Origin of the sequence: Brevibacterium sp. S22, assembly GCF_004745485.1 — a bacterium.
GTDB lineage: Bacteria > Actinomycetota > Actinomycetes > Actinomycetales > Brevibacteriaceae > Brevibacterium.
In genome coordinates this window covers 57,672-115,342 of record NZ_RHFG01000003.1, presented here as the reverse complement: position 1 = coordinate 115,342, position 57,671 = coordinate 57,672, and the positions used below count along the sequence as shown (strand labels likewise).

53 protein-coding genes and 1 tRNA gene (2 of these 54 cut by a window edge) are annotated in these 57,671 nt (G+C 64.4%); 39 read left to right on the top strand and 15 right to left on the bottom strand.

Annotation, left to right across the window (positions count from 1 at the left end):
* The 3 genes from EB835_RS04585 to EB835_RS04575 all read left to right on the top strand — a co-directional run.
* Positions 1–2,573, top strand: partial view of an error-prone DNA polymerase gene (locus tag EB835_RS04585; protein ID WP_135808302.1) — the 3' portion only. The gene continues 829 nt to the left of window position 1, outside the view; the window shows 2,573 of its 3,402 coding nt (coding positions 830–3,402); the start codon falls outside the window, past its left edge; its stop codon occupies positions 2,571–2,573.
* Between the two features lie 147 nt (positions 2,574–2,720).
* The gene (locus tag EB835_RS04580; RefSeq protein WP_135808301.1) at positions 2,721–4,043 is read left to right on the top strand and encodes an O-acetylhomoserine aminocarboxypropyltransferase/cysteine synthase family protein; all 1,323 of its coding nucleotides are present in this window, start codon (positions 2,721–2,723) and stop codon (positions 4,041–4,043) included.
* 1 nt (position 4,044) lies between these two features.
* Positions 4,045–5,079, top strand: a complete 1,035-nt coding sequence (locus tag EB835_RS04575) for a homoserine O-acetyltransferase MetX (RefSeq protein WP_135808300.1) — start codon at positions 4,045–4,047, stop codon at positions 5,077–5,079.
* Positions 5,080–5,184: 105 nt separating this feature from the next.
* Here EB835_RS04575 and EB835_RS04570 read toward each other — a convergent pair whose 3' ends face one another.
* A complete protein-coding gene (locus EB835_RS04570; RefSeq protein ID WP_135808299.1) occupies positions 5,185–7,260 on the bottom strand; it encodes an acyl-CoA dehydrogenase family protein in 2,076 nt (691 codons plus the stop codon).
* A complete protein-coding gene (locus tag EB835_RS04565) occupies positions 7,257–7,868 on the bottom strand; it encodes a TetR/AcrR family transcriptional regulator (protein ID WP_135808298.1) in 612 nt (203 codons plus the stop codon). Before EB835_RS04565 ends, EB835_RS04570 begins: the two co-directional genes overlap by 4 nt.
* A gap of 58 nt (positions 7,869–7,926) precedes the next feature.
* Here EB835_RS04565 and EB835_RS04560 point away from each other — a divergent pair, with 58 nt between their 5' ends.
* The 5 genes from EB835_RS04560 (at position 7,927) to EB835_RS04540 (ending at position 13,223) form a co-directional block, all read left to right on the top strand.
* On the top strand, positions 7,927–9,216 hold the full coding sequence (locus EB835_RS04560) for an acetyl-CoA C-acetyltransferase (protein ID WP_135808297.1): 1,290 nt from the start codon (positions 7,927–7,929) through the stop codon (positions 9,214–9,216).
* Complete coding sequence (locus EB835_RS04555; protein ID WP_135808296.1) at positions 9,213–10,565, top strand: 3-oxoacyl-ACP reductase; 1,353 nt, start codon at positions 9,213–9,215, stop codon at positions 10,563–10,565. Before EB835_RS04560 ends, EB835_RS04555 begins: the two co-directional genes overlap by 4 nt.
* Positions 10,562–11,416: a MaoC family dehydratase gene (locus EB835_RS04550; protein ID WP_135808295.1), complete on the top strand. Its 855-nt coding sequence runs from the start codon at positions 10,562–10,564 to the stop codon at positions 11,414–11,416. The genes EB835_RS04555 and EB835_RS04550 overlap by 4 nt, the downstream gene beginning before the upstream one ends.
* A gap of 81 nt (positions 11,417–11,497) precedes the next feature.
* A tRNA-Leu gene (locus EB835_RS04545) sits at positions 11,498–11,585 on the top strand.
* Between the two features lie 330 nt (positions 11,586–11,915).
* Positions 11,916–13,223: a M20/M25/M40 family metallo-hydrolase gene (locus tag EB835_RS04540; RefSeq protein WP_135808294.1), complete on the top strand. Its 1,308-nt coding sequence runs from the start codon at positions 11,916–11,918 to the stop codon at positions 13,221–13,223.
* Here EB835_RS04540 and EB835_RS04535 read toward each other — a convergent pair.
* On the bottom strand, positions 13,177–14,154 hold the full coding sequence (locus tag EB835_RS04535; RefSeq protein ID WP_135808293.1) for a DMT family transporter: 978 nt from the start codon (positions 14,152–14,154) through the stop codon (positions 13,177–13,179). The genes EB835_RS04540 and EB835_RS04535 overlap by 47 nt on opposite strands.
* Positions 14,155–14,164: 10 nt before the next feature.
* Positions 14,165–14,368, bottom strand: a complete 204-nt coding sequence (locus tag EB835_RS04530) for a DUF5703 family protein (protein ID WP_240688545.1) — start codon at positions 14,366–14,368, stop codon at positions 14,165–14,167.
* 37 nt (positions 14,369–14,405) lie between these two features.
* Here EB835_RS04530 and EB835_RS04525 point away from each other — a divergent pair, with 37 nt between their 5' ends.
* On the top strand, positions 14,406–15,089 hold the full coding sequence (locus tag EB835_RS04525; protein WP_135808292.1) for a histidine phosphatase family protein: 684 nt from the start codon (positions 14,406–14,408) through the stop codon (positions 15,087–15,089).
* Between the two features lie 47 nt (positions 15,090–15,136).
* Here EB835_RS04525 and EB835_RS04520 read toward each other — a convergent pair whose 3' ends face one another.
* Positions 15,137–15,973 carry an undecaprenyl-diphosphate phosphatase gene (locus EB835_RS04520; protein ID WP_135808291.1) on the bottom strand — a complete coding sequence of 279 codons (837 nt, stop codon included), beginning with the start codon at positions 15,971–15,973 and terminating at the stop codon, positions 15,137–15,139.
* 69 nt (positions 15,974–16,042) lie between these two features.
* Between EB835_RS04520 and EB835_RS04515 the strand changes: the two genes are divergently transcribed.
* On the top strand, positions 16,043–16,957 hold the full coding sequence (locus EB835_RS04515; protein ID WP_135808290.1) for an aldo/keto reductase: 915 nt from the start codon (positions 16,043–16,045) through the stop codon (positions 16,955–16,957).
* Positions 16,958–17,017: 60 nt separating this feature from the next.
* On the opposite strand, the gene EB835_RS04510 is transcribed toward EB835_RS04515, so the two are convergent.
* Positions 17,018–17,272 carry a hypothetical protein gene (locus tag EB835_RS04510; RefSeq protein ID WP_135808289.1) on the bottom strand — a complete coding sequence of 85 codons (255 nt, stop codon included), beginning with the start codon at positions 17,270–17,272 and terminating at the stop codon, positions 17,018–17,020.
* Positions 17,273–17,329: 57 nt separating this feature from the next.
* Here EB835_RS04510 and EB835_RS04505 point away from each other — a divergent pair, with 57 nt between their 5' ends.
* Genes EB835_RS04505 through mshC form a run of 3 tightly spaced genes read left to right on the top strand, consistent with a single transcriptional unit; the run spans position 17,330 to position 20,032 of the window.
* On the top strand, positions 17,330–17,893 hold the full coding sequence (locus EB835_RS04505) for a DUF3090 family protein (RefSeq protein WP_135808288.1): 564 nt from the start codon (positions 17,330–17,332) through the stop codon (positions 17,891–17,893).
* A gap of 6 nt (positions 17,894–17,899) precedes the next feature.
* Entirely contained in the window at positions 17,900–18,712 is an 813-nt protein-coding gene (locus EB835_RS04500; protein WP_135808287.1) for an SCO1664 family protein, read from the top strand.
* 60 nt (positions 18,713–18,772) lie between these two features.
* On the top strand, positions 18,773–20,032 hold the full coding sequence (gene mshC, locus EB835_RS04495) for a cysteine--1-D-myo-inosityl 2-amino-2-deoxy-alpha-D-glucopyranoside ligase (RefSeq protein ID WP_135808286.1): 1,260 nt from the start codon (positions 18,773–18,775) through the stop codon (positions 20,030–20,032).
* Positions 20,033–20,093: 61 nt separating this feature from the next.
* Here mshC and EB835_RS04490 read toward each other — a convergent pair whose 3' ends face one another.
* Positions 20,094–20,924: a PAC2 family protein gene (locus EB835_RS04490; protein ID WP_135808285.1), complete on the bottom strand. Its 831-nt coding sequence runs from the start codon at positions 20,922–20,924 to the stop codon at positions 20,094–20,096.
* A gap of 22 nt (positions 20,925–20,946) precedes the next feature.
* Between EB835_RS04490 and EB835_RS04485 the strand changes: the two genes are divergently transcribed.
* Positions 20,947–21,621 carry an HAD family hydrolase gene (locus EB835_RS04485; RefSeq protein ID WP_135808284.1) on the top strand — a complete coding sequence of 225 codons (675 nt, stop codon included), beginning with the start codon at positions 20,947–20,949 and terminating at the stop codon, positions 21,619–21,621.
* Positions 21,622–21,624: 3 nt separating this feature from the next.
* On the opposite strand, the gene EB835_RS04480 is transcribed toward EB835_RS04485, so the two are convergent.
* The gene (locus EB835_RS04480; RefSeq protein ID WP_135808283.1) at positions 21,625–22,434 is read right to left on the bottom strand and encodes a RecB family exonuclease; all 810 of its coding nucleotides are present in this window, start codon (positions 22,432–22,434) and stop codon (positions 21,625–21,627) included.
* A 127-nt stretch (positions 22,435–22,561) separates the two neighbouring features.
* Between EB835_RS04480 and EB835_RS04475 the strand changes: the two genes are divergently transcribed.
* The 3 genes from EB835_RS04475 to arc are packed head-to-tail and all read left to right on the top strand — an operon-like array spanning position 22,562 to position 26,526.
* Positions 22,562–23,722 (top strand): site-2 protease family protein, encoded by a 1,161-nt coding sequence (locus tag EB835_RS04475; RefSeq protein WP_135808282.1) that lies wholly within the window; start codon positions 22,562–22,564, stop codon positions 23,720–23,722.
* A 45-nt stretch (positions 23,723–23,767) separates the two neighbouring features.
* Positions 23,768–24,877 carry a tRNA (adenine-N1)-methyltransferase gene (locus tag EB835_RS04470; protein WP_135808281.1) on the top strand — a complete coding sequence of 370 codons (1,110 nt, stop codon included), beginning with the start codon at positions 23,768–23,770 and terminating at the stop codon, positions 24,875–24,877.
* Entirely contained in the window at positions 24,874–26,526 is a 1,653-nt protein-coding gene (gene arc, locus EB835_RS04465) for a proteasome ATPase (RefSeq protein ID WP_135808280.1), read from the top strand. Before EB835_RS04470 ends, arc begins: the two co-directional genes overlap by 4 nt.
* Before the next feature lie 147 nt (positions 26,527–26,673).
* Here the strand turns inward: arc and EB835_RS04460 are convergent, their stop codons facing one another.
* On the bottom strand, positions 26,674–27,069 hold the full coding sequence (locus EB835_RS04460) for a DUF3054 domain-containing protein (RefSeq protein ID WP_135808279.1): 396 nt from the start codon (positions 27,067–27,069) through the stop codon (positions 26,674–26,676).
* Positions 27,070–27,101: 32 nt separating this feature from the next.
* On the opposite strand from EB835_RS04460, the gene dop reads away from it, so the two are divergent.
* The 7 genes from dop to EB835_RS04425 all read left to right on the top strand — a co-directional run bounded on the left by dop (position 27,102) and on the right by EB835_RS04425 (position 33,232).
* Positions 27,102–28,631: a depupylase/deamidase Dop gene (gene dop, locus EB835_RS04455; RefSeq protein ID WP_135808278.1), complete on the top strand. Its 1,530-nt coding sequence runs from the start codon at positions 27,102–27,104 to the stop codon at positions 28,629–28,631.
* A gap of 11 nt (positions 28,632–28,642) precedes the next feature.
* The gene (locus EB835_RS04450) at positions 28,643–28,834 is read left to right on the top strand and encodes a ubiquitin-like protein Pup (protein ID WP_025778371.1); all 192 of its coding nucleotides are present in this window, start codon (positions 28,643–28,645) and stop codon (positions 28,832–28,834) included.
* Between the two features lies 1 nt (position 28,835).
* Positions 28,836–29,633 carry a proteasome subunit beta gene (gene prcB / locus EB835_RS04445; RefSeq protein WP_135808277.1) on the top strand — a complete coding sequence of 266 codons (798 nt, stop codon included), beginning with the start codon at positions 28,836–28,838 and terminating at the stop codon, positions 29,631–29,633.
* Between the two features lie 34 nt (positions 29,634–29,667).
* Positions 29,668–30,357: a proteasome subunit alpha gene (prcA, locus tag EB835_RS04440; protein ID WP_135808276.1), complete on the top strand. Its 690-nt coding sequence runs from the start codon at positions 29,668–29,670 to the stop codon at positions 30,355–30,357.
* The gene (pafA, locus tag EB835_RS04435; RefSeq protein ID WP_240688544.1) at positions 30,357–31,760 is read left to right on the top strand and encodes a Pup--protein ligase; all 1,404 of its coding nucleotides are present in this window, start codon (positions 30,357–30,359) and stop codon (positions 31,758–31,760) included. The genes prcA and pafA overlap by 1 nt, the downstream gene beginning before the upstream one ends.
* Before the next feature lie 63 nt (positions 31,761–31,823).
* A complete protein-coding gene (locus EB835_RS04430) occupies positions 31,824–32,780 on the top strand; it encodes an FKBP-type peptidyl-prolyl cis-trans isomerase (protein WP_240688543.1) in 957 nt (318 codons plus the stop codon).
* 77 nt (positions 32,781–32,857) lie between these two features.
* Positions 32,858–33,232 carry an FKBP-type peptidyl-prolyl cis-trans isomerase gene (locus EB835_RS04425; protein WP_135808274.1) on the top strand — a complete coding sequence of 125 codons (375 nt, stop codon included), beginning with the start codon at positions 32,858–32,860 and terminating at the stop codon, positions 33,230–33,232.
* A gap of 600 nt (positions 33,233–33,832) precedes the next feature.
* Here EB835_RS04425 and EB835_RS04420 read toward each other — a convergent pair.
* Positions 33,833–34,966 (bottom strand): DUF3866 family protein, encoded by a 1,134-nt coding sequence (locus EB835_RS04420; protein WP_135808273.1) that lies wholly within the window; start codon positions 34,964–34,966, stop codon positions 33,833–33,835.
* A gap of 40 nt (positions 34,967–35,006) precedes the next feature.
* Here EB835_RS04420 and EB835_RS04415 point away from each other — a divergent pair, with 40 nt between their 5' ends.
* The 5 genes from EB835_RS04415 (at position 35,007) to EB835_RS04395 (ending at position 40,820) form a co-directional block, all read left to right on the top strand.
* The gene (locus EB835_RS04415) at positions 35,007–36,029 is read left to right on the top strand and encodes a helix-turn-helix transcriptional regulator (protein WP_240688542.1); all 1,023 of its coding nucleotides are present in this window, start codon (positions 35,007–35,009) and stop codon (positions 36,027–36,029) included.
* Positions 36,013–36,900, top strand: coding sequence for a WYL domain-containing transcriptional regulator (locus EB835_RS04410; RefSeq protein WP_135808272.1), 888 nt, complete (start codon positions 36,013–36,015; stop codon positions 36,898–36,900). The genes EB835_RS04415 and EB835_RS04410 overlap by 17 nt, the downstream gene beginning before the upstream one ends.
* 86 nt (positions 36,901–36,986) lie before the next feature.
* Entirely contained in the window at positions 36,987–37,268 is a 282-nt protein-coding gene (gene tatA / locus EB835_RS04405; RefSeq protein WP_135808271.1) for a Sec-independent protein translocase subunit TatA, read from the top strand.
* A gap of 56 nt (positions 37,269–37,324) precedes the next feature.
* Positions 37,325–38,107 carry a twin-arginine translocase subunit TatC gene (tatC, locus tag EB835_RS04400; protein ID WP_135808452.1) on the top strand — a complete coding sequence of 261 codons (783 nt, stop codon included), beginning with the start codon at positions 37,325–37,327 and terminating at the stop codon, positions 38,105–38,107.
* A complete protein-coding gene (locus EB835_RS04395; protein WP_135808270.1) occupies positions 38,100–40,820 on the top strand; it encodes a DEAD/DEAH box helicase in 2,721 nt (906 codons plus the stop codon). The genes tatC and EB835_RS04395 overlap by 8 nt, the downstream gene beginning before the upstream one ends.
* A 119-nt stretch (positions 40,821–40,939) precedes the next feature.
* Here the strand turns inward: EB835_RS04395 and secA2 are convergent, their stop codons facing one another.
* A complete protein-coding gene (secA2, locus tag EB835_RS04390) occupies positions 40,940–43,201 on the bottom strand; it encodes an accessory Sec system translocase SecA2 (protein ID WP_135808269.1) in 2,262 nt (753 codons plus the stop codon).
* Between the two features lie 42 nt (positions 43,202–43,243).
* Positions 43,244–44,938 (bottom strand): 5'-3' exonuclease H3TH domain-containing protein, encoded by a 1,695-nt coding sequence (locus EB835_RS04385; RefSeq protein WP_240688541.1) that lies wholly within the window; start codon positions 44,936–44,938, stop codon positions 43,244–43,246.
* A gap of 76 nt (positions 44,939–45,014) precedes the next feature.
* On the opposite strand from EB835_RS04385, the gene EB835_RS04380 reads away from it, so the two are divergent.
* Both EB835_RS04380 and EB835_RS04375 read left to right on the top strand, forming a co-directional pair.
* A complete protein-coding gene (locus EB835_RS04380) occupies positions 45,015–45,941 on the top strand; it encodes a metal-dependent hydrolase (RefSeq protein WP_135808450.1) in 927 nt (308 codons plus the stop codon).
* Positions 45,942–46,281: 340 nt separating this feature from the next.
* Positions 46,282–47,040 carry a polyprenol monophosphomannose synthase gene (locus tag EB835_RS04375; protein WP_240688540.1) on the top strand — a complete coding sequence of 253 codons (759 nt, stop codon included), beginning with the start codon at positions 46,282–46,284 and terminating at the stop codon, positions 47,038–47,040.
* Between the two features lie 127 nt (positions 47,041–47,167).
* Here EB835_RS04375 and EB835_RS04370 read toward each other — a convergent pair whose 3' ends face one another.
* Positions 47,168–47,509, bottom strand: coding sequence for an RNA polymerase-binding protein RbpA (locus EB835_RS04370; RefSeq protein WP_135808267.1), 342 nt, complete (start codon positions 47,507–47,509; stop codon positions 47,168–47,170).
* 186 nt (positions 47,510–47,695) lie between these two features.
* A complete protein-coding gene (locus EB835_RS04365) occupies positions 47,696–48,460 on the bottom strand; it encodes a glycerophosphodiester phosphodiesterase family protein (RefSeq protein WP_240688539.1) in 765 nt (254 codons plus the stop codon).
* A 56-nt stretch (positions 48,461–48,516) separates the two neighbouring features.
* Here EB835_RS04365 and EB835_RS04360 point away from each other — a divergent pair, with 56 nt between their 5' ends.
* The 8 genes from EB835_RS04360 (at position 48,517) to EB835_RS04325 (ending at position 56,876) form a co-directional block, all read left to right on the top strand.
* The gene (locus tag EB835_RS04360; RefSeq protein WP_135808266.1) at positions 48,517–48,840 is read left to right on the top strand and encodes a hypothetical protein; all 324 of its coding nucleotides are present in this window, start codon (positions 48,517–48,519) and stop codon (positions 48,838–48,840) included.
* A 235-nt stretch (positions 48,841–49,075) separates the two neighbouring features.
* Entirely contained in the window at positions 49,076–49,885 is an 810-nt protein-coding gene (locus tag EB835_RS04355; protein WP_135808265.1) for a septal ring lytic transglycosylase RlpA family protein, read from the top strand.
* A gap of 227 nt (positions 49,886–50,112) precedes the next feature.
* Entirely contained in the window at positions 50,113–51,471 is a 1,359-nt protein-coding gene (locus tag EB835_RS04350; protein WP_135808264.1) for a flavin monoamine oxidase family protein, read from the top strand.
* Between the two features lie 3 nt (positions 51,472–51,474).
* A complete protein-coding gene (locus EB835_RS04345; protein ID WP_135808263.1) occupies positions 51,475–52,998 on the top strand; it encodes an APC family permease in 1,524 nt (507 codons plus the stop codon).
* Positions 52,995–53,402, top strand: a complete 408-nt coding sequence (locus EB835_RS04340) for a helix-turn-helix transcriptional regulator (RefSeq protein WP_135808262.1) — start codon at positions 52,995–52,997, stop codon at positions 53,400–53,402. The genes EB835_RS04345 and EB835_RS04340 overlap by 4 nt, the downstream gene beginning before the upstream one ends.
* Positions 53,403–53,412: 10 nt before the next feature.
* Positions 53,413–53,832: a VOC family protein gene (locus tag EB835_RS04335; protein ID WP_240688562.1), complete on the top strand. Its 420-nt coding sequence runs from the start codon at positions 53,413–53,415 to the stop codon at positions 53,830–53,832.
* Between the two features lie 5 nt (positions 53,833–53,837).
* Positions 53,838–56,210 carry an excinuclease ABC subunit UvrA gene (locus tag EB835_RS04330; protein ID WP_240688538.1) on the top strand — a complete coding sequence of 791 codons (2,373 nt, stop codon included), beginning with the start codon at positions 53,838–53,840 and terminating at the stop codon, positions 56,208–56,210.
* 210 nt (positions 56,211–56,420) lie between these two features.
* Positions 56,421–56,876, top strand: a complete 456-nt coding sequence (locus EB835_RS04325) for a transglycosylase family protein (RefSeq protein ID WP_276605980.1) — start codon at positions 56,421–56,423, stop codon at positions 56,874–56,876.
* A gap of 255 nt (positions 56,877–57,131) precedes the next feature.
* Here EB835_RS04325 and EB835_RS04320 read toward each other — a convergent pair whose 3' ends face one another.
* On the bottom strand, positions 57,132–57,671 hold the 3' portion of the coding sequence (locus tag EB835_RS04320; protein WP_135808259.1) for a TetR/AcrR family transcriptional regulator. 93 nt of this gene lie beyond the right edge of the window; only the last 540 of its 633 coding nucleotides appear in the window; its start codon lies beyond the right edge, outside the window — the gene reads right to left on this strand; its stop codon occupies positions 57,132–57,134.

Here is a 57,671-nt window from a genome sequence, read left to right as displayed (position 1 = left end):
GACTGCCGACCATGGCCAGCAACGCCGTTCACTTCGCCACCCGGGCCGGGTGGAAGTCGGCTCAAGTGCGTGCCTCGGTGCGGTCGCGGAAGTCCCTGGACGAACTGGCAGGATGGCTGCCGGCGACGGCGAGCGCACGCATCCACACCGGTGAGGAGATGCTCGCACGGTTCCCGCGGGAGGCTTTGGACCAAGCGGTGCGGATCGGTCGGGAATGTTCCTTCGTCCTGTCCTCGGCCCGACCTGATCTGCCGAAGGCGCCGATGCCCGATGACAGTGACGGGGAGGCCTATCTGCGCGGTCTCATCGCCGACCGCGGCCGGCGCCGCTACGGATCCCGAGCCGAGAACCCCAGAGCCTGGGAACAGCTGGACCGGGAGATGGACATGATCGCGCAGCTGGGATTCTGCGGATACTTCCTCATCGTCTTCGACATCACCGAGTTCTGCCGCCATATGGGCATCTTCTGCCAAGGGCGGGGATCGGCGGCGAACTCCGCGGTCTGCTATGTCCTGGGCATCACTGCCGTCGACGCCGTCAAACACGGACTGCTCTTCGACCGGTTCCTGTCCCCGGACCGCAAGGGGTACCCGGACATCGACATCGACATCGAATCCGGTCGCCGCGAAGAGGTCATCCAATACGTCTACGATCATTTCGGCCGCGACCGGGCCGCCCAGGTGGCCAATGTCATCACCTACCGTGCGAAATCAGCGATCCGGGACGCCGCCTTCAGCCTCGGCTATGCCCCCGGACAGCAGGATGCGTTCTCGAAGTCGAGCAACCGGTGGTCGAGTCTGCCCGATGCCGAGGACTCACCGGTGCCCGCACCGGTGCTCGCAGTCGCCGAGGATCTGCTCGGCTCACCGCGACATCTGGGCATCCACTCCGGCGGGATGATCCTCGCCGACCGTGCCATCGGCGAAGTCGTGCCGATCGAGAAGGCGACGATGGGCCACCGCACCGTCGTCCAATGGGACAAAGACGACTGCGCGGCCATGGACCTGGTGAAGTTCGACCTGCTCGGCCTGGGTATGCTCACCGCACTGCATGAGATGGTCGGACTCGTCCACCGCCACACCGGGATCCTCATCGACCGGGCGGAGATCGACGACGAAGACGAAGCCGTCTACGACATGCTCTGCCGCGCCGACGCGATCGGAGTCTTCCAAGTCGAATCCCGCGCCCAGCTGGCCACCCTGCCCCGGCTGCGGCCGAGGATGTTCTACGACCTGGCCGTCCAGGTCGCCCTCATCCGACCGGGACCGATCCAAGGCGGATCCGTCCACCCCTATATTCGTCGCAGGCAGGGTCTCGACGAGGTCGAATACCTCCACCCGCTGCTCGAGAAATCCTTGTCCAAGACCTGCGGAGTCCCGCTGTTCCAAGAGCAGCTGATGCAGATGGCCATCGACGTCGGCGGCTTCACCGGAGCCGATGCCGACCGACTGCGGCAGGCGATGGGCTCACGCCGGTCGGAGAAGAGGATGGCCGAACTCGCCGAGAAGTTCCGCTCAGGTGCCAGGGAGCGCGGAGTGGCTGAAGACACCGCTGAGACGATCTTCTCCACCATTGCTGCCTTCGCGAACTACGGGTTCCCCGAATCGCATGCCATCAGCTTCGCGAACCTCGTCTATCAGTCCGCCTGGTTCAAATATCATCACCATGCGGCTTTCACCGCCGGACTGCTGCGCAGCCAGCCGATGGGCTTCTACTCCCCGCAGTCCCTCATCGCCGACGCCCGCCGGCACGGAGTGCCGATCCTGCCCGTCGACATCCGCCGCTCCCAGGCGGCCACGGACCTCGAACGGGTCGGACCCGCCGAGGCGGCCGCCCCGGTCTCGGACGGGAGGGGGGCGGCCGCCTCGGCGGGGGAGCTGGGAATCCGCTTGGGCCTGGACACGGTCGCACATATCGGCTCCTTCGCCGAGGTGATCGTGACCGAACGCGACAACGCGCCATTCACCTCGGTGGCGGATCTGGCCGAACGCACCGGAATCGGCAAGCAGGCCCTGGAATCCCTCGCCACATCCGGAGCCCTGTCCGGATTCGACCTCGACCGCCGGCAGGCGCTGTGGATGGCCGGGGGAGTCGCCGGAGCCCATCCGGGCCTGCTGCCGGGAACGGCGAGCGTGGACTCGGCTCCGACCCTGCCGACCATGGACGCCTTCGATACGACTCTGGCCGAGCTCTTCTCCACCGGAATCACCGTCGACGGCTACCCCACACAGATCCTGCGCGAGCAGCTGAACGCCCGCGGGTACGCCTCGACCGCGGATGCGGCGGCCGCCGCAGACGGAACCCGGATGAGTGTGGCTGCGATCGTCACACACCGGCAGCGCCCGGCGACCGCCTCGGGGATCACCTTCATCAATCTCGAGGACGAATTCGGGATGCTCAATGTCGTCGCGACGGCCGGGCTGATGAAGCGCTTCCGCGCGGTCGCGACCTCGCGGAACTTCCTCGTCGTCACCGGACTCATCCAGCGCGGGGGAGAGGTCGTGAGCCTCTACGCGCACAAGCTCATCCCCCTCGAACTTCAGCTGCCGACGAAGGCGCGGAACTTCCGGTGACCTCGATGACCCGCAGGAAGTCTTGTGACGAAAGATGACAGACGATGACATCAACATGACACACAGGCGGACGTGGGAGGCGAAAGTCGATGACAGTAGACACATCACACCGACTCCAGCAGCCGCCACACCCACCGAGGAGACACCATGACCCAGGCATTCGAAACCCGCCAGATCCACGCAGGACAGACCCCCGACCCGGTCACCGGTTCGCGCGCCCTGCCCATCCACCAGACCACCTCATTCGTGTTCAACGACACCGATCATGCGGCCAGCCGCTTCGCCCTGACCGACGTCGGCCCCGTCTACAGCCGCCTGACGAACCCGACGAACGAAGTCGTCGAGAACCGCATCGCCGACCTCGAAGGCGGCGTCCACGCCGTCCTCACCGCCTCGGGGCAGTCCGCGGCCTTCCTGGCGATCACGAACGTCGCCGGCGCCGGCGACCACATCGTGGCCAGCTCCAGCCTCTACGGAGGAACCGTCAACCTCTTCGATGTCACGCTGCGCAAGCTCGGCATCGAAACCACCTTCGTCGATGTCGATGACCACGAGGAGTGGAAGAACGCGATCCAGGACAACACGAAGCTCCTCTTCGGCGAGGTCGTGTCGAACCCACGCTCGGACATCCTCGACATCGAAGCGATCGCCGCGATCGCCCATGATGCCGGCGTCCCGCTGATCGTCGACAACACACTGGCCAGTCCGTACCTCGTGCGCCCCATCGAACACGGTGCCGACGTCGTCCTCCACTCGGCCACGAAGTACCTCGGCGGCCACGGCAACTCCGTCGCCGGCGTCCTCGTCGACAGCGGCAACTTCGACTATGGCTCACAGCCGGAGAAGTTCCCCGGATTCAACGAACCCGACGCCTCCTACAACGGACTCGTCTTCGCCCGCGACCTCGGCGCCGGCGGAGCCTTCGGCGTGAACGTGTCCTTCGGACTCAAGGCCCGGGTACAGGGCCTGCGCGACCTCGGACCCTCGCTCAGCCCGACGAATGCGTTCCTGCTCGCCCAGGGCATCGAGACCCTGAGCCTGCGCATCGAACGTCACGTCGAGAACGCGAACAGGGTCGCCGCCTACCTCGAGGCCCACAGTCAGGTCGATCGCGTCGCCTACGCCGGACTCGAGTCGAGCCCCTGGAACGGTCTGGCCAAGAAGTACCTGCCGAACGGCGTCGGTTCGGTGCTCGCCTTCGACATCGCCGGCGGCTACGATGCGGCCGTGGCCTTCGTCGACGCCCTCGAGCTCCACTCGCTCGTGGCGAACATCGGAGATGTCCGCTCGCTCGTCATCCACCCGGCCTCGACCACGCATGCTCAGCTCGACGAAGCAGCCCAGAAGGCGGCCGGAGTCAATCCGGGCCTGGTGCGTCTGTCGGTGGGAATCGAAGGCATCGACGACATCATCGGCGACCTCGACAAGGGCTTCGCGGCGGCAGCGGCGAAGGCGTCGGCCGCGGCCTGAGATGACCACCCAGAGCACCTCCGTCGAACGGATCCTGGGCTTCGGCACAGATTCGGGGCACACGTTCGGCACGGTCGAGATCGCCTATGAGACCTTCGGCACTCTCAATGCCGACCGGTCCAATGCGATCCTCATCGAGCACGCTCTGACCGGCGACACCCGCGTCACCGAATGGTGGGCGGGTGTCGTGGGGCCCGGAGAGGCCGTGGACACGAACAGGTACTTCGTGGTGTGCGCGAATTCGCTCGGGGGCTGCTCGGGCACGACCGGGCCGCAGTCGCCCTACGATGACGGTCTGGCCTACGGCTCTCGGTTCCCCACGGTTTCGATCCGGGATATGGCACGCCTGGAACACAACCTCGCCCAGATCCTCGGCATCGATTCCTGGGTCGCCGTCATCGGCGGATCCATGGGAGGTGCACGGGCTTTGGAATTCGCTCTGCTGGATGCCCGGAAGGTCCGCAAGTGCGCGGTCATCGCCGCACCGGCCTTCTGCGAAGCCGACCAGATCGCTTGGGCGATGATGCAGGAACGCGCGATCGAGCTCGACGCCGACTACTATTCCGGAGACTATTCGACCGTCGGCAGCTTCCCCGGCCAAGGCCTCGGTCTGGCCCGACAGATCGCGCACCTGACGTATCGCAATGATGTCGACCTCAACGAACGCTTCTCCCGCCGGATGCGTTCGGAGGACTACTACGAGGTGAGCTCGTATCTGGACCACCAGGCCAAGAAGCTTACCGCCCGGTTCGACCCGCACAGCTACATCGTGCTCACCCGGGCACTGCGCGATCATGACGTGCGCCGCGGGCGCTCTGACGACCTGCGCACGGCGCTGGCCGACGCCTGCACGGACAACCTCGTCGTCTCCGTGTCCTCGGACAGGCTGTTCCCACCTGATCAGGTGGGAATCCTCGCCGAGGCTCTGCCGGGGAAGGTCCGACACGACATCATCGACTCCCCGGTCGGCCACGACGGGTTCCTCACCGAGACCGAGAAGATCTCCGCGGTGCTCGCCGACTTCCTCGCCGCCTGACACTGACTCCGCCTGACGCACGAAGCCCCCGCAGACCGTTCGCTGCGGGGGCTTCGTGCGTCAGGCGGCCGGCGGTGACTGCTCACCGCCGACAGCCTGGGACGACTACTTCACGCCGGCCTTGCTGCCGGATCTTCCGTTTGCCTTGGCTGCGGCTTTCGCAGCCTTCTTCGCTGCCTTGTGCAGGTGCTTCTCATCGACGGGGAAGTCCTGCTGGGCCCGAGCCTGACGGAAGTGATCGGCAGCTTCGGTCTGTCGCTTCGCTTCGACGCCTGTGGCGATCGTGGCCCGACGGTGCTCGTCGCCGTATCCGAACGCCTCGACCAGATCGAGGGCGTTCGCGGCCAACTTCTTACACAGACGGTTGAGCGTGTCGTTGATCTGACGGGCTCGGAACATCGGCAGACGTCCGTACATGAGATGCCAGCCCAGATGACGTTCGATGAGCGTGAGGCCGTAGGTGTCGCGCAGGCGGCGGAGGACCTTGGCCTGGTCGGCGTCGGTCTGCTCCTTCATCTTCTCGTCGAGAGCCTTCCACTTCTCCAGTTCGACGTAGGCGCGAGCCATCTCGATGAGTTCGTGCTGGGTGGAGTTGAACAGCTCACCGGCATCGGCCTGGGACATCTTCATCGCCGGACGCAGGTTCTGCGCCACCGAGGCGACCATGGACTCCACACGGTTCTCCAGCAGGGTGCGCTGCAGACGGCCCGAGCGGATCCGCTTCTCGTTGAGATTGCCGCTGAAGACATCGGAGATCGCCGAGCCGGCATTGGCCAAGCCGGTCCGGTACAGGCTGTGCTCAGCGGCGCGGGTGCCGATGAACCGGGCGACGCCGCCGATGTCGAGGTTGGCGAACTCCTTCGCATAGTCGCCGAGCAGGCGCTTGGCGGCCAGCTGGAGCAGCACCGTGTTGTCACCTTCGAAGGTGACGTAGACGTCCATGTCCGCGCGCAGCCCGACAAGTCGGTTCTCGGCCATGAAGCCGGCGCCGCCGCAAGCCTCGCGGCACTCCTGGATGACGTCGAGCGCCATCCATGTCGTATCCGCCTTGAACGCCGCCGCGCGAGTCTCGAGCACCGCCCGGTTCTCCTCGGAGTCGTCAGCGCCGGAGAAGACCTCTTCGAAGGAGGCGAGCAGCTTGTCATGGGCGAAGTTCGAGGCGTAGACCGAGGCGAGAGCGGGCATGAGACGTCGCTGGTGCTGCTGATAGCTGAGCAGGGTGGACTCTTCGATCTCGTCGACGGAGTTGAACTGCTTGCGTTCGAGTCCGTAACGCACAGCGATGTCGAGAGCGATCTTCGACGCCACGATCGCGGCACCGTCGAGCGAGACACGCCCCTGGACCAGTGTGCCGAGCATCGTGAAGAAGCGACGCCCCGGTGAGTCGATGGGGGAGGAGTAGGTGCCGTCGGCGCTGACATCCCCATACCGATTGAGCAGATTGGTCCTGGGGACCCGCACATCAGCGAAGGCGATACGCCCGTTGTCGACGCCCTTGAGGCCGCCCTTGAAGCCGTCGTCCTCGATCGAGATTCCCGGCATCGGGTCTCCGGCCTCGTCGCGGATGGGAACGAAGAAGGCGTGCACGCCGTGGTTGACCCCGGCGGTGATGAGCTGAGCGAATACGACGGCCGCGCGCGCGTCACGGGCCGCGTTGCCGATATATTCCTTGGTCGCGGCACGGAAGGGCGTGGTGATGACGAACTCTTCCGCGTCGACATCGTAGGTCGCCGTCGTCGCGACGGAGGCGACATCCGATCCGTGCCCGATCTCCGTCATCGCGAACGAACCCAGCAGTTTTCCGGTCTGTGCGTCGATCAGCCACTTCTTGTGCTGTTCGGCGTCGCCGAGGTGGAGGATCGCACCGCCGAAGAGGCCGAACTGCACTCCCGCCTTGATCTGCAGGCTGGGAGCGGCGGTGACCGTCTCCTCGAAGCCCGCGACATTGGTGGCGTGCTGGTTCTTGCCACCCAGCTCGGGCGGCAGGCTGACGAGCGGCAGGCCGGAATCGGCCATCAGCCCGACGCCGACGAGGGTCTTCGCGCGAGTGGTCTCGAGATCATCGGCGGGATCCTCATGAGTCCGGGGATCCAGAGCCAATTCGCGGCCCCGACGTCGGCCCTCGGCCCAGCGGCCGTCGAGCACATCGTTGATGTCCTGAGGATTGAGAGACAGCTTCATTGTTCTACTCCTAGATTGGCGGGCAATGATGCCCACAGCCAGTTGCTGATGTCAGAGGCGAACTCCTCGACACGGCTGGGGTTCGAGAGCCAGGCCTCGGTCGCGGCCCGGACGAAGCCGATGGCTCCGGCCGACCACAGGCGGTCCCTGTCGTCGGCGAGGTCCAGGCGCTCGGCCAGCAGTCCGGCGATCGAATTGAAGAAACCTCCGGTCTCTTCGGGCGCGAACCGGTTGACTGCTGTATCGCAGAATCGATAGACGTTCGGGGAGTTCGCGGCGAGGGTGACAAAGGCCCGGATCATCGCGGCCAAGGACTCCTCCCCGTCGGGGGTCCCGTTCACCTTCGCCGAGGCGGCCGCGGCTTCATCGAGAGACCGGACGATGACGCCCATCGCCCATTCGCCCATGGCGGCTTGGAGACCCGCCCGGTCGGTGAAGTACCGGTAGAGAACCGACTTCGTCGTACCCGAAGCTTCCGATATCTGATCCATCGACATGTCATCGCCGTGTTCGGCGACGACATGGCGGACCGTGCGCAGCAGTTCGCGACGACGCTCGTCGCGGTGCTTCTGCCACCTCGTCGAGCGACCGTCTGTGATCGATTTCATGGAACAGACAGTATCAGGTACTGTCGGTAACAGTTAAATCCAACTCTCGGAGGTGCACATGTCCGCTCCCAGTCAACGAGCCGTCATCCTCGGCGGCAACCGAATTCCCTTCGCCCGCTCGAACAAGCAGTATGCGAAGGCCACCAACCTCGATATGCTCACCTCGACCATCGACGGGCTCGTCGCCCGCTTCGGACTGGCCGGCGAGAACATCGGCGAAGTCTCCGGAGGTGCAGTCCTCAAGCATTCGAAGGACTTCAACCTCACTCGCGAAGCCGTGCTCGGCTCCGCTCTGTCGCCGACGACCCCCGCCTTCGATCTCGGCCAGGCCTGCGCCACAGGTCTGGAAGCCGTGGTCAGCCTGAATAACAAGATCAACACCGGACAGATCGAATCCGGCATCGCCTCGGGTGTGGATTCGACGTCCGACGCTCCGATCGTGATCAACGATTCGATGCGCGAGATCCTCCTCGAACTCACCCGCGCGAAGACGATGGTGCAGAAGGCGAAGATCGCCTCCCAGATCCGGCCGGCCTACCTCGCGCCGCAGGCGCCGAGTACGGGCGAACCGCGCACCGGCCTGAGCATGGGTGAGCACCAGGCGATCACCACCGCGGCCTGGGGGATCACGCGTCAGGCCCAGGACGAGCTCGCCGTGGCCTCGCACCGGAACCTCGCCGCCGCCTGGGATGCGGGATTCTTCGACGACCTCACCACTGCGTACCTCGGGGTCAGCCGCGACACCAACATGCGTGCGGACTCGACCGTGGAATCCCTCGCGAAGCTCAGCCCCGTCTTCGGAAAGAAGCTCTCCGCTGCGGCGACCATGACCGCGGGCAACTCGACTCCGCTGACCGACGGCGCCTCCTCGGTGCTGCTGGGCAGCGAAGACTGGGCAGCCGAACATGGGTTCACCCCGCTGGCGCGCCTCGTCGATGCGGAGGCCGCAGCAGTGGACTTCGTCGACGGCGCAGAAGGCCTGCTCATGGCTCCGGCCTATGCGGTCCCGCGCCTGCTTGCCCGCAACGGACTGACATTCGATGACTTCGATGTCTTCGAGATCCACGAGGCCTTCGCCTCGACCGTGCTCTCACACCTGGCGGCCTGGGAATCCGAGGAATTCTGCCGCGAGAAGGTCGGACTCGACGCGGCTCTGGGCACCATCGACCGCGACAAGCTCAACCCGCTGGGTTCGAGCCTCGCAGCCGGCCACCCGTTCGCCGCCACCGGCGGTCGCATCATCGCCAGCACCGCCAAATATCTGAAGACCACCGGCAAGAAGCGCTCCCTGGTCTCGATCTGCGCCGCAGGCGGCCAGGGGCTCACCGCGATTGTGGAGGCAGCATGAAAGACACCTATCTCTCCCTCGTCAACGGACCGCTGAAGCAGGTCGCGAAGACCCTCGGTCTGCCGCAGCCGGTCGAACTCAACCGGTTCGGAACCACCCCGGCCTCGTATGAGAAGAAGCCGGTCCTCGTCCTCGGCACGGGACCTGGGGCCCAGGGCCTGGCCGATCTGCTGCTCGAGAACGGACTCGAAGTCCGTCGCAACGCCCAGAGCGGTGAGAAGCTGCGGGCGATCATCGCCGTCCTCGACGATGCGCAGTCCCCGGCAGAGCTCTCACCGATCGTCCTCGAAATCGGTGCTGCTCTCCGATCACTGACGACCTGCGGTCGCGTGATCACGATTTCGACAGCCCCGGATGCCCAGAACCAGACACCGGAGCAGGCCGCTGCCACTCAGGGCATCACCGGCTTCACCCGGTCGGTCGCCCACGAGATGCGCGCCGGCGCCACCGCCAACGGAATCCTCCTCGACGGCGTCGAGCTCACGGCCCCGTCGGTGGCCGCGGCCCTGTGGTTCCTGCTGTCAGGAAAATCGGCCTATGTCTCCGGCCAGTTCCTCACGGTGTCCTCGGACGCCGGGAAGCGACTGGGCCTCGACGAGTTCATGTCCACCGGTGACGCCGGCCCCTTGGCCGGTCGCACCGCTGTGGTCACCGGTGCCGCCCGCGGAATCGGAGCGGCGATCGCTGAGAACCTCGCCCGTGACGGCGCCTATGTCATCGGTGTGGACATGCCGCAGGCCGGTCAGGCTCTGGCGCAGGTGACGAACAGGATCGGTGGCAAGTCGCTGCAGCTCGACATCACCGCCTCCGATGCTCCGGACAAGATCACCGAGGCGCTCGGAGGCCCCGTGGACATCCTCGTCCACAATGCCGGAATCACCCGCGACAAGATGCTGGCGAACATGGACGCGGCCAAATGGGATTCGGTCATCGCCGTCAACATCGCCGCGCAGGCGATGATCAACTCGCGCCTGGCGGAGAAGGGACTGTTCGCCGAGGGTGCCCAGGTGGTCTCCCTGGCCTCGACGTCGGGAATCGCCGGCAACCGCGGACAGACGAACTACGCGACCTCGAAGGCCGGAGTCATCGGACTCACAGCCGCCTCGGCGGAGGACTTCGCGGCCCGCGGGGGAGCGATCAACGCGATCGCGCCCGGGTTCATCGAAACGGATATGACCGCGAAGATACCGACGCTGACCCGTCAGGTCGCGCGCCGGCTCTCGAGCCTGCAGCAGGGCGGCCAGCCGATCGACGTCGCCGAAGCCATCGGCTTCCTCGCATCAAGCGGTGCCCGCGGAATCAACGGGCAGACCCTGCGCGTGTGCGGACAGAACATGGTGGGCGCATGATGGCGGATTCGATGCTTCCCGTCTACGCCCGCGCACTGCTGAAAGCCCTGCCTGTGGGACCGCGCACCGGTCCGGAGCTGCCGGACCACGCGATCGATCGCAGCATTCCGCTCGAACCGGTCGCCTATGCGGGCTTTGCCCATGTCGTCGGTCACGCTCTGGACGATATCGTCCACCCCGGCTACCTGCACATCCTCGGCTTCCCGCTGAGTATGCAGCTGCTGGCCGATCCTGAGGTGCCGCTGCCGATGATGGGGATGGTCCACATCCACAACCGCGTGGACATGCATTCGCGGGCCCGCCTCGGCGAGGTTGTGGACTTCCACCTCGAACTCGACGGCCCCTTCGAGCACACGAAGGGCACGACGATCGAGATTCGGCTCGAGGCGAAGGTCGACGGACGTCCCGTGATGGAGGAGGTCTCGACATACCTGGCCAAGGGGCGCAAGCTGTCCGGAGCAGAGTCGAAGGCCCAGGTGCCGCACGTCGAGTTCACGGCACCACAGCCGAGTGCTGTGTGGAGGCTGGATCCGATCATCGGACAGCGCTACGCGAAGGTCTCCGGTGACTACAACCCGATCCACCTCAACGGTCTCGCCGCGAAGGGATTCGGGTTCCCCCGGCAGATCGCCCACGGGATGTACAGCGCCTCTCGGGCATTCTCGGCAATGGATCCCCGACTCGAGTCGTACCGCTGGGATGTGTCCTTTGCGAAGCCGATTCTGCTGCCCGGCACGGTCGGCTATGCACTGACCGAAGGGCGGCGCCACGAGGCCGCGCAGTCGGCCGTCTTCGATCTCAAGACGGGCAAACCGCATGTGCTCTCGCAGGTGGCACACCTCGGACGATGAGTACCTAAGTGTGGTGCGTCACAAAAGCCGATTTCGATTTTGCGACACCGTTTCGCGCATGTAGAGTTATCTCTGTTGCCAGCGCGAGTGGCGGAATTGGTAGACGCGCTAGCTTGAGGTGCTAGTGCCCAACTTATCGGGCGTGGGGGTTCAAGTCCCCCTTCGCGCACAGCATGGAGATGGCCTCCGGATTTCGATCCGGGGGCCATCTTTCATATCCGCCTGCGCTCTGTCAGGGAGCGGATTCTGACGGGTGGTGCCGGGACCCCACGGACCAGGGCACCCATTCGCCGACGCTGGACCGCCTTTGAGCTGCATCCGCCGGCCGCGGTGGGCCACACGGTCACATTTCAACGCGGCCACGGGCACAGCGATGTCATCGCAGAGCCACGCCTCGGCGCGCACGAACCGCAAGGGCTGCGCCGGTGGGATACGGTGGTGACTATCAGGCCGATCACAGCGCCGCTGCGTGATCCACCCACCACCGAGGGGAGTTCCCGTGTTTGATTTCAGCGCCGCAGAGGCCGAGGTCACCGATCTCTGCCAGCAGCTCATCCGCATCGACACCCAGAACTGGGGCGGGAACAACGCCAACCCCGAACTGCCCGCCGCCGAACTCATCGCCTCCTGGTTCGCCGAGGCGGATCTGAAGTCCGAGATCGTCGAGTCCTCGCCGGGCAGGGCCAACCTCGTCGCCCGCGTCAGAGGCTCCGATCCGGAAGCTCCGGCGCTCGTGGTCCACGGCCACACCGATGTCGTTCCGGCCGCAGCGGAGGACTGGAGCGTCGACCCCTTCGCCGGAGTCATCAAGGACGGACTGCTGTGGGGCCGCGGCGCGGTGGACATGAAGAACATGGACGCGATGATCGTCGCCTCCGTCCGCGCCATGCTGCGCCAGGGGCTGACGCCGCGCCGGGATCTCATCATCGCCTTCTTCGCCGACGAAGAGGCCGGAGGCAACTACGGTGCCCGCCATATGGTGCGCAATCGACCCGAGCTCTTCTCCGGAGCCACAGAGGCGATCTCGGAGGTCGGCGGCTACTCCGTCGACATCCGCGGCAAGCGCGTCTACCTCATCCAGACCGCAGAGAAGGGCCTGGCCTGGCTCAACCTCGTCGCCCACGGCACCGCCGGACACGGATCTCAGCGCAACGACGACAACCCCGTCACGCGCCTCGCCGCCGCGATCACCCGGATCGGCAACCACCCCTGGCCCCAGGAGATCCCCCTGGCCACACGGAAACTCCTCGAAGGCGTCTCCGAGATGACGGGAATCGAGTTCCGGGCGGAGACGATCCCGCAGCTGCTCGCCGAACTCGGTTCGGTCGAGAAATTCGTCGCACCGACCCTGCAGAACACATCGAACCCGTCATTCCTCGACGCCGGATACAAACACAATGTCATCCCCGGCACCGCGACAGGCTACGTCGACTGCCGCACACTGCCCGGTCAGCACGAGGACGTCATGCTCAAGATCAAGGAGCTCGCGGGGGAGGGCATCGACATCAGTGCCGAAGACGAGGGCGAGGCACTCGAGTCCCCGTTCGACACCCCGCTGGTCGAGCAGATGCAGAAGAGCCTGCTGGCCGACGACCCGAACGCGACCGTTCTGCCCTACACGCTCTCCGGCGGCACGGACAACAAGTCGATGGCCGAACTCGGCATCACCGGCTACGGGTTCGCACCCTTGCAGCTGACCGGCGACCTGGACTTCCCGGCCATGTTCCACGGAGTCGACGAGAGGGTGCCGATCTCGGCACTCAAGTTCGGGACGCGGGTCCTCGGTGACTTCCTGCTGCGGGCGTGATCGTCACCGCGATCCCGACGAGCACACCGAGCGCGCTGATGACCGTCGTCGTGCTCACCAGGGATCCGTCGACGGGCGTCAGCAGATCCAGCAGCAGCGCACCCATGAGGTTGCCGAACAGCGAGAACAGGCTGAGCAGGAGCACCCCGAGACGGGCGACTGTGAGCGAAGTGAGCCCGATGAAGATGACGCCCAAGGCTCCGCCGAGGAGGAACCACCACTGCGTGGGCTGAACCGGAAAGCCCGTCCACCGCACTCCGGCAGTCAGGATGATCGCTGAGACGAGGATCGTTGCGGCCAGTCCGACGGCGAAATTCACCGTCGTGGCCACGACGGCCGAGTTCGTCGCCGACTTGATGCGACCGTTGAAAGCCTGCTGGACGGATGTCAGGGTGCCTGATGCGAAAGGCAGCAGGGGAGCCCAGAGCGGGACTCCGAGGAGAAGTCGTTCCCTGGCCCCGTACACGAGGGCGGCGAGGACGATGACGACGCCGAGGACGCGCACGAGGCTCAGCGCCTGCCTGCCTCCCGGCGGCAGACGAGTGGAATCGACGATGAGGCCGCCGGTCACCTGACCGGAGACGAAGGCCATCGTGAACATCGCCACGCCCATGACCGGCACCGTCGTCGCCTGCGCGACGACGACCAGTGCTCCGCTGAGCCCGCCGAGGAGCATCCACCAGGGCATCACACCGGTGCGCACAAGTCTGATGAGCACCATTGCCCCATGACGGGAGCGTCGTGAACCCACCAGCACCGTGCCGACGATGAGCAGGCCGATTGAGAATGAGACCAGTGCGGCGAAGACCGCATGTCCGAGGACGGGGCCGAGGAAGGAGTTGGCACGTCCCTGCAGGGACATCGCGGCCCCGGCGAACACTGTGACGACCCCTGCGATGAGGACGGGAAGAAGAGAAGAGGGAGACCTCACCAGGCAGCGATCAGCTGCTCAGGGTCAGCGGCATGATCTTCCGGCGCAGCCATACGGTGCGGATTCCACCGACCGAGATGCGGGTGCGGGCGAGTTCCCACTGGCCGTATTCCGCTTGGTCGTTGAGTTCCTGCAGGCTGACCGACCGCGGCACATCCTTGGAGAACGAAACCTTCCGGAACTCGTAGGTCATACGTGGACGCTGACGTTTCATAGCCTCACCCTAGACTATCTGGGCTAATCTTGACGGTATGCCCGTCATCGTTCTGCTGCGGCACGGCCTCTCCAGCGCCAACGTCTCCGGCATCCTGGCCGGACGCGCCCCCGACGTGTCGCTGACCGACGAGGGAGCCCGAGCGCTGCGAGCCAACCTCGAATTGCTGCCGCACCGACATTTCGCCCATCTTCTGCATTCGCCGCTGCAGCGCTGCGAACAGACAGCGACGATCGCGACCGAGACGGCCGAGTTCGAGCGCACCGACGTCGATGAGGCGGTCATCGAACTCGACTACGGCGAATGGACGGGTCGAACGCTCAGAGAACTGGGGGAAGAACCCCTGTGGACGACCGTCGTGAAATCGGCATCGCAGGCCCGGTTCCCCGGAGGGGAGTCCATCGCCGAGGCGGCCGACCGTTCCACTGCCCGCGTCCGAGACCTCGTGGCTCAGCTGCGCGAAAAGGAACGCGAGGTCGCGGGCGAGGAGAAGTCGGCACCGCCTCGGTGGGCGATGATCGTCTCCCATGGCGACATCATCAAAGCGATCATCGCCGATGCGCTGGGAATGCCGCTCGATGACTTCCAGCGTCTGAGCGTCGCACCCGGATCGTTCACGGTCATCGACTACTCCGGTGCCGAACCGGTGCTCGCGGCGATGTCGGTGACCGCCGCCGGACTCGCACAGTCGGCCGCCGTCGGCGGGGGCGGAATGCGCTGATCGGGCAGAGCCGGGATCAGGATGTCGGTGTGCGACGGTGCGCCGACTCAGACGGCGGCGAGGACTCCCGTGCCGAGCAGGATGTAGAGGACGATGCCCACGGCCACGCGGTACCAGACGAAGATGGCGAAAGACTTCGTCTGCACATATCTGAGGAACCAATGGATGACGACGAGGCCGAGAGCGAACGAGATGATCGTGGCGAGGATCGTCGGTCCCCAGCCGAGCACCATGTCCTCGCTGCGACCGAGAGTCTGCGCCACGCCGTAGAGGCCCGAACCGACGACTGCGGGAATGGCGAGCAGGAACGAATAGCGGGCCGCGGACGGACGATCGAAGCCCATGAAACGACCGGCCATGATCGTGCCGCCCGACCGTGACACGCCGGGGATGACGGCCAGCGCCTGAGCGAAGCCGAACAGGATGCCCTGTCCCCAGCTCATGTCCTCGAGCGTGCGTTCGCGTTTCCCGGCCCAGTCGGCGATGCCGATGATGAGGCCGAAGACGATGAGCATGGTGGCGGTGATCCACAGGCTGCGCAGTGCGCCTTCGATGTAGTCCTGGAAGAGCAGCCCGATGATGACGATCGGGATCGAACCGATGATGATGAGCCAGCCCAGGCGCACCTCCGGATCCTTGCGATCGTGCTTGCCGACGAGCGCCTTGCACCATTTCGAGATGATCGTGACGATATCGCGCCAGAAGTAGACGACGACGGCCGCCTCGGTGCCGATCTGGATGATGGCGGTGAAGAACGCACCGGGGTCATCTCCGGGCAGCATGAGTTCGCCGACGATGCGCACATGCGCCGAAGAGGAGATCGGGAGGAACTCCGTGAGTGCCTGAACGATTCCGAGCACAGCGGCGACCAGCCAGTCGTACATACGACTCCTTGAGAATATGAGGTGGGAACGAAACCACGGTAGTCGCCGCATCGGGTAACCTCAAGAAGCATGAAGCACCAACGACTCGGCACCACCGGTTTGGACGTCAGCGATGTGGGTCTCGGGACCTTCGAATGGGGACACCGGGTCGATGACCAGGTCGCTCAGCGCCTCGTCGATGGGTTCAAAGACGCAGGTGGCAACCTCATCGAGCTGCCCAGCTCGGCCACGATCGCCGCCGAGGTGCTCGGCCAGCTGAGACTTCCCGAAGAGATTCTGCTGCTGGCCCGAGTGGGCGTGTCCATGAGTGAACCCGACCACATCGAGGTTGGACTCGGGCGTTCCAGAATCCTCAGCCAAGTCGATTCCCTGCTGCGAACAGTCGGACGCGACCACATCGACGTGCTTGTCCTCGATGTCTTCGATGCCGAGGTCGACCGTGCAGAGACCGCCTCAGCGGTCGAGACGCTGCTCACTCTGGGAAAGATCCGCTACGTCGGCGTGTCCCATCACACCGGATGGCAGCTGGCTGAGATGCGCGGAGCCGGGATCCCGGTCGCCTGTGCCGTCGCCGAATACTCCATGCTCAACCGCGAAGCCGAAGCAGAGCTCGTTCCCGCCGCCGACTATGCCGGAGTCTCACTCATCGCCGGAGCCGGACTCGGCCGCGGCGTGCTCACCGACAAATACCGGAACGCAACCCCGCAGGATTCGCGACTGGCAGGGGAGCTGAGCGAATACGCCGGTGCCTACCTCGACGACCGGTCGAACCGGGTGCTCGCCGGCGTCCGCCGTGCAGCGACTGCTCTGGGCGTGTCGACGACAGACATCGCTCTGGCGTTCAACCGGCAGCATGGAATCGCCAGCACCCTGGTCTCACCCCGAACCCCGGCACAGTTGTCCGAGGTCACCGGAAGCGATGTCGAACTGGCGCAGGAGATCGCCGAAGTGCTTGACCAGATCTCCTGGGATCCTTCGGCTTAGGGTTCGGCCCAGAGCAGAGCGGCGCCGAGAGCTGAGCGGCGCTGAGGTCGACCGTGTCGCTCAGTCGTCCTCGTCGTCGAGAACGAACTCGTCATCGTCCTTGGCATCTTCGACATCATCGAAGAGTTCGAACGGGGTGACTTCGTCGAACGCTGTGTAGATCGCATCTTCGTAGATTTCGAAGGCATCGGCCAAAGCCATATAAGCGGCTTCGACTCGGGGGTCTTGGTCACCGTTGCGGTGTGCGGATGCAGCGTAGTGCTCTCTCACTGCTTCGAGGAATGCGTCCAGGGCCTCACGAGGATCTGTGCTCATGACTCAAATGTAACCCAGGCCGGACCGACATGTAAGTCTTTGAACTAGGCTGAAGACATGGCAGCTCTGTACGACCACCCCACACCCGATCGTTTCGTCGTCGGCACAATCGGACTTCCCGGAGAGAGGACGTTCCTCCTCCAAGCGAAGTCCGGCAATGCGCTCACATCCGTGGTCGTCGAGAAGGAGCAGGTCGAGATCCTCTCCGACCGAATCACCGAGCTCCTCGACATGGTGATGATCAAGGACCCCGCCGCCCGGGTGCCGCAGACGGCTCTTGACGATCTCATCGACAATGCCGGGCTCAACGTTCCCATCGAACCGGAGTTCCGGGTCGGTACGATGAGCCTTGGCTGGGACACCGTCAAACACGAGCTCGTCATCGAGTGCTTCGAACTCACCGAGGAGGACGCCCAAGCCGGAACCTCCGCTGACCCCGACGACGACGAAGTCGAACGCGAAGTCCTGCGCATCGTCCTCGACGCCGCCGCCGCCCGGGAGTTCGCCCGCCGCGGCGAACAGGTCGTCAGCGCCGGCCGCGGAGACTGCCCGTTCTGCTCACTCCCGCTCGAACCCGACGGTCACCTGTGCCCCCGTGCCAACGGGATCCCGCGCGCCTGATCGCTGATGGACCTCGCGATGCTCCTCGACGCTTTGGAAGCCGGGGACTGGACGGAGATGGGTTCGATCCCACGCGCCAGCAATGACACCCGACTGCTCGTGCTCGACCACGGCGGGCAGGCGATCAAGGCCGTGTACAAACCGATCTCAGGCGAACGCCCGCTCATCGACTTTCCGTCGGGGACACTGGCTCTGCGCGAAGTCGCCGCCTACCGTCTGTCGGCCGCACTCGACCTGGGAGTGGTCCCGCCGACGGTGCTGCGGGATGACCTGCCCGCAGGCCGCGGATCGCTGCAGGCCTATGTCGAAGCCTCCGACGGCGACGAGGTCGTGACCCTGTCGACGGTCAACGCGATCCCCGTCGATCACACGCCGATCTTTGCTCTGCGCACCGAAGACGATCGTGACCTCGTGCTCTCCCATGCCGTCGATGAGGGTCTGCGGGCCGTCGCCTTCTTCGATCTGCTCGCCAACAATGCCGATCGCAAGGCCGGTCATGTCATCTCCGGCTGCTGTCTGCCGAGCACTGCCGTTGCCGATATCGGCGTCTACGGCATCGACAACGGGCTGACCTTCCATCCTGAGGAGAAGCTGCGCACTGTGCTGTGGGGCTTCTCTCGCACCTCTTTCCGCGCCGAAGAGATCGATGCTCTCGAAGAGGCAGCCGCCATGGACGAGGCACTGCGGGCACAGTTGAGCGACTGCCTGTCGGCAGACGAGCTGCGGGCGCTGCAAGACCGAGCGAACCGCCTTCTCGCCGCCGAGTTCTTCCCCGAAGCACCCGCCGATCGGACCGTCATTCCCTGGCCGCCGATCTGATACCGACATCACTTCGCGTCGGAGGTGCCGAACGCCAGCCTCTCGGTTAGGCTGGTTGCCGTGAAGTCATGGCCCGAACCTCAATTGCCCCACCTGACCAGCACCGGCAAGGTGCCGACGGTGTTCGATACGAGTACCCGCAGTCCGCGCCGACTGCGCGGATCCAAGCAGACCGCTCGACTCTATGTCTGCGGGATCACTCCTTACGATGCGACGCATCTCGGTCATGCCGCCACCTATGTGGCCTTCGACCTGCTCAACCGGATCTGGCGCGATGCCGGCCTTGAGGTCATCTACGCACAGAACACCACTGATGTCGACGACCCGCTGCTGGAGAGGGCCGACGCTACGGGAATCGACTGGCGCGAACTCGCCTCCTCCCAGATTCAGCTGTTCCGCGAGGACATGGAAGCCCTGCGGGTGATCCCGCCGACCAGCTTCATCGGCGTCGTCGAGTCCGTCGACGAGATCGCCGCCGGCGTCCGCGATCTCGTGGACAAAGGAGCTGCCTATACGCTCGACAACGGTGACGTCTACTACCGTGTGTCGACCCAGATCACTCCGCCGTTCGGCACCGTCAGCCATGATGACTCCCGGACCATGGCCGCGCTCTCGGCCGAGCGCGGTGGAGATCCCGAGACCCCTGGCAAGGAGAACCCCATCGACCCGCTGCTGTGGCGGGCCGAACGCGAAGGAGAGCCCTCCTGGGACGGAGGCTCTCTGGGGCGGGGGCGTCCGGGCTGGCATGTCGAATGCACCGTCATCGCCGATCAGTACCTCGGATTCCCCGTCGACGTGCAGGGAGGCGGCAGCGACCTGATCTTCCCGCACCATGAGATGAGCGCCGCCCATGCCGCAGCTTGGCGGGACACGCCGATGGCGAAGACCTATATGCATACCGGGATGGTCGGCCTCGACGGCGAGAAGATGAGCAAGTCCAAGGGCAATCTCGTCCTCGTCTCGAAGCTGCGTGAGAGCGGAGTCGACCCCATGGTCATCCGCACCGTGATCCTGTCCAACCATTACCGCAGCGACTGGAGCTTCACCGATGAGCAGCTCTCCATCGCAGATGCACGCCTGCAGTCGTGGAAGCATGCGGCCAAATGCGAATCAGAATGCCGTGAAGGTCTGCGCGAGCACATCATCGGTCTGCTGCGCGAGGCACTCACCGATGACCTCGACAGCCCACGCGCCCTGGGGATCCTCGACGAATGGGCCGAACACTATGCGGACTCCGATCCCTCGGAGACTGCGGCCCTCAGCGGCGACCGCGTCGCCGACGCCGTCGACGCCCTGCTGGGCATCCGCCTCCTCGACTGAATCAGATCGGCACGACTGAATCAGGTCGGTGCTGACTGCCTGACCATCGGATGCTCGTGGTTCACTTGTCGCGGCCGCGTTTGCGCAGATAGCGTTCGAACTCGGCCGCGATGGCGTCTCCGCTGGCCTCGGGCAGCTCCGTCGAATCGTTCTGTCGTTCCAGCGTTTTGACGAGTTCGGCCAGCCGCGGGTTGAGGGAGACGACCTCATCGGCGCCGAGCTCCCACGCCCGGCTCTCCTCCTCGAGCACGTGGATGTCTATTTCGATCCCGGCATAGCGTTCGACCGCCTTCGCCAGTGCGAGCTCTGCCTTCGGCGACGGTGATTCGGCCAGATAGTCCGGTACTCCCACCCACAGATTGACCGCTCGGACTCCGCGCCATCGGCAGGCGACACCGAGGAGTCCGAGAATGCCGATGGGTCCTTCGTAGCCGTTGGCGTCGATGCCGAGTTCGGAGGCAAATTCCTTGTCCTCCGTATTGGCCACCACCGGCAGCGGTCGCGTATGCGGGATCTCGGCGTGGAGCCCGCCGAGGAGGACGACCGTATCGTCATCACCGACGTGAGCGAGAACGAGGGAGAGGAACTCCCGCCATTTCAGACCGGGTTCGTGACCGTGGATGACCGTGATCGGCTGCTCGCCGAGGCGGCCCCGATGAACCGCGATTCCCGGCCAGGCGATCGATGCCGTTCCGTCTTCATCGCGGATGATCTCGGGTTCGGAGAAGCGGAATTCGTAGAACCCATCGGTGTCGAGGATCTCCGAGTCGTCCAGACGCCAGACCTCGATGAGATCCTTGACCAGCGAACTCGCCGCTTCGGAAGCATCGGCATCCTGACCTTCGAAGGCGATGAAGACGAGTGCCCCGGACCCGGATGGAAGAATACTCATGGTTCCAGACTACGCTGGGCGTATGACGAACCACGCATCAGCCGACCCTGCCGCCGTCCTCTGGGATATGGACGGAACTCTGGTCGACACCGAGCCGTATTGGATCCGCGCCGAAACCGAACTCATGAACGCCCATGGGCTGTCGTGGTCGGAGGAACAGGGACTCGAATTCGTCGGCAACGAGCTGATCGTCTCCGCCCGGATGATGCGTGAGGCAGGACTCGACCTGCCGGCCGAAGAGATCGTCGAGACACTCATGGGCGCGGTCATCGCCCAGATCCGCGAGTCCGTCCCGTTCCGCCCGGGCGCGCTCGAGCTGCTGGCCGAGGTCAATGCCGCGGGGATCCCGAACGTCATGGTCACAATGTCCTACCGCCCCTTGGCTGAGGCGGTCATCGCCAACTGCCCGCCGAACAGCTTCGCCGGCCTCATCGCCGGCGATGAGGTCTCCGCTGGCAAACCGGATCCCGAACCCTACCTGCGTGGGGCGGCCCTGCTCGGCCTCGATCCAGCCGAGTGTGTGGCCCTGGAGGATTCGAAGCCGGGTTTGGCAAGTGCCGAGGCAGCCGGAACGATTGCGATCGGCGTGCCGCACTTCGTCGACCTCGAGCCCCGGCCCGGCCGCATCCTCTGGGACAGCCTCGAAGGCCGCGGTGTCGCTGAACTGCGACTCCTCCGCGCCCAGCAGAGGGTCTGAGGGCTACGCCCCGACGATCTTCGTGATCTCCGGAGTCGGGGGAGCGGTGTTGCCCCACGCCGGGCACAGCGGTTTGAAGGTGCACCAATTGCACAGCGGTGACTTCTTCGGCCGCCACCGATCCGACTCCGCTGAGGCGATGATGTCTTTCCAGATGGCATCGATCTCGAACTCCGTCTGTTCGATCTCAGCCATCGTCGGATGGGACTTCAGCACGCTGCGCGAACCCAGGTACATCAGCTGCAGAGTGTGGACGAGCTCACCGGAGAGCCGATAGACGACGAGAGCGTAGAAGCCCATCTGGAACTTCGCCTCCCGCCCGTACTGCGGCTTCGGCTGCTTGCCCGTCTTGTAGTCGACGAGTCGTCTCTCCCCACCCGGGGCGACATCGACCCGGTCGATGAACCCGCGCAGCTCGAGTCCGTTGTCGAGCTTCGTGCGGACGAACTTCTCCGTCTCCTCAGGTTCGAGATGCTCCGGAAACTCAAGAACGAAATAGGAGTCGATCAGCCGACGTGCCGATGTGAAGAACGTCTCCTTCTCGCTCTCATGCGAGAAGATCTCGAGCACATCCGGGTCCTTCTCGAGGAGCTCTTCCCACGCCGGCATGAGCATCGTCTGCGCCAGTTCGGCCGTGCGTTCGGCCGCGGGTGCGGTGAACAGCTTCTCGAGCACCGAGTGGACCACCGTGCCGCGGAACGCCGCTTGAGAAGGCGGCTCCGGCAGCTTGTCGATGCTGCGGAAGCGGAACTTCAGTGGGCATTGGATGAAGTCGTTGGCCCGGGAGGGCGACAGACTGGTGAGCTCGGCCATAACTCCACTGTAACGACCTGCACGGACACGACGTGGCGACCAGTGGTTCGTGCGTCGTCGCTGTTAGGCTGAGTAACCGACCCTGTGTGGTCCGCTGACCACGACATCGACCGGAGGAACCCCTTCAATGGCCGCGAAAAACCACCACCCCGGTGCGTCATCGGGTCTGCGCTTGGGCACCGTCCTCGGCGCGCCGGTGATTCTGGCATGGTCGTGGTTCCTCGCCGCCATCGTGATCACCGTCCTCTTCACCCCGTGGCTCAACCAGGTCCGTCCCGATCTGGGCATCGGGGCGTGGTTCGTGGCGTTCGCCTACGCCGTGCTCCTCTTCGCCTCCGTCTTCCTCCACGAACTCGCCCATGGCGTGGCCGGGCAGTTCTACGGCCAGAAGGTCGCGGCGATCGAACTGAACATCTGGGGCGGGTTCACCCGATTCGAACCGCAGATGGACAATCCGCGGGACAAAGCGGCGATGACGAGCTTCGTCATCTCCATCGTCGGACCCATCGTCAACATCGTTCTGGCGCTGCTGGGCTGGTGGTGCCTCAGCGCCGCCAGCCCCACCTCGGTGCCGTGGCTGCTGCTCGTCGCGGTGACGTTCGCCAATGTCGCACTCGGGGCGATCAACCTGCTGCCGGGCATCCCGCTCGACGGAGGCTGGGCGCTGCAGGCGATCATGTGGCGCATCACCGGCTCCCAGTACCTCGGCACGATCGTCGCCAGCTGGGTCGGACGCATCATCGCCATCGGATTCATCGGGTGGTCGGTCATCACTCCGCTGTTGGCTGGCGATCGACCCGACCCGCTGAGGGTCGCATGGATGTCGCTCATCGCGATCATGCTGTGGTTCTCCGCCGGAGATGCCGCCACCCACGCCAAACGGGCCCGGAAGATGGAGACCTACGACCTGTCCCAGGTCATCCAGCCGGCGATCGCCGCAACCTGGGACGCCGATCTCGCCGACACCCTCGACTATGCGAACACGCTGGGCAACGCGAAGGAACGCACCCTCATCGTCGTCCTCGACCAGAAGGGGCTGCCGTACGGTCTCGTCGACCGCCATGCCGCCGCCGGCCGCCTCGCCGAGACGCTCGAAGCCGTTCCCACCGGAGAGGTCGCTCGACCCCTCGCCGGGTGGATCGGAGTGCCCAAAGACATCACCGCCCCGCACCTGCTCGAATCGCTCACTCACCGACCGAAAGCACAGTTCAGCCTGGTCATGGACGGCAACACCCTCGTCGGGGTCATCGACTTGCAGGAGTTCTTCGACGAGCTTCTCGCAGCCTGAGCCGGTTGTGTGAGGCAATCCTCACCAGCGTAGAGTGGACTCATCATGACTCAGCCACTGCATTCCCGGCCCCCGCGCGTTCTGGGCCGCGGAGAGAAGGTCCAGCTCACCGACCCCAAGGGGCGGATGCACACGTTCGTGCTCGCCCCGGGTGAGCACTTTCATACGAACAAGGGCCTCATCAGCCACGATGACATCATCGGACGCACAGAAGGAATCATCGTCAGCAACTCCGGGGGAATCGACTTCCAGGTCTTCCGTCCCCGCTACGAAGACTTCGTGCTCTCCATGCCTCGCGGTGCCGCAGTCGTCTACCCGAAGGATTCGGGTCTCATCGTCACCCTCGGCGACATCTTCCCCGGCGCAGTCGTCGTCGAGGCAGGAGTGGGTTCCGGAGCCCTGTCGATGGCGCTGCTGCGTGCCGTGGGCGCAGGCGGGTCCGTGCACTCGTTCGAACTGCGTGAGGAATTCGCCACGATCGCGAAGGGCAACATCGCCGACTTCTTCGACGGCGAACCGGAGAACTGGTCGGTCACCGTCGGCGATCTCGCCGAGACCCTGCCGCGGACGTTCGGGCCCGGCAGCGTCGACCGAGTCGTCCTCGACATGCTCACTCCCTGGAACACACTCGACTCAGTGAGCGAAGCGCTGACACCCGGCGGAATCGTCATCGCCTATGTGGCCACCGTCCCGCAGCTGTCCCGGTTCGTCGAAGCCCTCCGTGCTTCCGGAAAGTTCGCCGAACCCGAATCCATGGAAGCCATGGTCCGCGGCTGGCACGTCGACGGACTCGCGGTCCGCCCCGACCACCGGATGATCGCCCACACCGGGTTCCTCATCATGGCCCGCCGGATGGCCGACGGCATCAGCCCGTTGGAGAAGAAGAAGCGTCCCCAGGGAGCCGCCGCGGCGGACGAAGACGTGGCGGCGTGGACGGAACCCGAAGTCACCGAGGCGGCCATCGGCACCCGCACCGCCCACGGGAAGAAGCTGCGTCGGGTGATGCGTGAGGCAGGAAAGCGATTGCGCACAGGTGACGACGACGCCGGCGCGAGTCAGACAGGCGCCGGTGACCGGCCGCCGGGGACACAGCGCGACGCTGCAGACACAGACAGCCCGAGAACACACAGCAATGGGCCGAAGGAGGATCGATGACAGAGACCACGACCGAGGTGAAGAAGCTGCGCGAGGACACAGCGTCCCTGCGCCAGCAGCTCTACACTGCGGGCAAACGCAATGAAGCACTGTCGAAGACTCTGCGCACGGCCCGCGATGAACTCGACAGGATCAAAGAGGAGGCCCGGCGGCTGACCGAGCCGCCGAACAACTGGGGCACTCTCATCGCCCTCGGTGAGAACGGAGTGTCCGCCGACGTCATCGTCGGCGGCCGTCGGATGCGGGTGGCCGTCGCCCCCGAAATCGAGCCCGCAGGCCTGCGGGCCGGGGCCGATGTGCTTCTGTCCGAAGGCCTCGTCATCATCGGCACCGGGGACTTCCCACCCGTGGGTTCGGTCGTCAACGTCCGCGAGTTCGTCGACTCTCAGCGCATCCTCGTCGGCGCACCCGGTGACGACGAACAGGTCTTCACGCTGGCCGCCGGCCTCATCGATGCAGGTCTGCGCGTCGGCGATGCCGTCGTCGTCGACACCCGGACGCATTATGCGCTGCAGGTCGTCGAGAAGCCCGAGGTCTCCTCGCTGCTGCTCGAAGAGGTCCCCGACATCACGTATTCGGACATCGGCGGACTGTCCGACCAGATCGAACAGATCAAGGATGCGGTCGAATTGCCGTTCGAGCATCCCGAGCTCTATACCGAACACGGACTCAAACCGCCCAAGGGCATTCTGCTCTACGGGCCTCCCGGCTGCGGTAAGACGCTCATCGCGAAGGCTGTGGCGAACTCCCTGGCCGACCGCACTGGGACGGTCCGCACCAGCAAGACGTACTTCCTCAACATCAAGGGTCCGGAGCTGCTGGACAAGTACGTCGGTGAGACCGAACGCCAACTGCGCCTCATCTTCGCCCGGGCACGAGAGAAGGCATCGGCCGGCTTCCCCGTCGTGGTGTTCTTCGACGAAATGGAATCGCTGTTCCGCACCCGCGGCACCGGCAAGTCCTCGGACGTGGAGACGACGATCGTGCCGCAGCTGCTGACCGAGATCGACGGTGTCGAACAGCTCGACAACGTCATCGTCATCGGTGCCTCGAACCGTGAGGATCTCATCGACCCTGCGATCCTGCGCCCCGGTCGCCTGGATGTGAAGATCCGCATCGAACGCCCCGACGCCGACGCGGCCCGGGACATCTTCGAGAAGTACCTCACAGCGGACCTGCCGCTGCACTCGAGCGTGCTCGCCGGCCATGAGACTCCTGCCGAGGCGGTCGCCGCGCTGATCGACAGCTGTGTCGAACGGATGTTCGCGGAGACTCCGGAGAACGAATTCGTCGAGGTCAGCTATGCCGACGGTTCGAAGGAAGTCCTCCACTTCTCTGCTTTCGCATCCGGTGCGATGATCCACAACATCGTCGACCGTGCGAAGAAGGCAGCGATCAAATCGCTGCTCGACACCGGTGAGCGCGGTCTGCGCCCCGGGCACTTCGAGGACGCCATCGCCGAGGAATTCAGTGAGCACGAGGATCTGCCGAATACGACGAACCCCGACGAATGGGCGCGTATCTCCGGGCGAAAGGGCGAACGGGTGACACATCTGCGGATGATGCACCTCGATACGACCAGGGGAGCCCCGACCGTGCCGTATGAGACCGAGATCGCCGAGGTGCGGCCGAACTCCGATCTCGTCTGAACCCTTGAAATCGCGGATGGTCTCGCATGGTGATGGGCCCGCCTGCAGATGCAAGCGGGCCCATCGTTGTTCCGCGACCGGAGCGGTGTGGGATGGCGGGGCAGCGCCTCGGAATCCCGTGGTGAGGGGCCTCTGAAGGCCAGAGGGTCAGCGACCGCGCTTGCCTCCGCCGGCGACGGCCGTGGCGATGAGGCGCCAGCCGACCAGGGTGATGAGGTTGAGAGAGGTCGCCACGATCATGAAGCTCACCGGCACCGAACCCGGCTCACCGCCGGCACCGGTGACACCGCGCAGAACGAGCCCGACGAGGACGGTGATGGCCCAGACGCCGGTCCCCGTGGCCAGAGGCGCGATGGGACGATCCCAGACGGCGGTGAGCAGCCACGCGATGACAAGAGCTGCGACGAACGGCCATCCTGTGGTCACCAGCCCCTGGAGCTCGAAATTGTGAGAATGTGTGTAATGACCGACGATCGTGAACAGAACCACGAGGATGAGGTCGACGATCAGTGCGATGGGGAGATGAGATTTCTTCTTTGCCACATCCCCGAGTCTAGACCTTGGAGGAGAATCAGATGCTCAGAGTCAGGCGCGTCATGGGAGCCGAAACCGAGTTCGGCCTCAGCCAACCGGGCAACCCGCGGGCAAACCCGATGCGGGACTCGGCACGTGTCGTCGATGCCTATGCCGGTCCCCGCGGGCTGAAGTCCTCCCAGAACTTCTGGGACTTCGCCACCGAGTCTCCGCTAGCCGATGCCCGCGGTTTCTTCATGAACATCGCCGACGCCGATGCCTCCCAACTGACCCATGTCCCGGCCGACGATGTCGAAGCCCAGTATCTGGCGAATGTCGTCACGGAGAACGGCGCCCGCTACTACGTCGACCATGCCCACCCCGAATACTCCTCCCCGGAGGTGCTCACTCCTCGCGATGTCGTCACCTTCGACCGAGCCGGCGACCTCGTCGCCTTGGAGTCGGTGCGGACTCTCGAGAAGAGCGCGGAACCGGTCAATCTGTACAAGAACAACACCGACTCCAAGGGAGCTTCCTACGGCACCCATGAGAACTACCTCGTCGACCGGTCTACCGACTTCGATGACATCGTGACCGGCCTCGTCCCGTTCTTTGTCACCCGGCAGATCCTGTGCGGATCAGGACGGGTCGGCATCGGCCGCGAAGGCGAGGGCACAGGGTTCCAGATCTCGTCCCGTGCGGACTTCTTCGAAGCCGAAGTGGGGCTTGAGACGACCCTGCGGCGGCCCATCGTCAACACTCGGGACGAACCGCACGCCGACCCGGCGAAATACCGTCGACTGCACGTGATCATCGGCGACGCCACTCTGGCGGAGCCGGCGACGTTCGTCCGCTTCGGGTCGACCTCTCTCGTCCTCGGACTCATCGAGGCCGGACTGGCGCCGCGGATCGAACTCGCCGATGCCCTGCAGTCGCTATGGGATGTCAGTCATGACCTGAGCCTGTCGACCCCGCTGCCGTTGGCCGACGGGACGACGAAGACGGCTCTGGAGATCCAGGAGATCTACTATTCCGCCTGCCTCGAACATGCCGACCCGGATGATGCCGAGACGAGTGAGGTGCTCGCCGAATGGCGCCGATTCCTCGACGGGCTCTCGACCGATCCGACGACCCTGGCGGACTCCATCGACTGGGTCGCCAAATGGGTGCTGTTGGAGAGCTACCGGTCCCGGGAAGGCATCGACTGGGACCATCCGAAGCTCGCCCTCATCGACGTCCAGTACCACGATGTGCGCCCGGAGAAAGGGCTGTTCCACAAGCTCGAACGGGCCGGACGGATCCGCCGGATGACCACCGACGCCGAGGTCGAAGCCGCCGTCGTCAATGCCCCCGACGGGACCCGTGCTTTTCTGCGCTCCGTGGCGGTCAGCCGCCTCGGCGAGGATCTGGTGGCCGCCAGCTGGGATTCGCTCGTGCTCAACGCGGGTTCCTTCGGGGTGGTGCGCCTGCCGATGCACGAACCGCTCAAGGGCACCCGCGAACTGCTTGCCCATCGGGTTGAGGGAATCGAGACCGCTGCGGGCCTGCTGGAGGCGCTCGGTGTGGATAGACTGACTGTGAAGAACGACTGAAGGAGTGTGAGATGAGTTCGCAGGAACAGGTCCAGAGAGACAAATCATCCGGTGGGGGAGACGCCCCCGTCGATCCGCCGGAGGCTGTGCAGGGACAGATCAACACTCAGAACGTCGACTCCATCCTCGATGAGATCGACGGTGTGCTCGAATCGAATGCGGAGGAGTTCGTCAAGAACTTCGTGCAGAAGGGCGGCCAATGAGATGGCAGGATTCCCTCCTGCATTCTTGAGTTCGACGAGCAACTCCTTCGTCGAACTCGCCCGTTCGCTCGCGCCCGAAGCGCTGCCGCACCCCAGCACCCGGGATCTGGCCGAAGCGTCCCCGGACGGCACGACGATCATCTGCTTCCGCACCGCAAGCGGAATACTCATGGCCGGTGACCGGAGGGCGACGATCGGCAACCTCATCGCTTCGCATTCGATGGAGAAGGTCAAAGCCGCCGATGACTTCTCCGTCATCGGCATCGCCGGCACCGCCGGGGTCGCACTCGACCTCATCCGGCTGTTCCAGCTCGAACTCGAACATTACGAGAAGATCGAAGGCGCCCGTCTCTCGCTCAACGGCAAGGCCAACCGTCTGGCAGCGATGCTGCGCGGAAACCTCGGCCTGGCGATGCAGGGTCTGAGCGTCGTCCCGCTGTTCGCCGGAGTCGACGATTCGACCCCGCACGGTCAGATCTTCAGCTTCGACGTCACCGGTGGAAAATACGAGGAGCACCGATTCCACTCCATCGGATCCGGTTCCGGTTTCGCCCGCGGGGCACTGAAGAAGCTGTGGCGGGCCGACCTCGACACCTCCTCGGCGATCTCCGTAGCCGTCGAAGCGCTCTTCGATGCCTCCGACGACGACTCGGCGACCGGCGGACCCGACTTCGTCCGCCAGATCGCCCCGACGATCGTCACCGTCGACCTCGAGAACGGGGTCACCGAAATCGATTCGGCCACCGTCTTGGACACCGCCACCGAGGTCGTCGCCCGCCGCACCGCCGCCGCCCGGTGATGATCACGGCACCGTTACCGCGAAAGGAACGTGGATGAGTCAGGCACCGTTCTACGTCTCGCCCGAACAGCTGATGAAGGACCGGGCTGACTTCGCCCGCAAAGGCATCGCCCGAGGTCGGTCCGTCGTCGTCATGCGCTTCGACGAGGGCATCCTGCTGTTGGCGGAGAATCCGTCGCCGACGCTGCACAAGATCGCCGAGATCTACGACCGGATCGGCTTCGCCGCCGTCGGCAAGTACAACGAATTCGAGACCCTGCGTCAGGCCGGAGTCCGCTACGCGGATCTGCGCGGATACTCCTACGACCGCACAGACGTCACCGCCAGAGGCCTGACGAATGCCTATGCGCAGACGCTGGCCGGAGTCTTCACCACCGAATCGAAGCCCTTCGAAGTCGAACTCGTCGTCGCCGAACTCGGAGCCGCACCGGACAGCGACCAGCTCTACCGGCTCAGCTATGACGGGTCCGTCATCGACGAGACCGAACATGTGGCCATCGGCGGTCAGGCCGATGCCGTCACCGCGTCCCTGGCCGGGGTGCGCAGCTCGCAGATGACTCTGCGGGAGGTGTTCAACCACGGTGTGGCCGCGCTGGGGTCCGCCACCCAGGCCACCTTGGCCACTGACGCGCTCGAGGCTGCCGTCCTCGACCGCACGACGACGAAGCAGCGGACATTCCGTCGCCTCGACGATGCGGCGATGAGCGGACTGCGGGAGGACTGATGGCACGCATCTACGGCCTCGAAACCGAATACGGACTCGCCCACACAGCCGAGCCGGAAGGCCGCCGCATCGGCCCGGAGGAGATCGCCCGGTACCTCTTCCGACCCGTCGTCGAATGGGGTCGGTCCTCGAACGTGTTTCTGCCCAACGGGTCCCGTCTCTACCTCGACGTCGGGTCCCACCCCGAGTACGCGACCGCCGAATGCGACGACCTCGGCGATCTGCTCGCTCAGGACCGTGCCGGCGAAGCCCTGATGATCGACCTGTTGGACCAGGCGCAGTCCGCGCTTGAGGCCGACGGCATCGGCGGTCGGGTGCACATGGTCAAGAACAATACGGACGCGGCCGGCAACTCCTACGGGTCCCACGAGAACTTCCTCATCCGCCGCACCCTCGACTTCAACCGACTGACCACGGTGCTGCTGCCATTCCTCGTCTCCAGACAGCTGCTCGTCGGGGCCGGAGCAGTCATTCCCCGCCGATCGGCTTTCACCCCCGACGAGGAGGCGGACCGGTCGGAGATGATGTTCGGCCTCTCCGCCCGTTCCGATGTCATGTGGGAGGGACTGTCCTCGGCGACGACACGGTCGCGTCCGATCATCAACGCCCGCGACGAACCGCATGCGGATGCGGAGAAGTACCGGCGGCTGCACGTCATCGTCGGTGATTCCTCGATGTCGACGGCTACCTCGGCGCTCAAGATCGGCTCCGCGGTGCTCATGCTCGACCTCATCGAACAGGGCGCAAGGATTCCGGAGAACGGGCTGCGCCATCCGGTGCGCGATATTCGACTCGTGGCCCGCGACCTCACCGGGCAGGTCGTTCTCGAACGTACGGACGGGACCACAACGACTCCGCTGGGACTGCTCGGCGACTACCGGGATCGGGCTCAGCGGCTCGTGGAGACCGGGGAGCACAGCCTCGGCGATGATGATCTGGCCCACTACGTCATCGATCTGTGGACACGTATGCTCAGTGCCGTGGAAGCCCAGGACTTCACGAGCGTGGACACGGAGATCGACTGGGTGATGAAACGCACCCTCATCGAACGGTCCATGCAGCGCGGAACCACCGATATCGCCGATGCGCGCATTCACCGCCTCGACATCGCGTTCCACGACATCACCCCCGCAACGGGGCTGTTTCCCAAACTCGAAGCCGCCGGGATGGCGAAGAACCTCGTCCCCGTCGAGGCGGCCGAACGGGCCAAGGACGCACCACCGGCGAGCACGCGTGCGGCGGTCCGCGGGGAATTCGTGCGCGCCGCTCACGCCGCCCGCCGGGACTACACCGTCGACTGGGTGCACCTGCGGCTCAATGACGAATCCGGTCGAGCAGTCGCACTCAAAGACCCGTTCGCCACGACTCACCCGCAGGCGGAAGCACTCATCGCGGGCCTGTAAGATCGCCCTGTGATCCGGTCGCGCCCCTATCCGGGAACGGCCTCCCGTGACGAAAGGAAACCAGTGCGCACCAAAGTGCTCAGCGCCATCGCGGCGGGCGTGTTGCTGCTCTCGGCCTGCGGGCAGGGTGAGGAGTCAGAGGACTCGACCACACCTCCGCCGTCGGTGGCGGCTCAGGACGCGAAGTCGAACAGCCTCGACGACATCACCGTCGACGGCAAGATGGGAAAGAAGCCCGAGGTCAGCTTCGAGGCTCCACTGGTCATCGACGAGACCGAGAAGAAAGTGCTCAAGAAGGGCACCGGCGACAAGATCGCCGAGGGCGAGCAGGTCACGGCGCAGATGACACTGGTCTCCGGAACGAGTGGCAAGACCGTCGAGTCCAGCTACGATTCGGATTCCGCCGCCGGATTCCCCATGGACAAGTCGCAGATCTCCGAAGACCTCTATGACTCGCTCCTCGATGTCCAGGTCGGATCGCGCGTGATGATGTCGCTCAACGGCAGCGCCGAGCAGGGTGAGGCCTCGCAGACGCTCGTCTACATCATCGATGTCGAGGACACGAAGAAGCCGCTGACCCGAGCTGAGGGCAAGAAGGCCGACCAGTCGGACAACCCCGTCACCGTGAAGTGGGGTGACGACGGTGCGCCGTCGATCTCGAAGCCGAAGGGCAAGAAGCCGAACGAACTCGAGTCCTATACGACGATCGAGGGCGAAGGCCAGGAGGTCAAGAAGGGGCAGAGCGTCGCCGTGAAGTACTCCGGCTGGCTCTGGGATGACACGTCGAAGACCTTCGACTCGAACTGGAAGAAGGACGGACAGCCCTTCGTCGTCGCCCCGGTCGGCGAGGCTCAGGTCATCGACGGCTGGAATGAGGGCCTCGTCGGTCAGAAGGTCGGCGACCAGGTCGTCCTCGTCGTCCCGCCCGACAAGGGTTACGGCGAACAGGGCAGCGAACCGTCCATTCCGGGCGATGCGACTCTGATCTTCGTCGTCGATATCCTCTCGACCCAGGGCTGAGACCCAGCGGCCCGAAGCGAGACCCGTCGGCCCGATGCCGATCGACACCTGAACAGAACTGACACCAGGAGGAACATATGAGCAAGCAGAAGCCCGAAGTCGATTTCCCCGGCGGAGACGCCCCGACCGAGCTCGTCGTCACCGATGATGTGATCGGCACCGGCGCCGAGGCGGGACCCGGTGACACCGTGAGCGTGCACTATGTCGGAGTCGCCTATTCCACCGGCGAGGAGTTCGATGCTTCATACAACCGCGGCACCCCATTGGAGTTCCGCCTCGGATCCGGAATGGTCATCTCCGGCTGGGACCAGGGTATTCAGGGAATGAAGGTCGGGGGACGCCGCACCCTGCAGATCCCGCCGCACCTGGCGTACGGCGAACAAGGAGCCGGCGGAGTCATCCAGCCCGGTGAGTCCCTGATCTTCGTGTGCGACCTCGAGAACGTTCGCTGACCACCAGTAACGTGTTCGACCCACGCTGAGAATCAGCACTGTGATCGTCCGGCGCTGTCCACCGGCACTGTGATCGGCCCGCGCTGTCCACCGGCACTGTGCTCGGCCCGCGCTGTCCACCGGCACTGTGCTCGGCCCGCGCTGAGAACAAGCGGACAATCGGACGATGGTGAGAACCTGCAGCCAATCCGCCTGAATACTCAGTCTGTGACAGTGACACTTGTGGCCGGGCTCTTCGGAGCCCGGCCACTTCTGTCGTCTCTGGCTTGTTTCCGATCACCACATTCCGTCCAAACCATCATGACGCGAACGGATGGACGGAACCACATGTGGCCGCTGGCGTACGAAATGTGGGCGCCGATGTACGAAATGTGGCCTCAGGTGCACGCAAAGTGATGTGTGCCAAGCCGGAGGGGTCTGCTGCTGGTGCCCAGCGCATTGAGAGGAGTAAGGACACCTCCGTGGCTCGGTGCCGCCCGGATTCGCCCCAGTCCTCTACGCCCAGCTCTGTGCTCGTTCGGTGCCGCCCAGCTGGGCGTGAGTTCGGTGTGCCTAGCCGTGTCCGAGCCCTGTGTGCCCAGCTGTATGAGTTCGGTGCTGTCAGGCGTGGGCGAATTCGGCGGCGCACCGTCCCGCAGCGGCCGCGGCGAGGAACGATGCGGCATCCGCCGGCAGCCTCCTGCCCATCGTCGACAGGCGGACCGGCGAGGTGCCCAAAACATCCCACAGCCCGGTCAGGTCGACCTCGACGAGCTCATGCATCTGCAGACGAGACAGCTGTTCGGTCACGGTCTCGGCCACGACATTCGGGTCCGGATCCATCTCGGCCCGCTCCGCCTCGGTGAGGGTGGAGAAGTCAGGCACCGGCACGGTCATCCCCGGTCGTGCGATCTCGCTGAGAGGAGTCAGCGAATGATGGGAGATGCCGAAATGACGGCCGCGGGCATCGGCATTCGACATCCGCAGCAGACCGACCGGCCGGCCGCCGAGCAGGCTTGCAGCATTGAGATGCTCACCGGTGACCAACCCCGAATACCCGTACTTCGTGCCAGTGCCCAGATTCCCGGGCCCCTGAGCGACGACAGCGATATCCGCGGCCATCACGTGTTTGGCCGCCAGCAGTCCCGTATGGATGGTCACTGCTTCCAGATCACTGCCCCAGGCTTGGCCGGTGCTGATCGAACCGGTCAGCCAACCGGCGTCCTTGAGCCCGGCGACGGCCTGCGAGAACGGGGCCGGCAGAGCCGCACCATCGCTGAGCACATATGCCACTGACAACGCCGGGTCGACGGCGCGGATTCCGGCGATCACCGCGGGCAGAGCCGAATGGAGATCGGCTACGACCACGGGCATGCCATCGAGATGCTCCGCCTCGGCGAGGGTGGAATGATGCTGAGATTCCTGATCGTCGACGCCGAGGACCATCGTCTGCAGAGGTGAATAGCGGTCCTTGACCAGATGACCGGGGCCTTCCGGCGGATCGGTCGGCAGGGCGTCGGGCAGGGCGACGATGAGTCCGAAGCCGCCGGTGCCCAGACGCTTGGCAAGAGCCGAGACATTGACGATGACGGTGTCGGCCGTCCGCGGCTGACCGACGGCATCGGTATAGGCGACCGCCCGGATGGCTCTCGCATCAGTGCCCGGCAGAGCCGCGTCCAGTTCGACGTCGACCTCTGTGTATCCTGGCCGGGTGGAGCGAATCGCTGTGACGATTCCTTTGCGCCAATGAATCATGGTCCCAAGACTATCGCCCGGCCTAGGTTACGGTGGAATCGTGAACACACCCCGCACCAGCAGACAGAGACAGCAGACCGAACGTCTGATGAATCTGCTGATCGCCCTGCGCGCTTCCCGAGGTTGGGTCTCGCGTAAGACGCTGATGAGCGCTATCGACGGCTATTCCGAGCTCGATGAGGTCGCCTTCGATCGGAAATTCTCCCGCGATAAGGAACTGCTGCGACATATGGGCATCACCATCGCCACCCGGGCCGAACACGATTCCTACGGTGATGTGGGGGAGACCGGCTACCGGATCTCCACCGCTGACTATGCGATGGACGACGTTGATCTCACCCCCGCCGAGGTGGCCGCCGTGACCGTGGCCGCCGCGTTCTGGTCCGAGACCGAACTCGGGGAGTCCTCCGCCCAGGCGCTGACGAAGCTGCGTGCTCTGGGCATCGACCTCGACCAGCCCGGGGCCGGGCCGGGAACCGTCGACCCGGGCAGCGCAGCACACAGGCTGGCCAGCGCGAACTTCGCCGCCGCCCTCCACCACATCAACGCCCGCGAAGCCATCGGATTCCGTTATCACAAGCCCGGCCAGAGCGTGCGGAAGGTGCGTCTGGAACCTTATGCGCTGCTCAGCCGCGGAGACCGCGTCTACCTCTTCGGCTTCGACCTCGACCGGCAGGCGCGTCGTACCTTCCGACTCTCCCGCATCGAGGGAGGAATCGCGAAGCTCGGCGGACGCGAACCCGGGGACTATGAGATTCCCGATGACTTCTCCCCGCAGCTGGCGCTGCAGTCGAGTCCGGAGATGGCCATCGTCGCCGAGGCGAAGCTGCGCATCCGCGCCCACCGGGCCGATCCGCTGCGACGCCGAGAGATCCGCAGCGACGGAGACGACGTGATCATCGGCTATTCCGATGTCGATGCCCTCGCCGCTGAGATCGTCGGTTTCGGAGACGCTGTCGACGCCGTTGACCCACCCGAGCTCGTGCGGGCCGTCGACCGCAGGCGCGAAACGATTCGGGAATCGCTCAACCGCTTGGGAGGCGCCAGTGTCCTCAGCGCGTGAACGCCTCACTCGGCTGCTCAGCCTCGTGCCCTACCTCGACGCCCATCCGGGAGCCGACCTCGCAGACACCGCCGCCTATTTCGGCATCGACTCCGACACCCTCATCGACGATCTGCAGCTGCTCTTCGTCACCGGACGACCCGGACATATGCCCGATGACCTCATCGACGCGACGTGGGAAGGCGGGCAGATCTTCATTTCGAACGCCGAAGAAGTCTCTGTGCCCGTGCGGTTGAGCGCCGAAGAGGCCGGAATCCTCGTCCTCGCTCTCGATATGCTTTCGTCCCTGCCCGGACTCGACTCCGACGCAGTAGCCACTGCGGCGTCCAAACTCCGGGTGGCGGCGGGGGAGAATCTGCGCACTGCGGTCGATGTCAGTCCCATCGACGCCGACGAGGATCTGCTTGCGGCTCTGCGGCAGGCAGTCGAGGAAGGCACTGCGCTGCGCATCGACTACTACGTGGGATCCCGTGACGAACTCACGACGCGGACCATTGCCCCGACCCGCCTCGTCCCCGGCGCCGACTGGTACGTCGACGCCTGGTGCTATTCGGCCGGGGCCCCTCGCCGATTCGCCTTGGGCCGGATCCGATCCTGGGAACCGGCGACGCACCCGCCGATGTCGGTGAGCGCAGCGACGACGAACTCATACGAAGTCACCCTCGGGCTCGCGGCCGGGGGAGCGTGGCTGGCGGATGAACTCGACGTGACGAATCGGGAATACCTCGACAGCGGTGATACGAGCGTGCGCATCCGCCTGCTCGTGCACTCGGTGGACTGGCTCAGCCGATTCCTGCTCTGTCATGCCGATGTGATCACCGAAATCGACGACACCGAGGCGGTTTCGGCTGCCCTGCGCAGACTCGGCTGAGACGAAGACCGCGTCTGGATGTGGATGAAAGCCTCAGCCGCAGCGCGTAGACTCGTCTACAGCATCAACAATCCAAGGAGCTCCCCATGAAACCAAGTTTCGTGCAGATCGCGATCGTGATCCTCATCATCGTGATCATCTTCGGCGCACCCAAACTGCCGCAGCTGGCCCGAAGCCTGGGGCAGTCGATGAAGATCTTCAAGTCCGAAGTCAAGGACCTGCGTGACGAGGACGAGTCCGGCAAGACCACCGAGCCGGGAGCGCTCAACCAGAACTCCTCGACCGATTCCGCCACGGCCACCGGTGAGTCTGCCGGAACCGAGGAATCGCGGCGAGAGAAGCAGGACCCGCAGTCTCACGAGAAGTGAAAGAGAACAGTCAGCCGAAGCCATCTCGACCACGGAAGAACAATCCTGAGAAGAAGATGCCCGTCGTCGGGCACCTCGTCGAGTTGCGCAATCGCGTCGTCGTCTCCGCCATCGCCATCGCCCTCGGTGCGGTGGCCGGCTGGTTCCTCTACGATCCTGTCCTCGACATCCTCCAAGAGCCGATCCGAACCATCCGCGACAACGGCGGACGGATGGCCGAGATCAACTTCGCCGGAGTCGCCTCGCCCTTCGACCTGAAGATCAAGCTCTCGTTCTTCATCGGTCTCTTCCTCTCCTGCCCGATCTGGCTCTACGAGGTCTGGGCTTTCATCGTGCCGGGCCTGAAACGCAAGGAGAAGCTGTACTCTCTCGGGTTCCTCGGCGCGGCGATCCCGCTGTTCCTGGCCGGATCGACGATGGCGTTCTTCGCATTGCCCAACGCGGTGAAGGCGCTGACCTCGTTCACCCCCGAGGGCGGCACGAACATCATCCCAGCACAGGACTATCTGAGCTTCGTGATGATCATCATCGTGGTCTTCGGGCTCGCTTTCGTCCTGCCGGTGCTCATGGTGGGATTGAACATGCTCGGGATCCTGTCGGCGGAGAGGATCCAGAAATCGTGGCGAATCATCGTCATGCTCGTCTTCCTGTTCGCCGCGATCGCCACCCCGACTCCCGATGCAATGTCCATGTTCTTCCTCGTCATCCCCATGATGACGCTCTTCTGCCTGGCGTGGGTGATCTGCATCTTCAACGATCGCCGACGCAAGAAGCGGCTGATCGAGCAGGGTTTGTGGGTCGACGAGGACGAACCGACCGACAAAGAGAAGAATGACTGACTCCACACCGCTTCCAACCGAGAACTCCGCGGAAGAGCCGATGAGCCCCTCCGCCGCCTATGCTGACTTCAAGGCGCGTGCCGAGTTCGCCCGCACACCCTTGGGCCGATTCATGGAGCGCACCGAGTTCGACCTCGACGACTTCCAGATCGAAGCCTGCAGCCATCTGCAGCAGGGTGAGGACGTCCTGGTCACGGCGCCGACCGGCGCGGGCAAGACGCTCATCGCGGAGTTCGCTGTGGAATTGGCGCGGGGCGAGGGCAAGAGGATCTTCTACACCACGCCGATCAAGGCGCTGAGCAACCAGAAGTTCAACGACCTCGCCGAGGTGCACGGAGCCGAGAACGTCGGACTGCTCACTGGTGACATGTCGATCCGACGCGATGCGCCGATCATCGTCATGACCACCGAAGTGCTGCGCAATATGCTCTACAACGACGTGGCGGGTCTGGCGGATCTCGGCTTCGTCGTCCTCGACGAAGTCCATTACCTCGCCGACCGGTTCCGCGGTCCGGTGTGGGAAGAGGTCATCATCCACCTTCCCGACCGTGTGCAGATGGTGTCGCTGTCGGCGACCGTGTCCAATGTCGAGGAATTCGGAGCCTGGCTGCGGGAGGTCAGAGGACCGACGACGATCGTGTCGACGAGCCACCGGCCCGTGCCTCTGGTCAATCATGTTCTGGTCGGTCACCGAATGTATGACCTGTTCACGCATACCGATTCCGATCGGATCGATCCGGCACTCAACCATGCCACGCGCACACACGGGGGACCGCGCTCGAAGCGCGCTCGTGCGACCCGGGCACGTTTCCGCCGTCCCAGCCGCACCCAGGTGGTGGCGTCCCTCGCCGAGGCGGCCATGCTGCCGGCGATCATGTTCATCTTCTCCCGCAACGGCTGTGATGAAGCCGTCGAACAGTACCTGAGCACGGGCACTGACCTGAATTCGCGCGAAGAGAAGACGATCGTCAATGCCGCTCTCGAATCTCTGCGCGAAGAGCTCCCTGATGAAGACCTCGGCATCCTCGGTTTCCACACCTTCCGCGAGGGGCTGCTGCTCGGCGTGGCCGCTCACCATGCGGGGATGATCCCGCAGTTCAAGCAGCTTGTCGAAGAGCTGTTCTCGCAGGGAATCATCAAAGTGGTCTTCGCCACGGAGACCCTGGCCCTGGGCATCAACATGCCGGCTCGCACCGTCGTGCTCGAGAAGCTCGTGAAGTTCAACGGCGAAGCGCATGTGATGATCACACCGGGGGAGTACACCCAGCTGACCGGACGGGCCGGTCGCCGCGGAATCGATCGGATCGGCCATTCGGTCGTGGTATGGCACCCGACCATCGAAGTCAGCGAGCTGGCAGCCCTGGCCTCGAACCGTTCCTACGCGCTGAACTCCGCGTTCGGACCGACCTACAATATGACGGCGAACCTGCTGTCGCGGATGAGCTCGGACGAAGCCGCCAAGGTGCTCGAAACATCGTTCGCCCAGTTCCAAGCCGATAAGGCCGTTGTCGGACTGGCACGGAAGGTGCGTAAGAACGAAACCACGATCGAGGCGTATGAGAAGTCCATGCACTGCGATCTCGGCGACTTCTCCGAATATGCGGGACTGCGTCGGGCGATCACGGACACGCAGAAGCAGGAGACGCGCACGAAATCGCGGAACAGGCAGCGCGACATCGTCGAATCCCTGACCGCACTCAAGGTCGGTGATGTGGTGACGATGCCGGCGAAACGAGTCGGCGGACGCGCGGTCATCATCGCCCCGATGAGCAACAAGGACGGGGTATCCCGGTTGCCCACCGTGCTCACCGAGCAGGGCAAGGTATGGCACCTGCGCCCGCACGAGGTGACCGAACCCGTCGCATCCCAGGGGCGAGTACGGGTACCGAAGAAGTTCAACCACCGACAGGCAGGCGATCGCAGGCAGCTGCTGTCGATCCTCGAGGCCGCCGTCCATGACGGTCGAGTCGATTCCGAAGCCCATTGGGAGTCGAGCCGGCAGCCGGAGGGCGAAAGCACCACCGTGGCCGAACTTCAGGCGCAGATGCGGGCCCATCCCTGCCATGACTGCCCGGACCGGGAGCTCCACGCCCGGTGGGCCAACCGCGCTGACAAACTCATCAGGGAGAACGAATCTCTCATCGCCCGCATCGAAGGACGCACCACCTCGATCGCCTTGGTCTTCGACCGCGTCCAGGATGTGCTGCGCGGTCTCGGATTCGACCCCGCACACTCGACGATGCTGCGTCGCATCTACGGAGAACGGGACCTGCTGGTGGCGCTGACGATCCGAGCCGGACTGTGGGACCGACTCAATGAACCGGAACTCGCGGCCTTCGCGTCGATCTTCGTGTTCCAGTCGCGCAGGGACACCCTCACGGCGCACCGGGCACCGAGCGACGATCTCAAGGCCGTCTGCGATGAATCCGAGACGATCTGGCGTCGGCTCTTCCATCTCGAGGAACAGCATGCGCTGAACACGACGGACGAACCGGATCGTGGGCTGATCCGACCGATGTACCGTTGGACAGAAGGCAAAACCCTCTCGGAGTCGCTGCGGGGCAGCGATATCGCCGCCGGAGACTTCGTCAGGTGGGCAAAACAGAGCCTCGACCTGCTCGGTCAGGTCGCTGAGGTCATCGATGCGGAGACCGCGGTACGTGTGCGTCGCACCGTCGAGGCCATCCGTCGCGGAGTCGTCGCCGACTCCTGACCGTCGACAGACCCTGACCGGCGACGAACCCTGCCCGGCGACCAAGTCGGGATCTCCAACGATGCGGGCTCGAGACCGGGGTCGGCTCCCCGCAGGAAGCCGACCCCGGTCTCAGCGATTCAGCGTCGGACCTTCTTGACGATGTTCTCGATATCGGAGCCGAACGCGTTCTCCGTCGTCAGATAGGTCCACGTCGACGACGGGCGTTTGAGTCCATGCGAGTCGAGGTCGATTCCCTCGTCGGTGAACGTCGCACCATCGATGGTCGATTTCGAATCGTCGATGACATCGGACCAGAACGAAGAGAAGATGCGGATCGACTCGGTGTTGAACGCTTCATGGGGTTTCTCGCGGGCGAAGGTGCGCAGGTGGATGCCCTCACGCAGATCGTTGAGGAAGGCCAGGTGGTCGACCCACCGTGCGTCGAGGTGGAAGAGCATCACCTCGCGCAGAACCGACTCCAGCAGCTCCTCCGAATGCTCTTTCGCGATCTCATCGGCACGGTCACCGAGTTCGTCACGCAGCTGGCTGACCGGTTCGTCGTCCTTGCGGATCTCGGCTCGGCGTTCGAGGACGAGTTCGCGCTGTTTGGCCATGAGCTCGTTGAACCGCCAGGTGTCACGGTGCAGTGCGGTGTTCTGCCCTTCGGCGATGCGCTGAGCATGCTCGACGAGTCCGAGGGCGCGTTTGGACTCGATGAGCCCGGTTTCGTCGCCTTCGGAGACGAAACGCTGAATCTCGGGAACCCTGGTCAGCAGCTCATCTTCGAGGCTTGTGAAGAACACGGACGTGCCGGGATCACCCTGACGTCCCGCACGGCCGCGCAGCTGGTCATCGAGACGCGATGAGGGATAGCGACCGGCGCCGATGACGAGCAGACCCCCGGTTTCTGCGACGGCATCGTCGGCCAGACGGATGTCGGTGCCGCGCCCGGCCATCTGTGTGGACACCGTCACCGCACCGGGAGCACCGGCCTTCGCGATGATCTCGGCTTCCCGGGAATCGTCCTTCGCATTCAACACTGCGACTTCGATTCCGCGTTCGGTCAGCCGGTCTGCCAAGGACTCGCTCTCGGCCACCGAGGAGGTGCCGATGAGCACGGGCCGGCTGCGGGCATGATTGTCCGCGACCTCTTCGACGATCGCGCGTTCCTTCGACTCCTGATAGGTGAACAGGCGATCGGGTTCGTCGATGCGGATCACGGGCAGGTGTGTGTCGATGGGCACGATCTCCAGCCCATAGAATTCGCGGAGGTCGTCTCCGACGGCCAGCGCGGTGCCGGTCATTCCGCAGACCGTCGCATAACCGTGGATGAGTTCCTCGACCGTCATCTGATCGAGGATCTCTCCGCTGTCGGTGGCCTCCAGGCTCTCTTTGGCTTCGACGGCCGCTTGGAGCCCGTCGGGCCAGCGTTGGAGTTCGGCGACACGGCCGCGGGAAGAGGAGATGAGTTTGATCCGCCCGTCGACGACAAGGTAGTCGACATCGCGTTTGACCAGTGCCCGGGCGTGGAGAGCGAGGTTGACGGCGGCGAGCGTCTCGGAGTCATCTCCGAACAGTTCGACCTCGAGTTCCTCTTCGACCCGGTCCACTCCCGCGTCTGTGAGTGAGACGGCATGTCGGTCGGCGCTGACCTCGTAGTCGGTGTCCGGGCTGAGCCGGGATACGAGTGCTGCGATGGCGGCATCGGTGTCCTGGACACTGGCAGAACCCGCGAGGACCAGCGGCACACGCGCTTCGTCGATGAGCACCGAGTCGGCCTCATCGACGATGACGACATCACGTTCGGGTACTCGCTGCTGGGCATCATCGGTGAGGAACCGGTCACGGAGGACATCAAAGCCGACCTCCGTCACCGAGGCGTAGACGACCTCGGCGCGGTAGGCCTCGCGACGCTCCTCGTCGGCCTGCGCACCGGAGATCGCGGCTGACTTCACACCGAGGAGGTCGAACAGCGGCTTCATCCAATTGCGGTCACGGATGGCGAGGTAGTCGTTGACGCTGACGACGTGTACGCGTCGTCCCTGCAGTGCGTAACCGGCTGCCGCCAGAGCACCGACGAGAGTCTTGCCCTCACCGGTGGCCATCTGCACGATGCTGCCCTGCAGGAGCCCGACGAGTCCGCGCAGCTGTGTGTCGTACGCCCTTTCGTCCAAGACCCGCTCACCGGCTTCGCGCGCCAGAGCGCAGTACCGGATGAGCGTCTGCTGCTCACCGCCCGATGCGAAGACCTCACCGGCGGCCTCCGTGAGCTCGGCATCGCTGAGTTCGGCGAATTCGCGCCCGGCCGCGTCCAGATCGTCGCCGCCGCGCTCGAACCAACCTGTCGTCTTCTCCGCGTGAGAGCCGGGTCGGTTGAGCAGGCGAGAAAAGAATCCCATTGTCGTCCTTCGTCGTTTGTACGTCGGTGTCGAGTCTAGCGTTCAGGACATCGGCCACGAACCGTCGACGACGGCTTCGGCGTTGCCCTTCTTTCGCAGCCAGGCCTGGAGTCCTGCCGCCTGTGAGCGCTTCCAATCGGCTTGGGCGGCCATGATCTCATCGTTGCTCATCGCAGAGATTTCCGTGGACTTTTCGGCCAATGCTCGGGAAATGTCCAGAGCGGCCAGGGCGTCGGCTGCGGCATCGTGGGCATCGAGGAGTTCGACCTGATAAGTCTTCGCCGTTTCGATGAGTGTCCGTTTGCCCCTGCGGTAAGGATCGATGTTCTTGTCTACGACGAAGGTGTCGACGATCGTCGGGATGATCGAGGGGAAGTCGATGTCCGGGCGGTGGCGGGCCACCTCGGCGGCCATCACGCTGAGGTCATAGACGACGTTGTGTCCGACGACGACGGCACCTTCCTCCCTGAGCGCTGCGAACTCTGCACACAACTCGCTGACGACCTGAGCAGCGGCCGCACCATTGGCCTGGGCGAACTCGCTCGTGATGCCGTGGACCGCTCGTGCCGATTCCGGGATCTCGATTCCCGGATCGGCCAGCCATGTGCGCACCTGCGTGGCTGAGTCGACGAAGGCGGCGGTGACGATGCGGGCAGTCGCCGGTTCGACTCCGGTGGTCTCGAGATCGAAGCCGACGAGTCGCGACTGGACCCACGAACCGGCTCCACCGGTCCGTGGTGTCGCCTCAGCGGTTCGGTCCGGCCGGGTCTGTCCCGAATTGCGCCCCTGCACTGTAGCGCCTGCCGGTGCCGAACTGTCGGTGCCGGCCACAGCTTCGAGCGCGGCGGTGAGGTTGTCGACGGAGCGGCGGATGTTCTGCCCGGCGGCGGCGTTCTCGACTCCAGCTCGATCAAAGCCGTTCGGGACGCTGTCGAGGTCGAGGCCGTGACCGACGTCGGTCAGGCAGCGCATGACCTCGAGCGTCTTGTACAGGGTGTCTTCGACCTCGATGATCGTCGCGGCTCGCTTCGGGCTGAGTCCACCGGTCTTCACTCCGGCTTTGGCGGCCTTGATGACCGATTCGAGGGAACCGAAGTTCGACAACAGGGTGGCAGCGGTCTTCTCCCCGATGCCGGGTGCTCCGGGCAGACCGTCGGACGGGTCGCCGCGCAGCGCTGCGAGCTCGCGGTAGCGGGTGCCGTCGGGGACTCCATAGGCGGTCGGCAGGTCGGCCTGCGTCACGGCTTCCCACTCGCCGCCCTTGCGGGGCCGCAGAACGCTGACGTCGGTCGATGAGTTCAGCAGTGCCAGAAGATCGCGATCGGGGGACACGATGACCACGGGGGTCATCGACTGGGCGGCCATCGTGGCGATGACGTCATCGGCTTCGGTTCCGGCGACTTCGGCGATGGGGATTCCGGCTGCTGCGAGGACACGGTTCATGAGCGGCAGCTGCACGGCCAGCTCGGGCGGGATCTCCGTGCCGGCTTCCTCATCCTTGACACGCGCCGCCTTGTATTCGGGCATGATCGCGGTGCGGAACGCCGGACGCCAATCGGCGTCCATCGTTGCGATCACACGATCGGTGTCGAAGCGACGCACCATCTGGGCGACGGTGTCCAACACCCCACGCACGGCGTTGACCGGATCGCCGTCGGCATTGACGATCGAATCCGGCACCGAATAGAAGGCGCGGTAGTACAGAGCAGGCGTATCGAGCAGAACCAAGGGCTTCACAACAGGTGACGATACCCGACCCTCCTGACACAGGTGTAGCCGCGGCAGCCGACGGTGTAGCCTGTCGGCTGTGACTATGTACTTTGGTGGAGATGTTTACAGCAGTGTCGACCCATTTGCGACTGCCTTGGGATGCGCGGACGGAAAGGTCTCGTTCATCGGCTCCGATGAAGCGGCAAAGGCTCTGGACCCCGACGCGATCGACCTCGGTGAGGATTTCCTCACGCCGGGCTTCGTCCACGCCGGGCTGATCGTCAACGATTCGGCGCCGACCGCTGCCGACCTGTACGCGCAGGGGTTCACGCATGTGCATGCGATCGGCACCGCCGAGGCAGTCGCACAGCTCGCCGCCGATGCTCCTGACGGACTGTCGGTCGTCGACTACCCGCAGCAGCCGACTGAATCCGGTGAGGCCGGTCGCGCCTCGATTGCGGCCGCCGATCTCATCAGGCTCGATGAGCTTCCGGCGCTCAGCCTCTTCATCCTCGTCGATTCGGATGAGCAGCTCACCGCTGTGCTCGAGACGCTGAGTGCTGATGCTGCTCATGCCCAGAGTCACGGATATCGTCTGCGTCTGGACTTAGCCGTTCCGGCGACCCAAGTCGAACTCCTCGGGCGCAGCGGAATCGCCATCACTCTGGACCCCGCGCAGCCACAGCCCTTGGCCCAGCTTCTGGCGGCCGGAGCGCAGGTGTCCTTCAGCCATTCCGACCCGTCGCCCTGGGCGGCGGTGCGCAATGCGGTCGTCGGTGACGGAGGGATCGGCGCACGAGCCGCCTTCAACGCCGCGACACGCTTCGCTCATCGTGCGGCCGGCAATCCCGAAGGCGGAGTCCTCGCACCCGGAGCCGATGCCGACATCGTGCGATGGAAGGTCGAACGTCTCGTCGTCCAGGTCGCCGACCCGCGAGTCGCGGCCTGGAGCACCGATCCGCGGTCGGGCACACCGGGACTGCCCGAGCTGTCGCCGGACGTGGCGCTGCCCACTCGCGTCGAACTCTGAGTCGAACGGGTCACCGGTTGTGTGGGACCGCCTCGGCGAGGTCGGGCGTCCACGGTCCCGCCGACCCAGTCGCACATGTCGGCGTGTCCAGCCGACACGCCGAAGTCGGGAAAATTTCAGTAGCGCTCTTAAGCCTCTGACCTGCGAATACAACTATCAGTCCAGGTCAAAGCGATTTTGCAAAGTCTGGGTCGGCCACTAGATTCGAAGTGAACATTCCGCTTGATGCGGGATGGAGTCGGCACTCCCGTCAATAGATAACTCACTGCTCCGGCAGCGTGGTCCGAAGGCGGGGGTGTCGACTCATTGTCCGGACCAGCCACCGCGTATCGTGGAGTCCGTGCTTTCCAAGATTCTTGTCGTCATCCCCACCTTCAACGAACGCCTCGCCCTTCCCGTCACGCTGGCCGGACTGTTCGAACAGCAGCCCGACGTCGATGTCCTCATCGTCGATGACGGCTCTCCCGACGGGACGGGAGAGTGGGCCGATGAGCAGGCTCGCGCAGATTCCCGCATCAATGTTCTCCACCGCACCGAGAAGTCCGGACTCGGCATGGCCTATATCGCCGGGTTCGAATGGGCACTCGCGCGTGACTACGAGATCATCTGTGAGTTCGACGCCGACGGCTCTCACCGCCCACTCGACTTGGGACAGCTGCTCGACGCCGCCCGGCAGGGGCGAGGGGATCTCATCATCGGGTCACGGTGGGTGCCGGGCGGAGAGATCGTCGATTGGCCCCGGTCTCGGTACTTCCTCTCCCGCGGCGCGAACGTCTACGTCAACGCCGTCATGGGCCTGGGAGTCAAGGACGCGACGGCCGGTTTCCGCGCGTACACCCGCCCTGTGCTCGAGGCTCTCGACCTCTCCGGTGTGCAGTCGCAGGGATACTGCTTCCAGATCGACATGACCTATCGCACAGTCGAAGCCGGTTTCCGAGTCGCGGAGGTGCCCATCGTCTTCGTCGAACGCGAGTTAGGTGAATCGAAGATGAGCGGTTCGATCATCACCGAGGCTTTCACGAAGGTCGCAGGCTGGGGGCTGACTCGCCGTCGGCGACAGGTGCGTCGCCTGCTGGGCCGTTCCGAGCCCGCCACCTGACCTCCCAAAATTGCTACCTGACGGCGGCTCAGCAACCTGGCGCCAGGTTGCTGAGCCGCCGTCAGGTAGCAAAAAGGGGTGCAGGTCGGAGGACCTGCACCCCTTCAGTGCTCTCAGCGCAGCTGAATCAGCTCTGAGCCGGAACCTCTCCGCGACGGATCGCGAGGCGCTCGTCGAGGAGCACCTGGAGTTCGTCGAAGGACCGGCGCTCCAGGAGCATGTCCCAGTGGGAGCGCACATGCTTGACGGGCTCACCATCGGGTTCGTTGACTCCGACGCGGACACCGATTCCGTGGAGACCGGAATCCCAGGTCGAGGGGACTTCGGCCTCGATCGAGAACGGCACCTTGAAACGGGTTCCGTCTTCGCATTCGAACTCGACCATCTGGCGGGGTGCCGGCTCGACGCCCTCCTCGGTTTCGAGGCTGCGCGAGCCCAACTGTGTTCCGCGGAGACTGCGTTCGCTCATATCTAAGACCTTCCGACTCGACTGCACACCTTGGACGCAATGTAACAGTCTACCGTGCCCGAATATTCCTCGCCGACAGGCTACGGCGGCATTCGCACAGCAGCCCCTGCGGCGCGGCAGTCACTACGCGAAAGAGGCAGCCCCTGCGATCGGAGGTCGGGTCCTCCACTCGAGTGGTTCTTCGGCTCAACCCCGTCGGCGGGCCAGCACGTCGAGGCCGAGTTCCACGTCATCGGTGACGATCCCGTCGACTCCGAGGCCGAGCAGAGACTGCATCGCCTGTTCGTCATTGATCGTCCAGACGTGGACGTGCAGACCCGAGCGATGAGCTCGGTCGACGAAGTCAGCGGTGACCACAGGGATCCGCTTGTACGACGCCGGCACCTGCAGTGCGTCGGCTCCCGGCGGCAGGGGAGCAGCCCCGTGATCGGGAACTCCCGGCAGGCGACCGAGGGCGAACAGCGCGGTCTCCGTCGTTCCCGTCGACGTGCGCACACCGGGCAGAGCGGTGCGCAGGCGACGCAGGGTTCCCGAGTCGAAGGAGGCGAGACGGATACGATCGGCGGCATCGAAATTGTGAACGAAGCGGATCATCGGACCGATGCTGTGCGGTGCCTTGACATCGATGTTCCACAGAACCTGCGGCAAGGTCTCCAGCAGGGCCTCGAGGCGGGAGAGTCGCCCTCCTGCCAGGAGTTCGACATCATCGAGGTCGTCCGCACCGAGCTCGCGGATGGAATGGGACAGTCCGGCGATGCGGGTGAGATCGGCATCATGCGCGGCAAAGAGGACACCATCAGCGGACGCGTGGACGTCAGTCTCCATCCACCGCACCCCGGACGCTGCCGCAGCGGCGAAGGCATCGAGGGTGTTTTCGCTCATCCCCGGCCACAAACCGCCACGGTGCGCAATGATCTCTGGGTCTGCGTTGATCTCCGGCTGGAAATTCATGGTCCAATCCTAATCAGGGTGTTGATTTCGCAGGGGGTCTGTTCAAGGATGGACCTATGAGCTCACACCGCGAACCCATCGAACCCGACGACGTCATCGACGCGACCGCGAAGACCCCGACCGAACGTGCACGCCGGGCTGCCGGACGCGCTTACGGTGCTGCGAGCACCGGTGTGAAGAACGTGCGTGAGGCGGCCTCGACCTCCCGCCTCATCGAAGCCACGGAGAGCAGCGTCAACCGTGCCCTGGGGAGCGTCTCACATGCGATAGATGACGCTGTGCGCAGCGGCAAGGTCGAACGGGCTTTCGACAGGGCCCAGGAAACCGTGACGACGGGAGCCGAAGGCGTCCGGAAACTGGTGACGCGCAAGCCGCGCTGACTGTCACTGAGTTCGGCTCCGGCCGAGAACGGCCCCTGGCCGGCGACGCGCGAACAGACTCAGTGAGCAGGCTCTCTTCTCTGTGGCACACCGATCCGGCGTGCCACATTGCTTTTGTAACAGTTCCTTAATTAGAATCAGTGAACATAACGATCCGATAACTTGGAGTCCCTCCTTGAGCGCTCCGTCGCGAGAGGTCTTCCCCCGCATCTCCGAGTTGCCGAAGCACTGACTGATGACGACGAGGAACACCACTGTGGGCAGACATTCAGCACCGAGCACTAAGCAGACCGGTTCGATCTTCTCTGCGCTGACGGCGAAGAAGAAGGCTGGCCGCCACGCACCCGCCGGCCGGCAGAACACCGCTGGGGGAGTGCTGGCGGCGGTCCGCACCCGCCCAGTGCTCTCCGCCTTCATCGTGCCGACAGCCGCAACGGCTGCCGTCGTCGCATCGAGCCTTGCAATGGCTCCCAGCGATTCCTCCACGGGCGGCGAGGTGGTGGCCGAAGATCCCGCCGTCGCCGTCTCCGAGCCGACGAAGGCCACGGACGAGTTCCTCGCCAAGGCGAAGAAGCAGGCCAAGGAGAAGCCCGCAGAGGTCACGATCGACACGCATGTCGAAACGCCGAGTCCGAAGCCGTCGAAGACCGCTGACAAGAAGACCGAAGGTTCGACCGGCGGGGGAGAGTCGTCCAGCGGCGGTGCCGCCGATGAGAACGACGGGCCATCGAACTCCGGCAGGTCAAGCGGCGAATCCGGCAGCTGCCCGATGTCGTACTACGGCGGCGGTGACGGATTCGACGGCAAACAGACCGCCAACGGTGAGAGCTTCGATACGAACAAGCTCACCGCGGCTCACAAGACACTGCCGTTCGGCTCCAAGGTGAAGATCACGAACACCGCGAGCGGTAAATCCGTGACTGTGCGCATCAACGACCGCGGCCCCTACCACGGCAATCGCTGCTTCGATCTGTCCAAGGCAGCAATGGAGGCAGTCGGCGGCGTCGGTGCCGGACAGATCAACGGCAAATACGAAGTGCAGTGAGGCGAAGCGTTCCGACGCTGACCTGCGGATTCCGAAGTTGCACTCGCAGTTAAACGAATTTCGAACCTAATGCCGGGTTATACGCAAGTAATCAGTCGCAGATTCGTGCGTATACGTCCGGATAATTCTGTCAGTGCGGAATCCGTATTCCTACTTTTGACCTTGGCTTTCGACTGTGGTCTGGCTAACCTGAAGTCACCAACACACCCCCTTTCGAGGAGATCGCCATGTCGGAAGAATCCTGTGACGTCGTCATCATCGGAGCAGGCCCTTCGGGTCTGAGCGCAGCCCGCCGGCTGCGCAGGGCCGGACGCAGCGTCATCGTCCTCGAAGCTCGTGACAGAGTCGGCGGACGCACCTGGACCGAGCACATCGACGGCCAGATGTTCGAAATCGGCGGACAGTGGATCTCCCCGGACCAGACCGCGCTGCTCGCCCTCGTCGACGAACTCGGCAAGGAGACCTACCCGAGGCACCGTGACGGCGACAGCGTGTACATCGCTCCCGACGGCAGCCGCACCGTCTATTCCGGGGAGATGTTCCCGGTAGGGGAGTCGACCCAGGCGGAGATGGAACGTCTCATCGGCCTTCTCGACGAACTCGCCGCTCGTATCGGTCCGAATGCTCCCTGGGATGCCGATGACGCCGCCGAACTCGACTCGATCTCCTTCCACCATTGGCTGCGTGAACAGTCCGAGGACGAACTCGCGTGCGAGAACATCGGACTGTTCGTCGCCGGCGGCATGCTGACCAAGCCCGCCACCACCTTCTCAACTCTCCAGGCCATCCTCATGGCCGCCTCGGCGGGGTCGTTCACGAACCTCGTCGACGATCACTTCATCCTCGACCGTCGCGTCGTCGGCGGAATGCAGTCGGTCTCGGAGCAGATGGCCGAGGAACTCGGCTCGGACACCGTCCGCCTAGAGCAGCCGGCGCGCCGGATCGAATGGTCGGAGACCGGAGTCAGCGTCTCAACTGACGAGCTGTGTGTGAGCGCCCGCTCGGCGATCGTCGCCGTTCCGCCCAACCTCTACTCACGCATCAGCTACTCACCACCGCTGCCGAGGCTCCAGCAGATCTTCCATCAGCACCAGTCCATGGGACTCGTCATCAAAGTCCACGCCACATACGACAGCCCGTTCTGGCGTGAAGACGGGCTCTGCGGAACCGGTTTCGGCGCTTCTCGCCTCGTCCAAGAGGTCTACGACAACACGAATCACGGTGAAGAGCAGGGCACCCTCGTCGGCTTCATCTCAGATGTCAATGCCGATGCCATGTGGGCGCTGGACGAAGACACCCGGCGGACGAAGATTCTCGAAGCCCTCGCCGAGTTCCTCGGTCCGAAGGCACTCGACCCCCGCGTGTTCTACCTCTCTGACTTCGGTGCTGAGGAATGGACTCGGGGAGCATATGCGACAAGCTACGACCTCGGCGGTCTGCACAGGTGGGGTCCCTTCCAGAACGACCCGGTCGGGCCCATCCACTTCGCCAGCTCCGATATCGCCGCCGAGGGCTACCAGCACGTCGACGGAGCAGTGCGCATCGGCACCGCGACCGCCGAGAGGATCCTCGGCGAAAAGTCCTGATCCATGAGCAGCACACAGCCGTCGCCGTCGACGAACTCGAGCGGACTGAGCGCCAAGGGGCTCTCCGCCGGCAAGATCGGTGCCATCGGGGGAGCCGTCATCGGCATCTCCTGTATCGCTCCGGCCTATACGCTGACCTCGGGACTGGGCCCGACGATCTCTGAGGTCGGGGTGCACACCCCGGCCGTGCTGCTCATCGGCTTCGTGCCGATGCTGCTGGTCGTCTTCGGCTACCGGGAACTCAATACGGCTATGCCGGATTCGGGAACCACCTTCACCTGGGCGACCAGAGCATTCGGGCCCTGGTTGGGGTGGATGGGCGGATGGGGTCTCGTCGCCGCCACCGTCCTCGTGCTGTCCAACCTGGCAGCCGTGGCGGTGGACTTCCTCTTCCTGCTGTTGTCCCAAATGTTCTCCGACCCGCAGATCGCCGACCTCACCCGCGTCCTGTGGATCAACATTCCGGTCACGATCATTCTCACCGCTGCCGCGGCTTGGGTGTCCTACCGGGGCGTCGAAGCCACCGAGAAGCTGCAGGTCTGGCTCGTCGCCTTCCAGGTGCTGGCCCTGGGATGGTTCGTCGTCGCCGCAATCGTGCAGGCCTCGAACGGCACGGCCTATGATCCGACCCCGGTCTCACTCGACTGGTTCAACCCGCTGTCTGCCGGTGATTTCTCCACTGTCGCGGCCGCAGTCTCACTCTCCATCTTCCTGTTCTGGGGCTGGGACACCGTGATCACGATGAACGAGGAGGCCAAGGACCCGGAGAAGACTCCCGGCCGGGCAGCCATGCTCACGATCGTGGCGATCGTCATCATCTACATCGCCTGCACGATAGCTGTCATCTCCTTCGCCGGAGTCGGCACCGAGGGACTCGGCGCGGGCAACCCGGAGAATCAGGAATCGATCTTCGCTTCACTCGCCGGCCCGGTCATGGGGCCCTTCGCGGTGCTCGTATCCATCGCCGTGCTCTCCTCCTCGCTGTCGTCGCTGCAGGCGACGATGGTCTCACCGTCGCGGACGATCCTGGCGATGGGCCACTACGGAGCCCTGCCGGAGAAGTACGGCCGCGTCTCCCCGCGGTACAAATCACCGTCGGTGGCCACAGTCACCTCGGCGGGAGCGGCGATCATCTTCTACGTCGTCATGCGTCTGCTCTCGGAGAACGCACTCTGGGACACGATCACCGCTCTGGGACTCATGGTCTGCTTCTACTACGGCATCACCGGCCTGGCCTGCATCTGGTACTTCCGACGCAGCCTGTTCACCTCGGCGCGCACCTTCTTCTTCCGGTTCCTGTTCCCGCTCATCGGGGGAGTGACCCTGCTGGTCATCTTCGTCACCACAGCGGTCGACTCACTCGACCCCGACTACGGATCCGGATCCTCGGTCTTCGGCATCGGACTCGTCTTCGTCCTCGGCATCGGGGTCTTGGCACTGGGCGTGGTCATCATGATCATCCAGTCGGTGCGCCATCCGGACTTCTTCCGCGGACGCACCCTCAAGAAGGGCATCGACGCAGGGTGAACGACCAGCTGGTGGCTCTGCGTCGGGTCCGTGACCGCATCGACCGGGAGTTCGACCAGCCGTTGAGCGTGGTGGATCTGGCCGCAGGTGCGCACATGTCTGCCGGACACCTCAGCCGCCGGTTCAGAGCGGCCTTCGGCGAATCCCCGTACTCATACCTCATGACTCGCAGGATCGAACGGGCCATGGCGCTCATCCGACGCGCGGATCTGACGATCACCGATATCTGCTTCACCGTCGGCTTCTCCTCAGTGGGCACCTTCAGCACCCGCTTCAGCGAACTCGTCGGACTCTCACCGACCCGCTACCGCGACGGCATCGCAGCCGGGGAACACCGGCTGCCGACGATCGTGGTGAAGAACGCACTGCGACCGGTCAGGAATCGAGAAGTGCCACCGGGCTGAGCAGTCTACGATTGCTGTCATGAACATCTCGATCAACGCCAGCTTCCTGCCACATACCGATGCCGAAGAATCCCTCCACTTCTACCGCGATGTCCTCGGCTTCGAACTGCGCCTCGATGTCGGATCCGGACGAATGCGCTGGCTGACAGTCGGGCCGGCCGGCCAACCGGACACATCCGTCGTGCTCACCCCGCCGGTGACCGACCCGACGATCAGCGACACCGAACGTGAGACCATCGCAGCGCTCATGGCCAAGGGCAGCTATGCCGCGATCGTGCTCGCCAGCTCGAACGTCGATGAGGTCTTCGCCGAGGTCGAGGCCAAGGGCGCCGACATCGTGCAGGAGCCGATGGACCAACCCTATGGTCTGCGCGACTGCGCCCTGCGGGATCCTGCAGGCAACATGATCCGCATCCAGCAGAGGGGCTGAAGCGCGTGCACGCAGCCGACAGCCACGATCTCATCCGCGTCAGCGGAGCACGAGAGAACAACCTCAAGAACGTCAGCGTCGAAATCCCCAAACGCCGCCTCACAGTGTTCACCGGCGTGTCCGGGTCCGGCAAGAGCTCGCTGGTCTTCCACACCATCGCCGCCGAATCCCAGCGGATGATCAACGAGACCTACTCTGCCTTCGTCCAAGGATTCATGCCGGCGATGGCACGCCCCGAGGTCGACGTCCTCGAGGGACTGACCACCGCCATCCTCGTCGATCAGGAACGCATCGGAGCGAATCCGCGCTCCACCGTGGGCACGGTCTCGGACATCAACGCGAAGCTGCGGACCCTCTTCGCCCGCGTGGCAGAGCCGAACCTCGGATCGACGAACGCCTACTCTTTCAATGTCGCCACCCTCAGTGGGAAGGGCGCGGTGACCATCGACAAGGGCGAAGGCAGGCAAGTTGAACGCAAGTCCTTCTCCGTCAACGGAGGCATGTGCCCGCACTGTGAGGGAATGGGCACGGCCACGGACATCTCCATCGCCGAGGTGGTCGATGAGTCGAAATCCTTGAACGACGGAGCCATCACCGTCCCCGGGTACAAACCCGGCGGCTGGTCGGTGCGCATGTTCTCCGAATCCGGCTACTTCGACCCGGACAAACCCGTCGCCGACTTCAATGAGACTGAGCGTCACTATCTGCTCTACGCCGAAGGTGAGAAAGTCAAGATCAACGGCACGAACATCACCTTCGACGGGCTGATCCCGCGCATCCGACGGTCGTTCCTGTCCAAGGACCGGGACTCGATGCAGAAGCACATCCGCGAATTCGTCGACCGCGCCGTCGTCTTCACCACCTGCCCCGCATGCGAGGGAACTCGGCTCAACCCGGCCGCCCGGTCCTCACTGATCGCCGGACAGTCGATTGCCGACGTCTGCGCTCTGCAGATCTCAGACATCACGGACTGGCTGGACCAGATCGAACCCGGCACCGCCTCGGCGCTGCTGGACTCCCTGCGAGCGGATGTGCAGGCATTCGACGACATCGGACTCGGATATCTGTCCCTGGACCGATCGGCAGGCTCGCTGTCCGGGGGAGAAGCACAGCGGATCAAGCTGGTCCGTCACCTCGGATCCTCGCTGACCGATGTCACCTACGTCTTCGACGAACCGACGATCGGTCTGCACCCGCACGATATCCAGTCGATGAATGAACTGCTGCTGGCGTTGCGGAACAAGGGCAACACGGTCCTCGTCGTCGAGCACAAGCCCGAGACGATTCTCATCGCCGATCACATCGTCGACCTGGGACCCGGAGCCGGCGAGAACGGGGGAGAGGTCACCTTCACCGGCACGGTCGACGGACTCCGCGGATCCGAGACGCTCACCGGCCGCCACCTCGGCTATACGGCGGCGCTCAAGGACACGGTCCGGGAAGCGACCGGAGCGCTCGAGATCCGACGTGCTCACGCGCATAACCTGCGGGATGTCGATGTCGATGTGCCCCGCGGTGTGCTCACCGTCATCACCGGAGTCGCCGGATCAGGCAAGAGCAGCCTCATCGAGGAATCCCTGCGGGGCCGCGATGAGGTTGTGATGATCGATCAGGCTCCGATCAAGGGGTCCCGGCGCAGCAACCCTGCCACCTATACGGGAATGCTCGAGCCCATCCGGAAGGCGTTCGCGAAGGCCAATGGAGTCAAGCCGTCCCTCTTCAGCACAAATTCCGAGGGCGCCTGCCCGGTGTGCAACGGCGCCGGAATCATCTATTCGGATATGGCGCTCATGGGCGGTGTGTCAGCACCGTGTGATGAGTGCGAGGGCAAGGGGTTCCAACCCGAGGTGCTCGAGTACAGGTTGGCCGGGCTGAATATCCGTGAGGTTCTGGATCTGCCGGTGGACGCGGCGGTCGAGCATTTCGGTGCGGGGGAGTCACACATTCCCGTGGTCGTGAAGATTCTGGGTGTCCTCGCCGAGGTGGGGCTGGGCTATGTCAGTCTGGGACAGCCGCTGACGACTCTGTCCGGGGGAGAGCGACAGCGACTGAAGCTGGCGGTGCATCTGTCGGCGAAGGCCGCTGATGCGGCGCAGGTGATCATCCTCGATGAACCGACGACAGGGCTGCATCTGGCCGATGTCGAGAACCTGCTGCGTCTGCTCGACGGACTCGTCGATTCCGGACGGACCGTCATCGTCATCGAACACCATCAGGCCGTGATGGCTCATGCCGATCACATCATCGACCTGGGACCCGGTGCCGGACACGACGGAGGCTCCATCGTCTTCGAGGGCAGTCCTGCTGAGCTCGTCGCGGGTGCCGAGCAGACCGGATCGCTGACTGCGAAGCATCTTGCCGCCTATGTGAGCGGTTGATGCGCAAATGCCTCAGCAGGTGCAGAACTGCTGGTGGACGGCCAGGGGAGTCGTCTCCGTTCAGGATCCGCTGAGGTTGTACTGAGGCGATTCGGATGCAGATTCTGCGCTCTCGGGTTCAAATGCGGCGTTCGATTCGTTACGGTGTATAACGACTCGGTAACGACCGGGTTACAGAACCGAAATGCAGTCGTACTTTGGAGATACACAGTGAACCTCTACAGCACTAGCCTTCGCAAGGTCGCCCTGCTCGTCGGCGCCGGCGCTGTCGCAGCCGCCGGAATGACCGGCATGAGCGCAGCGGCACCGGCACAGGCGGCCTCGGGGGGCGTCTGGGACAAGGTCGCCGAGTGTGAGTCCGGCGGTGACTGGCACATCAACACCGGGAACGGATACTACGGCGGTCTGCAGTTCTCCGAACAGACCTGGAAGGCCTTCGGCGGTGAAGGAATGCCGCACAAGGCCAGCAAGAAGGAACAGATCCGCATCGCCCAGAAGACGCTGGACGAACAGGGCCCGGGCGCATGGCCTGTCTGTGGCGAGAAGGCCGGGCTCACGAAGAAGAACGGCGCAGCCGATGACGGCGGCGGATCCGGTGGCGACGACGGCAAGAAGGACGATGGCGGCAAGGTCGGCCTCGGCGGAAACGTCACCATCGGCGGCTGAGGTCGCACGATCACCCGATGCTCACCGGTTCGCAGTCACCGACATGTGCTCTGTGAATCGTGAGCCTTAAGATGGCCGTGAGCGACGCATTCGTCGCTCACGGCCATTTCTGTCGTACATACAGCTGCAGATGCCTTCTTCTCGGCTTTGAGTAGAACGCCGATAATATACATTATGTTAAGTACGGTGCCGAACAGACCTTCCCGGGCCCGGAACGGCGTCATCTGAACCATGATGATTGCCGAGGCTGTCGACTCATAGTGCCGATGATTCCCTGCTGGCTCGCACGAGCATATCGATGAACTCATCGATAGCAACGTCGGTCCTGCGGCGGTCGCCTGTCAGCAGCAAGTCGACAACGAGACCCCTGTACTGAGCTACGACAAGAATGGCCAGGGTTTCAGCCCTCGCCGCAGAAATCGCCAGGTGGTCCGTCAGCAGATTGCGCACCGCCGCGGTGAAATCCCTGGACACAGCATCGTGAACGCGTCGACGTCCGTCGTTTGGTCGGCTCGCACGAGTCTGAGCGGTCAGTTCGAACAGGAGTCTGAATTGACGCAATTCGCGATCGGTCGTCAGAGCTCGCCACTGTTTCCTCAGCAGCGTACCCAGATCGGTTACTTCGACGCGGCTGCTTTCGGGCGCTATCCGAGCGATGAAGTCCACACGGATCTCTTCCAGGACCTCGAGCAGCAGCCCCTCCTTCGATCCGAAGTGTCTGAGCAACGTGGTGTGGGTGACGCCGATGGCATCTGCGGCGGGACGAAGGGACAGATCTCCGACGCCGTGCTCAAG

What these genes read in the sequence shown, in the direction of transcription:
- EB835_RS04580 (WP_135808301.1), top strand. Translation starts at nt 2,721, where the DNA reads ATGACCCAGGCATTCGAAACCCGCCAGATCCACGCAGGACAGACCCCC.
- EB835_RS04575 (WP_135808300.1), top strand. Translation starts at nt 4,045, where the DNA reads ATGACCACCCAGAGCACCTCCGTCGAACGGATCCTGGGCTTCGGCACA.
- EB835_RS04570 (WP_135808299.1), bottom strand. Translation starts at nt 7,260, where the DNA reads ATGAAGCTGTCTCTCAATCCTCAGGACATCAACGATGTGCTCGACGGC.
- EB835_RS04565 (WP_135808298.1), bottom strand. Translation starts at nt 7,868, where the DNA reads ATGAAATCGATCACAGACGGTCGCTCGACGAGGTGGCAGAAGCACCGC.
- EB835_RS04560 (WP_135808297.1), top strand. Translation starts at nt 7,927, where the DNA reads ATGTCCGCTCCCAGTCAACGAGCCGTCATCCTCGGCGGCAACCGAATT.
- EB835_RS04555 (WP_135808296.1), top strand. Translation starts at nt 9,213, where the DNA reads ATGAAAGACACCTATCTCTCCCTCGTCAACGGACCGCTGAAGCAGGTC.
- EB835_RS04550 (WP_135808295.1), top strand. Translation starts at nt 10,562, where the DNA reads ATGATGGCGGATTCGATGCTTCCCGTCTACGCCCGCGCACTGCTGAAA.
- EB835_RS04530 (WP_240688545.1), bottom strand. Translation starts at nt 14,368, where the DNA reads ATGAAACGTCAGCGTCCACGTATGACCTACGAGTTCCGGAAGGTTTCG.
- EB835_RS04525 (WP_135808292.1), top strand. Translation starts at nt 14,406, where the DNA reads ATGCCCGTCATCGTTCTGCTGCGGCACGGCCTCTCCAGCGCCAACGTC.
- EB835_RS04520 (WP_135808291.1), bottom strand. Translation starts at nt 15,973, where the DNA reads ATGTACGACTGGCTGGTCGCCGCTGTGCTCGGAATCGTTCAGGCACTC.
- EB835_RS04515 (WP_135808290.1), top strand. Translation starts at nt 16,043, where the DNA reads ATGAAGCACCAACGACTCGGCACCACCGGTTTGGACGTCAGCGATGTG.
- EB835_RS04510 (WP_135808289.1), bottom strand. Translation starts at nt 17,272, where the DNA reads ATGAGCACAGATCCTCGTGAGGCCCTGGACGCATTCCTCGAAGCAGTG.
- EB835_RS04505 (WP_135808288.1), top strand. Translation starts at nt 17,330, where the DNA reads ATGGCAGCTCTGTACGACCACCCCACACCCGATCGTTTCGTCGTCGGC.
- EB835_RS04500 (WP_135808287.1), top strand. Translation starts at nt 17,900, where the DNA reads ATGGACCTCGCGATGCTCCTCGACGCTTTGGAAGCCGGGGACTGGACG.
- EB835_RS04490 (WP_135808285.1), bottom strand. Translation starts at nt 20,924, where the DNA reads ATGAGTATTCTTCCATCCGGGTCCGGGGCACTCGTCTTCATCGCCTTC.
- EB835_RS04485 (WP_135808284.1), top strand. Translation starts at nt 20,947, where the DNA reads ATGACGAACCACGCATCAGCCGACCCTGCCGCCGTCCTCTGGGATATG.
- EB835_RS04480 (WP_135808283.1), bottom strand. Translation starts at nt 22,434, where the DNA reads ATGGCCGAGCTCACCAGTCTGTCGCCCTCCCGGGCCAACGACTTCATC.
- EB835_RS04475 (WP_135808282.1), top strand. Translation starts at nt 22,562, where the DNA reads ATGGCCGCGAAAAACCACCACCCCGGTGCGTCATCGGGTCTGCGCTTG.
- EB835_RS04470 (WP_135808281.1), top strand. Translation starts at nt 23,768, where the DNA reads ATGACTCAGCCACTGCATTCCCGGCCCCCGCGCGTTCTGGGCCGCGGA.
- arc (WP_135808280.1), top strand. Translation starts at nt 24,874, where the DNA reads ATGACAGAGACCACGACCGAGGTGAAGAAGCTGCGCGAGGACACAGCG.
- dop (WP_135808278.1), top strand. Translation starts at nt 27,102, where the DNA reads ATGCTCAGAGTCAGGCGCGTCATGGGAGCCGAAACCGAGTTCGGCCTC.
- EB835_RS04450 (WP_025778371.1), top strand. Translation starts at nt 28,643, where the DNA reads ATGAGTTCGCAGGAACAGGTCCAGAGAGACAAATCATCCGGTGGGGGA.
- prcB (WP_135808277.1), top strand. Translation starts at nt 28,836, where the DNA reads ATGGCAGGATTCCCTCCTGCATTCTTGAGTTCGACGAGCAACTCCTTC.
- prcA (WP_135808276.1), top strand. Translation starts at nt 29,668, where the DNA reads ATGAGTCAGGCACCGTTCTACGTCTCGCCCGAACAGCTGATGAAGGAC.
- pafA (WP_240688544.1), top strand. Translation starts at nt 30,357, where the DNA reads ATGGCACGCATCTACGGCCTCGAAACCGAATACGGACTCGCCCACACA.
- EB835_RS04425 (WP_135808274.1), top strand. Translation starts at nt 32,858, where the DNA reads ATGAGCAAGCAGAAGCCCGAAGTCGATTTCCCCGGCGGAGACGCCCCG.
- EB835_RS04420 (WP_135808273.1), bottom strand. Translation starts at nt 34,966, where the DNA reads ATGATTCATTGGCGCAAAGGAATCGTCACAGCGATTCGCTCCACCCGG.
- tatA (WP_135808271.1), top strand. Translation starts at nt 36,987, where the DNA reads ATGAAACCAAGTTTCGTGCAGATCGCGATCGTGATCCTCATCATCGTG.
- tatC (WP_135808452.1), top strand. Translation starts at nt 37,325, where the DNA reads ATGCCCGTCGTCGGGCACCTCGTCGAGTTGCGCAATCGCGTCGTCGTC.
- EB835_RS04395 (WP_135808270.1), top strand. Translation starts at nt 38,100, where the DNA reads ATGACTGACTCCACACCGCTTCCAACCGAGAACTCCGCGGAAGAGCCG.
- secA2 (WP_135808269.1), bottom strand. Translation starts at nt 43,201, where the DNA reads ATGGGATTCTTTTCTCGCCTGCTCAACCGACCCGGCTCTCACGCGGAG.
- EB835_RS04380 (WP_135808450.1), top strand. Translation starts at nt 45,015, where the DNA reads ATGTACTTTGGTGGAGATGTTTACAGCAGTGTCGACCCATTTGCGACT.
- EB835_RS04370 (WP_135808267.1), bottom strand. Translation starts at nt 47,509, where the DNA reads ATGAGCGAACGCAGTCTCCGCGGAACACAGTTGGGCTCGCGCAGCCTC.
- EB835_RS04365 (WP_240688539.1), bottom strand. Translation starts at nt 48,460, where the DNA reads ATGAATTTCCAGCCGGAGATCAACGCAGACCCAGAGATCATTGCGCAC.
- EB835_RS04360 (WP_135808266.1), top strand. Translation starts at nt 48,517, where the DNA reads ATGAGCTCACACCGCGAACCCATCGAACCCGACGACGTCATCGACGCG.
- EB835_RS04355 (WP_135808265.1), top strand. Translation starts at nt 49,076, where the DNA reads ATGACGACGAGGAACACCACTGTGGGCAGACATTCAGCACCGAGCACT.
- EB835_RS04350 (WP_135808264.1), top strand. Translation starts at nt 50,113, where the DNA reads ATGTCGGAAGAATCCTGTGACGTCGTCATCATCGGAGCAGGCCCTTCG.
- EB835_RS04345 (WP_135808263.1), top strand. Translation starts at nt 51,475, where the DNA reads ATGAGCAGCACACAGCCGTCGCCGTCGACGAACTCGAGCGGACTGAGC.